The organism is Erythrobacter crassostreae, from assembly GCF_019204045.1.
GTDB classification, from domain to species: Bacteria; Pseudomonadota; Alphaproteobacteria; order Sphingomonadales; family Sphingomonadaceae; genus Erythrobacter; species Erythrobacter crassostreae.
On sequence record NZ_JAGSPC010000001.1, the window covers coordinates 1527146 to 1583746 of the forward strand.

At 57.6% G+C, this 56601-nt stretch carries 60 protein-coding genes (2 of these 60 only partly in view); 28 read left to right on the plus strand and 32 right to left on the minus strand.

What is annotated here, in order from left to right; genetic code table 11:
- A protein-coding gene (locus tag KCG46_RS07405; protein ID WP_218404625.1) for a serine protease crosses the window boundary here: on the plus strand, positions 1–144 show its end. 2019 nt of this gene lie to the left of the window's left edge; the window shows 144 of its 2163 coding nt (coding positions 2020–2163); its start codon lies beyond the left edge, outside the window; its stop codon occupies positions 142–144.
- Positions 145–214: 70 nt separating this feature from the next.
- On the opposite strand, the gene KCG46_RS12645 is transcribed toward KCG46_RS07405, so the two are convergent.
- A complete protein-coding gene (locus KCG46_RS12645) occupies positions 215–499 on the minus strand; it encodes a hypothetical protein (protein ID WP_255551820.1) in 285 nt (94 codons plus the stop codon).
- 30 nt (positions 500–529) lie between these two features.
- Positions 530–2509 (minus strand): TIR domain-containing protein, encoded by a 1980-nt coding sequence (locus tag KCG46_RS07415; RefSeq protein ID WP_218404627.1) that lies wholly within the window; start codon positions 2507–2509, stop codon positions 530–532.
- A gap of 328 nt (positions 2510–2837) precedes the next feature.
- On the opposite strand from KCG46_RS07415, the gene KCG46_RS07420 reads away from it, so the two are divergent.
- From KCG46_RS07420 to KCG46_RS07435, 4 genes are all read left to right on the plus strand, one after another.
- Positions 2838–4721 carry a hypothetical protein gene (locus KCG46_RS07420; RefSeq protein ID WP_218404628.1) on the plus strand — a complete coding sequence of 628 codons (1884 nt, stop codon included), beginning with the start codon at positions 2838–2840 and terminating at the stop codon, positions 4719–4721.
- A gap of 240 nt (positions 4722–4961) precedes the next feature.
- Positions 4962–5387 (plus strand): MarR family winged helix-turn-helix transcriptional regulator, encoded by a 426-nt coding sequence (locus KCG46_RS07425; protein ID WP_218404629.1) that lies wholly within the window; start codon positions 4962–4964, stop codon positions 5385–5387.
- A 30-nt stretch (positions 5388–5417) separates the two neighbouring features.
- Positions 5418–6071: a DUF8737 domain-containing protein gene (locus tag KCG46_RS07430; protein WP_218404630.1), complete on the plus strand. Its 654-nt coding sequence runs from the start codon at positions 5418–5420 to the stop codon at positions 6069–6071.
- 129 nt (positions 6072–6200) lie between these two features.
- Positions 6201–7445, plus strand: a complete 1245-nt coding sequence (locus KCG46_RS07435) for a multidrug effflux MFS transporter (RefSeq protein WP_218404631.1) — start codon at positions 6201–6203, stop codon at positions 7443–7445.
- 190 nt (positions 7446–7635) lie between these two features.
- Here the strand turns inward: KCG46_RS07435 and KCG46_RS07440 are convergent, their stop codons facing one another.
- The 4 genes from KCG46_RS07440 to fmt form a co-directional block, all read right to left on the minus strand.
- A complete protein-coding gene (locus tag KCG46_RS07440) occupies positions 7636–8751 on the minus strand; it encodes a zinc-binding dehydrogenase (protein WP_218404632.1) in 1116 nt (371 codons plus the stop codon).
- A 71-nt stretch (positions 8752–8822) separates the two neighbouring features.
- Complete coding sequence (locus KCG46_RS07445; protein ID WP_218404633.1) at positions 8823–9209, minus strand: hypothetical protein; 387 nt, start codon at positions 9207–9209, stop codon at positions 8823–8825.
- 1 nt (position 9210) lies between these two features.
- Positions 9211–9975: a tRNA pseudouridine(38-40) synthase TruA gene (gene truA / locus KCG46_RS07450; RefSeq protein ID WP_218404634.1), complete on the minus strand. Its 765-nt coding sequence runs from the start codon at positions 9973–9975 to the stop codon at positions 9211–9213.
- Positions 9972–10877 carry a methionyl-tRNA formyltransferase gene (gene fmt, locus KCG46_RS07455; protein ID WP_218404635.1) on the minus strand — a complete coding sequence of 302 codons (906 nt, stop codon included), beginning with the start codon at positions 10875–10877 and terminating at the stop codon, positions 9972–9974. Before fmt ends, truA begins: the two co-directional genes overlap by 4 nt.
- A 65-nt stretch (positions 10878–10942) precedes the next feature.
- On the opposite strand from fmt, the gene recR reads away from it, so the two are divergent.
- From recR to def, 3 genes are read left to right on the plus strand one after another with little or no spacing between them, the layout of a single operon-like run.
- Positions 10943–11539 (plus strand): recombination mediator RecR, encoded by a 597-nt coding sequence (gene recR, locus KCG46_RS07460; protein ID WP_218404636.1) that lies wholly within the window; start codon positions 10943–10945, stop codon positions 11537–11539.
- A gap of 5 nt (positions 11540–11544) precedes the next feature.
- Positions 11545–11769 carry a hypothetical protein gene (locus KCG46_RS07465; protein ID WP_218404637.1) on the plus strand — a complete coding sequence of 75 codons (225 nt, stop codon included), beginning with the start codon at positions 11545–11547 and terminating at the stop codon, positions 11767–11769.
- Between the two features lie 50 nt (positions 11770–11819).
- Complete coding sequence (gene def, locus KCG46_RS07470) at positions 11820–12404, plus strand: peptide deformylase (RefSeq protein ID WP_218404638.1); 585 nt, start codon at positions 11820–11822, stop codon at positions 12402–12404.
- Here the strand turns inward: def and KCG46_RS07475 are convergent.
- A complete protein-coding gene (locus KCG46_RS07475; protein ID WP_218404639.1) occupies positions 12401–12802 on the minus strand; it encodes a four-helix bundle copper-binding protein in 402 nt (133 codons plus the stop codon). The genes def and KCG46_RS07475 overlap by 4 nt on opposite strands.
- 103 nt (positions 12803–12905) lie before the next feature.
- Between KCG46_RS07475 and KCG46_RS07480 the strand changes: the two genes are divergently transcribed.
- Both KCG46_RS07480 and KCG46_RS07485 read left to right on the plus strand, forming a co-directional pair.
- Entirely contained in the window at positions 12906–14324 is a 1419-nt protein-coding gene (locus tag KCG46_RS07480; protein WP_218404640.1) for a DNA recombination protein RmuC, read from the plus strand.
- 168 nt (positions 14325–14492) lie between these two features.
- Positions 14493–14840: a hypothetical protein gene (locus KCG46_RS07485; RefSeq protein ID WP_218404641.1), complete on the plus strand. Its 348-nt coding sequence runs from the start codon at positions 14493–14495 to the stop codon at positions 14838–14840.
- Positions 14841–14898: 58 nt separating this feature from the next.
- Here the strand turns inward: KCG46_RS07485 and KCG46_RS07490 are convergent, their stop codons facing one another.
- The 9 genes from KCG46_RS07490 to KCG46_RS07530 all read right to left on the minus strand — a co-directional run bounded on the left by KCG46_RS07490 (position 14899) and on the right by KCG46_RS07530 (position 21389).
- The gene (locus tag KCG46_RS07490; protein WP_218404642.1) at positions 14899–15303 is read right to left on the minus strand and encodes a GtrA family protein; all 405 of its coding nucleotides are present in this window, start codon (positions 15301–15303) and stop codon (positions 14899–14901) included.
- 31 nt (positions 15304–15334) lie between these two features.
- Positions 15335–16018, minus strand: coding sequence for a ferritin-like domain-containing protein (locus KCG46_RS07495; protein ID WP_218404643.1), 684 nt, complete (start codon positions 16016–16018; stop codon positions 15335–15337).
- A gap of 72 nt (positions 16019–16090) precedes the next feature.
- Positions 16091–16885 carry a TrmH family RNA methyltransferase gene (locus KCG46_RS07500; RefSeq protein WP_218404644.1) on the minus strand — a complete coding sequence of 265 codons (795 nt, stop codon included), beginning with the start codon at positions 16883–16885 and terminating at the stop codon, positions 16091–16093.
- 24 nt (positions 16886–16909) lie between these two features.
- Complete coding sequence (locus KCG46_RS07505; RefSeq protein ID WP_218404645.1) at positions 16910–17188, minus strand: HPr family phosphocarrier protein; 279 nt, start codon at positions 17186–17188, stop codon at positions 16910–16912.
- 7 nt (positions 17189–17195) lie between these two features.
- Complete coding sequence (locus KCG46_RS07510; protein ID WP_218404646.1) at positions 17196–17621, minus strand: PTS sugar transporter subunit IIA; 426 nt, start codon at positions 17619–17621, stop codon at positions 17196–17198.
- Positions 17622–17636: 15 nt separating this feature from the next.
- Positions 17637–18587, minus strand: a complete 951-nt coding sequence (gene rapZ, locus KCG46_RS07515) for an RNase adapter RapZ (RefSeq protein ID WP_218404647.1) — start codon at positions 18585–18587, stop codon at positions 17637–17639.
- A gap of 66 nt (positions 18588–18653) precedes the next feature.
- A complete protein-coding gene (locus tag KCG46_RS07520; RefSeq protein ID WP_218404648.1) occupies positions 18654–19091 on the minus strand; it encodes an HPr kinase/phosphorylase in 438 nt (145 codons plus the stop codon).
- A complete protein-coding gene (locus KCG46_RS07525; protein WP_218404649.1) occupies positions 19088–20644 on the minus strand; it encodes a sensor histidine kinase in 1557 nt (518 codons plus the stop codon). Before KCG46_RS07525 ends, KCG46_RS07520 begins: the two co-directional genes overlap by 4 nt.
- Complete coding sequence (locus KCG46_RS07530; RefSeq protein WP_218404650.1) at positions 20637–21389, minus strand: response regulator transcription factor; 753 nt, start codon at positions 21387–21389, stop codon at positions 20637–20639. Before KCG46_RS07530 ends, KCG46_RS07525 begins: the two co-directional genes overlap by 8 nt.
- A gap of 247 nt (positions 21390–21636) precedes the next feature.
- On the opposite strand from KCG46_RS07530, the gene KCG46_RS07535 reads away from it, so the two are divergent.
- Positions 21637–23253, plus strand: a complete 1617-nt coding sequence (locus KCG46_RS07535; RefSeq protein ID WP_218404651.1) for a phosphoenolpyruvate carboxykinase — start codon at positions 21637–21639, stop codon at positions 23251–23253.
- Between the two features lie 69 nt (positions 23254–23322).
- Here the strand turns inward: KCG46_RS07535 and KCG46_RS07540 are convergent, their stop codons facing one another.
- The gene (locus KCG46_RS07540; protein WP_218404652.1) at positions 23323–24303 is read right to left on the minus strand and encodes an endonuclease/exonuclease/phosphatase family protein; all 981 of its coding nucleotides are present in this window, start codon (positions 24301–24303) and stop codon (positions 23323–23325) included.
- 142 nt (positions 24304–24445) lie between these two features.
- On the opposite strand from KCG46_RS07540, the gene KCG46_RS07545 reads away from it, so the two are divergent.
- The 3 genes from KCG46_RS07545 to KCG46_RS07555 all read left to right on the plus strand — a co-directional run bounded on the left by KCG46_RS07545 (position 24446) and on the right by KCG46_RS07555 (position 26243).
- A complete protein-coding gene (locus KCG46_RS07545) occupies positions 24446–24769 on the plus strand; it encodes a hypothetical protein (protein ID WP_218404653.1) in 324 nt (107 codons plus the stop codon).
- A gap of 30 nt (positions 24770–24799) precedes the next feature.
- Positions 24800–25363 carry a DUF937 domain-containing protein gene (locus KCG46_RS07550; protein WP_218404654.1) on the plus strand — a complete coding sequence of 188 codons (564 nt, stop codon included), beginning with the start codon at positions 24800–24802 and terminating at the stop codon, positions 25361–25363.
- 97 nt (positions 25364–25460) lie between these two features.
- Entirely contained in the window at positions 25461–26243 is a 783-nt protein-coding gene (locus KCG46_RS07555) for a glutaminyl-peptide cyclotransferase (RefSeq protein ID WP_369410176.1), read from the plus strand.
- Positions 26244–26340: 97 nt separating this feature from the next.
- On the opposite strand, the gene KCG46_RS07560 is transcribed toward KCG46_RS07555, so the two are convergent.
- The 4 genes from KCG46_RS07560 to KCG46_RS07575 form a co-directional block, all read right to left on the minus strand.
- On the minus strand, positions 26341–27897 hold the full coding sequence (locus KCG46_RS07560; RefSeq protein ID WP_218404656.1) for a hypothetical protein: 1557 nt from the start codon (positions 27895–27897) through the stop codon (positions 26341–26343).
- A 74-nt stretch (positions 27898–27971) separates the two neighbouring features.
- On the minus strand, positions 27972–29588 hold the full coding sequence (locus KCG46_RS07565; RefSeq protein ID WP_218404657.1) for an FAD-dependent oxidoreductase: 1617 nt from the start codon (positions 29586–29588) through the stop codon (positions 27972–27974).
- Positions 29589–29626: 38 nt separating this feature from the next.
- Positions 29627–31468: a DUF885 domain-containing protein gene (locus KCG46_RS07570; RefSeq protein ID WP_218404658.1), complete on the minus strand. Its 1842-nt coding sequence runs from the start codon at positions 31466–31468 to the stop codon at positions 29627–29629.
- 49 nt (positions 31469–31517) lie between these two features.
- Entirely contained in the window at positions 31518–31877 is a 360-nt protein-coding gene (locus tag KCG46_RS07575) for a DUF3597 domain-containing protein (protein ID WP_218404659.1), read from the minus strand.
- Positions 31878–32010: 133 nt separating this feature from the next.
- Here KCG46_RS07575 and KCG46_RS07580 point away from each other — a divergent pair, with 133 nt between their 5' ends.
- Positions 32011–32220, plus strand: coding sequence for a hypothetical protein (locus KCG46_RS07580; RefSeq protein ID WP_218404660.1), 210 nt, complete (start codon positions 32011–32013; stop codon positions 32218–32220).
- A 17-nt stretch (positions 32221–32237) separates the two neighbouring features.
- On the opposite strand, the gene KCG46_RS07585 is transcribed toward KCG46_RS07580, so the two are convergent.
- Together KCG46_RS07585 and KCG46_RS07590 are read right to left on the minus strand one after the other, a co-directional pair.
- Positions 32238–32918, minus strand: a complete 681-nt coding sequence (locus tag KCG46_RS07585; protein ID WP_218404661.1) for an energy transducer TonB — start codon at positions 32916–32918, stop codon at positions 32238–32240.
- 383 nt (positions 32919–33301) lie between these two features.
- The gene (locus KCG46_RS07590) at positions 33302–33958 is read right to left on the minus strand and encodes an alpha/beta hydrolase (protein WP_218404662.1); all 657 of its coding nucleotides are present in this window, start codon (positions 33956–33958) and stop codon (positions 33302–33304) included.
- 118 nt (positions 33959–34076) lie between these two features.
- On the opposite strand from KCG46_RS07590, the gene KCG46_RS07595 reads away from it, so the two are divergent.
- Genes KCG46_RS07595 through KCG46_RS07605 form a run of 3 tightly spaced genes read left to right on the plus strand, consistent with a single transcriptional unit; the run spans position 34077 to position 36456 of the window.
- Positions 34077–35054, plus strand: coding sequence for a cysteine desulfurase family protein (locus KCG46_RS07595; protein ID WP_369410200.1), 978 nt, complete (start codon positions 34077–34079; stop codon positions 35052–35054).
- Positions 35051–36124, plus strand: a complete 1074-nt coding sequence (locus KCG46_RS07600; RefSeq protein WP_218405363.1) for a cysteine desulfurase family protein — start codon at positions 35051–35053, stop codon at positions 36122–36124. The genes KCG46_RS07595 and KCG46_RS07600 overlap by 4 nt, the downstream gene beginning before the upstream one ends.
- Positions 36121–36456: a 2Fe-2S iron-sulfur cluster-binding protein gene (locus KCG46_RS07605; RefSeq protein ID WP_218404663.1), complete on the plus strand. Its 336-nt coding sequence runs from the start codon at positions 36121–36123 to the stop codon at positions 36454–36456. Before KCG46_RS07600 ends, KCG46_RS07605 begins: the two co-directional genes overlap by 4 nt.
- A 21-nt stretch (positions 36457–36477) precedes the next feature.
- Here KCG46_RS07605 and KCG46_RS07610 read toward each other — a convergent pair whose 3' ends face one another.
- Positions 36478–39114: a M14 family metallopeptidase gene (locus KCG46_RS07610; protein ID WP_218404664.1), complete on the minus strand. Its 2637-nt coding sequence runs from the start codon at positions 39112–39114 to the stop codon at positions 36478–36480.
- 151 nt (positions 39115–39265) lie between these two features.
- Positions 39266–39820 (minus strand): DJ-1/PfpI/YhbO family deglycase/protease, encoded by a 555-nt coding sequence (locus KCG46_RS07615; RefSeq protein ID WP_218404665.1) that lies wholly within the window; start codon positions 39818–39820, stop codon positions 39266–39268.
- A gap of 155 nt (positions 39821–39975) precedes the next feature.
- Between KCG46_RS07615 and KCG46_RS07620 the strand changes: the two genes are divergently transcribed.
- Complete coding sequence (locus KCG46_RS07620) at positions 39976–40755, plus strand: ion transporter (RefSeq protein WP_218404666.1); 780 nt, start codon at positions 39976–39978, stop codon at positions 40753–40755.
- 123 nt (positions 40756–40878) lie between these two features.
- Here the strand turns inward: KCG46_RS07620 and KCG46_RS07625 are convergent, their stop codons facing one another.
- Positions 40879–41295, minus strand: coding sequence for a hypothetical protein (locus tag KCG46_RS07625; RefSeq protein WP_218404667.1), 417 nt, complete (start codon positions 41293–41295; stop codon positions 40879–40881).
- Positions 41296–41701: 406 nt separating this feature from the next.
- Between KCG46_RS07625 and parC the strand changes: the two genes are divergently transcribed.
- Positions 41702–43996, plus strand: a complete 2295-nt coding sequence (parC, locus tag KCG46_RS07630) for a DNA topoisomerase IV subunit A (RefSeq protein ID WP_218404668.1) — start codon at positions 41702–41704, stop codon at positions 43994–43996.
- A gap of 72 nt (positions 43997–44068) precedes the next feature.
- Here the strand turns inward: parC and KCG46_RS07635 are convergent, their stop codons facing one another.
- The 6 genes from KCG46_RS07635 to KCG46_RS07660 all read right to left on the minus strand — a co-directional run bounded on the left by KCG46_RS07635 (position 44069) and on the right by KCG46_RS07660 (position 49081).
- The gene (locus KCG46_RS07635; RefSeq protein ID WP_218404669.1) at positions 44069–44665 is read right to left on the minus strand and encodes a hypothetical protein; all 597 of its coding nucleotides are present in this window, start codon (positions 44663–44665) and stop codon (positions 44069–44071) included.
- 248 nt (positions 44666–44913) lie between these two features.
- Positions 44914–46107, minus strand: coding sequence for a CCA tRNA nucleotidyltransferase (locus KCG46_RS07640; RefSeq protein WP_218404670.1), 1194 nt, complete (start codon positions 46105–46107; stop codon positions 44914–44916).
- Complete coding sequence (locus KCG46_RS07645) at positions 46104–46700, minus strand: CoA pyrophosphatase (protein WP_218404671.1); 597 nt, start codon at positions 46698–46700, stop codon at positions 46104–46106. The genes KCG46_RS07640 and KCG46_RS07645 overlap by 4 nt, the downstream gene beginning before the upstream one ends.
- Positions 46701–46707: 7 nt before the next feature.
- Entirely contained in the window at positions 46708–47268 is a 561-nt protein-coding gene (locus KCG46_RS07650; RefSeq protein ID WP_218404672.1) for a DUF1285 domain-containing protein, read from the minus strand.
- Between the two features lie 51 nt (positions 47269–47319).
- The gene (locus tag KCG46_RS07655; protein WP_218404673.1) at positions 47320–47877 is read right to left on the minus strand and encodes a GNAT family N-acetyltransferase; all 558 of its coding nucleotides are present in this window, start codon (positions 47875–47877) and stop codon (positions 47320–47322) included.
- A 43-nt stretch (positions 47878–47920) separates the two neighbouring features.
- Positions 47921–49081 carry a PQQ-dependent sugar dehydrogenase gene (locus KCG46_RS07660; RefSeq protein WP_218404674.1) on the minus strand — a complete coding sequence of 387 codons (1161 nt, stop codon included), beginning with the start codon at positions 49079–49081 and terminating at the stop codon, positions 47921–47923.
- Positions 49082–49121: 40 nt separating this feature from the next.
- On the opposite strand from KCG46_RS07660, the gene rnhB reads away from it, so the two are divergent.
- The 8 genes from rnhB to KCG46_RS07700 all read left to right on the plus strand — a co-directional run.
- A complete protein-coding gene (gene rnhB / locus KCG46_RS07665; RefSeq protein WP_218404675.1) occupies positions 49122–49715 on the plus strand; it encodes a ribonuclease HII in 594 nt (197 codons plus the stop codon).
- 30 nt (positions 49716–49745) lie between these two features.
- Positions 49746–50669: a calcium/sodium antiporter gene (locus tag KCG46_RS07670; protein WP_218404676.1), complete on the plus strand. Its 924-nt coding sequence runs from the start codon at positions 49746–49748 to the stop codon at positions 50667–50669.
- 88 nt (positions 50670–50757) lie between these two features.
- Positions 50758–51450: a hypothetical protein gene (locus KCG46_RS07675; protein ID WP_218404677.1), complete on the plus strand. Its 693-nt coding sequence runs from the start codon at positions 50758–50760 to the stop codon at positions 51448–51450.
- A 227-nt stretch (positions 51451–51677) separates the two neighbouring features.
- Positions 51678–52826: a site-specific DNA-methyltransferase gene (locus tag KCG46_RS07680; protein WP_439648835.1), complete on the plus strand. Its 1149-nt coding sequence runs from the start codon at positions 51678–51680 to the stop codon at positions 52824–52826.
- 166 nt (positions 52827–52992) lie between these two features.
- Entirely contained in the window at positions 52993–53778 is a 786-nt protein-coding gene (locus KCG46_RS07685) for an outer membrane protein (protein WP_218404678.1), read from the plus strand.
- A gap of 148 nt (positions 53779–53926) precedes the next feature.
- Positions 53927–55042 (plus strand): dihydropteroate synthase, encoded by a 1116-nt coding sequence (gene folP / locus KCG46_RS07690; protein WP_218404679.1) that lies wholly within the window; start codon positions 53927–53929, stop codon positions 55040–55042.
- A gap of 80 nt (positions 55043–55122) precedes the next feature.
- The gene (locus KCG46_RS07695; RefSeq protein WP_218404680.1) at positions 55123–55689 is read left to right on the plus strand and encodes a hypothetical protein; all 567 of its coding nucleotides are present in this window, start codon (positions 55123–55125) and stop codon (positions 55687–55689) included.
- Positions 55690–55782: 93 nt separating this feature from the next.
- Positions 55783–56601 carry the 5' portion of an alkaline phosphatase D family protein gene (locus KCG46_RS07700; RefSeq protein WP_218404681.1) on the plus strand. 366 nt of this gene lie beyond the right edge of the window, so 819 of the gene's 1185 nt are visible here — the first part of the coding sequence; the start codon lies at positions 55783–55785; its stop codon lies beyond the right edge, outside the window.

Below are 56601 nucleotides of genomic sequence, written 5' to 3' on the forward strand. Positions count from 1 at the left end.
GTTGGAGTTGTCTCCGTCGGGAAGGGATGTGCGCAAGGCAACACACCCGCCATTTACATGCGGGTGGAAAGCTACGCGGATTGGATCGCAAAAGCGCGGTCACGCCTAAAAACCGCGCGTAAAGGCGGGCGCCTCACAATTTAGGATTGCGCCAAAGAGTAGAAGCTATGGGGCCCCGGCGCTTTGTACGTGCTGGAGCCCCGCAAAGCATAAGTCATTCCTCGTCGGCGCCAGTGCGCTCGTCAACACCTGTGCGTTCATCAACACCTGTGCGTTCATCAACGCCGGTGCGCTCGTCAACACCGGTGCGCTCATCAACACCTGTGCGTTCATCAACGCGAGTACGGTCATCAACACCATCGCGGTCATCGCCGCCGGTGCCGTCTTCTGCCGATGTCTTGGGTTCTTCAACGCCATCAGACCCCTCATGCCCCTGACACGCAGCAAGGCTAAGGCTGAGCGCGCTCACTGCGCCAATGATCATTGCATTTGTCTTCATATTCGATCCTTTCATGGAACTACTGATTGGTTACTCAAAGCCCATTCGTCCGACTGCTCGTTGGTATCCTTCGGTTCCGCGCAGAGGGTCTAGCATCGGGTCGCGGTAAATCTGCACCAGACCCGCATCACGCGCGGCCCATGCGGCTTCCAGCGCGGCGAGCGCCTCGGCTTCATTGCCCCACTGCGCATGGACTTGTGCGTATTGGTAATTGCTCTTGTCGCCTTGGCGCTCTCTGAGCTCTGCAAAGTGCCTCTCAGCCTCCGCGCGATTACCAAGTTTGTCTTCGACAATCGCAAGACCGGTTTTCTTGAAGACATACCGCGTCTCGGCTTCGAAATTCGTTTTGGCAGATGCTAGGTCGCCAAGCGTGAGCCGGGCCCAGCCGACAAGATTGTGATAGCTTGAAAGCCCCTCATTCAGGCCATACGCTTTTTCATATTCAGGTATGGCCGCCCCGGGCTCACGCGAATTGTAGGCGATGTTTCCGGCATAGCGGAACACGCGGGCGTTTAGAGGATCCAGAGATTCTGCCAGCGCTATCGCGGCTTTCGCTTCGCTATCATCGCCGATGCGTGATCGGAAAATAGCATAGCGGCTGAGAATGTCGGCATCCCCTTTGCCCAATTCATACGCTTGCTTCCACGGGGTGAGCGCGCCTGCCACATCGAGCTTACCCGTCGCAAAGATAAAGCCAAGCACAGCGTACCCATCGGCGAAATCAGGCGCGATTGCGATCGCTCGCCGCGCGGCCTCGGCGGCAGCGTTCATCGCACCGTCCCTCTCGCGCGGTGCACCATAAAGGTTCTGGATCAAAGCTAGCGTTCGCCCGCGCTTTGCGTGAGCGGCAGCGTAGTCAGGATCGAGCCGGATCGCCTCGTTGAACTTGGCCAAGGCGGCACGGTCGCTCGCCTCATCTGTTCCGGAATCATAGAGTTCTTGCCCGCGCAGAAATGCATCATACGCTGCGACATTTTGCGTGCCGCCCGAAAGCCCATCCGCTGTTGAGCGATCATCCGCTCCTGAAAGCAAAGTGACGATACCTGCCGCAATCTGGGATTGAATGGCGAACACGCTATCAATCGGACCTTTGATCTCGAATTCTCGAAGCACTCTGTCGGTATTTCCGTCGATCAATTCCGCACCGCCTGCGAGAGTATCGCCCTCACGCCGGATATCACCGGTGAGCAGATAGTTCACATTAAGCTTTCCGCTGATTGCGCCGGCGGTATCGCCTGTATCGCGGAACGCATTGGAGGATGTTTTTGCCGCCACATGCAGCAACGGATTGCGTGCCAACTGCGAACGAATTTCCGCAGCAAAACCTTCGAGTAGATACGAACCTTCGCCCGGCTCCCCCATCACACTGAACGGCATCACTGCCAGTTTAATGTCTGTTGCACCGCCCGTGAACAGCCCGCCACTCCAAGCGGCAACGCCGCCTGCCCCAACGGCGAGCGCCGCCCCGCCAAGAATAGCCGCGCGGCGGCTGATGACAGGGCTGGTTTTAGCCGGTGCTGCAATCGTCCCGGTGCCTGAAGGTTCTGTGCCTGCAGGTCCTGCAAGTGCCGAGCGCTCGCCATCCTGCTTTAATTTGACCGCCTTTATCAGTCTTTCGATTTCCGGAGTGTCCGCCGTCCAATCGGCGTCTGCGGGCAGAGTAATCCATTGAAACTGGCGAAATCCCAATGGCGGCTCTGTGCCGTCGATGGAAACGGGGACTAGCGCCCCGCGATCGCGTCCGCGTGTCGCTTCGTCATGGACCCAGTGCGAGACTGCGGAGACCTTGGACCACAGCACGACAACCGCATCTGCGGTTTCAAGCTTATCCTCGGTCACTGTATGGTAGCGTGCGCCGCCTTCGAGCATGGCATCCCACCACACTGAAATGCCAGCATCCTGAAGCAGGTCGAGCACCTTGCGTGCCAAGGGTTGATCATCCCTCGAATAGCTGAGGAATACAGTGTCCTTTGCCGTTCCGACTTGTTCTGGATGATCCAGACCGCTCATATGCCCCTCTATTGCAGAAATACTGCACCCTTGACCGTGCGACCGGAACGCATGAGATAACGCAGCTTATCGGCCCTGTCGAACTCTGTTCGCAAAAGTATGCGGGACGCACGCTGTGCTTGTCGAATGTTTTGTGTGCGGTTAGCACCTGAGATGAAAAGCCGAACCGCTTCTCCCGGGGGGAACAACGATCACGCCGAATACCGATCCAGCATCGCCCGGACAGGGTTTTGAGCCGCCTGCGCCCAGGCCTTGTCTTGCCATCGGTGTCACAGGACATCGCCGCTCGCACCCCGCGTTTCCAGCCGACATTGCGGCGCTATCAGCGGTGCTTTCGGAGATTTTCTCTGCTTTGGAAGATGCTGGGACCGACTGTGAGGTCCACGGGACTGAACCACAGCCACCTGCGCTGCGTTTGCTGACATTGCTAGCCGACGGGACCGACCATCTTGCGGCAGAGCTCGCGCTGGCAAAGGCTTGGGAGCTGACCGTTCCGTTGCCATTTGGCCGGGCGCTCAATACCGCTATCAACGCTGATCCGGACACCGCTGCAGATCCACGCGCGATCTTGGCTGGTAGAGCGCCTGATGATGCGCCCACAGGCAAGCGTGCGGCTGCGATAGAAGCGCTTTTGGATAAGGCCACAGTTTTCGAATTGGCAGAGCGTGATGCGATTGTTGCTGATCACTTTCTCGCCACGCTGGATAATCCCAGTGATCCGAAAGCGCTCAGCACTTTTCTCCACCATACGTCTGACCGGACACTGCAAGCAGGCCGTATCCTGATCGAGCAGTCGGACATTTTGATCGCGGTTTGGGACGGGGTATCTACCACCAATATTGGCGGAACAGGCCATACTGCGATAGCTGCTCTTTCGGCTGGAGTTCCGGTGATCTGGATCGATCCTGCATCACCGGACGAATGGCGCATTGTGTACACGCCCGATGCGCTTGCTCTTAAACCGCCGCCTACCGCTGCGTCGCGCGATGCGCAATTGCGGGCTTTGGTAGGCGATAGCGTTGGATTGGCTGCGCCTGATGAAGACAGCCCCCATGCCGGGCTCGCCGCCCTTGGCAAAGAAGCGTGGCGGGGCCGCAGCTCGGCAAGCAGTCACGCCTATCGCCGCGTAGAGGCACTGTTTGGGCATAGCAAATGGCGCGAAAAGTTCGGGTCTATCCGGCAGACCTTCGAAGCACCTGACGAAGTCGCAACGGGAAGCGGGCAACCTTTGCTGGACTCGCTCGATGCGCTTCCGGGCGGCGATGAGCGGATCACGTGCGCCATCGGTGAGGATGTTCTGAGCCGTTTTGCATGGACCAACGCCATCGCATCGCGTCTATCGGACCTGTTCCGGTCGGGAATGGTGCTGAACTTCACTCTCGGCCCGCTCGCGATCCTTGTCGGCCTGCTTTATATTCCCACTGCTGGGCCCGAATACAAATGGATTTTCGCGGCGCTAGAGCTCCTTTTGCTGCTGGTTATTGTGGTCAACACACTTTCGGGACAACGCGCACGTTTGCATGCCCGCTGGTTGGAAACGCGGCGTCTGGCCGAATATCTGCGTCATGCGCCCGGCCTGCTTGCATTGGGCGTGGCCCGGCCTGTTGGCGGCCGGCCGCAAAGCGTCCGTGGCAGTTGGCCGGAATGGTATGCTCGTCAGGTCGCCCGCGGTGTCGGTTTGCCAAACGTCAAAGTGGATGGCGCGTATTTGCGTGCGTCTGCGCGACTGTTGCTCGATCACGCGATCCAACCTCAGCTTGAATACCATCAAGGCAAATCGGCGCGCCTTCACCGCGCGCATCACGCCATCGAAACGTTGGCCGAGAGGCTATTTGCGCTCGCTGTCATAATGGTAACGCTTTATCTGGTGTTGTTCGGACTATCGACGCTTGGTGTGATTGCTCCCGAATTGGTCACGACCTTGGCCAAATGGTTCACGGTAAGCGCAGTCGCGTTGCCAACCATTGCCGGTGCCCTCGCCGCGATCGGATATTTCGGGGATTTTGATCGGTTCGCCGATATCTCGGAAATGACCGCGCGCAGGCTTGAGGCGCTGCAAGAGCGCACCGTTATGTACCTTGAGCAGAGCGACGACGCGCTCGGTTACGCCCCGTTGGCGCAGCTAGCGCGGCAGACAGACGAAACAACGTTCGCCGAAATTCAGGCATGGCAGGCAGTGTTCAACAACAAGCGTACGACTGTCCCCGCCTAAGCGATATTACTCCTGCATGGATGGTGTAGGAGGGTGCTGTCAGTCGCCGAACCCAATGGGTATTCTTGCGAACGATACATTTGGTTGAAATGACCGCAGATGGGCTGATAGCGGACGGTCTTGTTTCCCGGGCCGCAACGTTCAAAGCTGACAGTCAGCTTCCGACCCAATTGCAGATGTAGCACTGCTGTTGACACCGATTTCAATTTGATCTAGTGCATATACACGAAAGGGCGCGCTATGGATGATAAATTAATTGCAAACACCTGCTATGCCACCCGAGCTCGGCGCGCTGCGCGGCATCTCAGCCGCATGTATGATGATGCGCTTAGACCGCATGGCATCAAGGTCAGCCAGTTCTCAATTCTCGTCGCCGCATCCGTATCGCGCGGAGACGCTACAATTACCGAACTAGCCGACGAGCTCGGCCTGGAGCGCTCCACACTGAGCCGCAATCTGCAACCGTTGGAACGGCGCGGCCTTGTCGAAATCGGAGAAGAACAACAGCATCGCTCGCGTCAAGTATTGCTTACGGCGCAAGGCGAACGTCTGATCGAGGACGCCTATGGTGATTGGGCACGGGTTCAAGACCGTGCGCGTGGACAATTGCCGATTGATGAGAGCGCAATTCTGGGCAGCCTGAGCGCCCTTAACGCAATCACCTGAGCAAACCCGGTTCCATCAAGGAGAAGAACAATGGCCTCTAACGTGTATATACAAGATAGCGAAGGTGCGGCAGTACCTTCTGGGGAGTTTGAATACTGGCACTGGAGGGTCTTCGTAGTCCTCGCGCTTTGGGCAGCCGGGGTTGCTGCGGCCACTCTTGCGGGTGTGTTCGAGACGCTGCCAATGCAAGCGGTCGCTCCACTGGCGGCGCTGGGCATTATCGCGCCGGTCGTGCTTTATAAGACGGTCCCTTCGCTGGGCGCTTTCTTGCGCTCGCGTTCGCTTGACTATTTCACGACGTTCCATCTGTGGCGCATCGGCGCAGCTGGCCTTTTCTTCTGGTATGGTTCGCAAAACCTGCTGCCAGAAACGTTTGTGCGTCACGCAGCTTGGGGCGATCTGCTTGCCGGATTGCTTGTACTCCCATTGCTGTTTTCCGCCAGCAAAGGACTTCGCAAATATGTCCTGTTTCACACTGTTGGGTTTCTCGACTTCATCCTTGCTGTTGGGACCGGGCTTTATTTCACCATCATCGGCGATCCAGCAATGTCGTCGATCGCGACCCTACCCCTTATCCTGATCCCGCTGTTTGGTGTCTCAGTATCGGGTGCCTCGCATATCATCGCTTTCGATATCATGCGCGGTCGCAGCCAAGGTGATGCCGCCTATGAGCAAGCCGCATGACTGTGCTGGTTCGCCACGCGAGTTCGGAGCAGGGCGGTGCCATAGCGCATCGCCTTGACTCCAAAGCCGACTACATCAGGGGTAGCTTGCTAGTTAGACAGCTGGGACGCCACTACCCGGAGGACAGGCATGACATCTGAGACATTTCCCGCGCAAACCAGCAAGCCAGCAGTCGTTAAAACGACGGGCTTTCTCGTCCTGCTCGCTATCCTCTCCGCCCTTGGGCAGTTCGCAAGCAACGTATATCTTCCATCCTTGCCTGCCGTAACGGAGCAACTCGGTATCAGCGGTTCGGTCGCGGCTCTTACTTACACCATTTATTTGGGTGCGTTCGCATTCGCTCAACTGGTTTACGGTCCCGTCGCGGACAGGTTTGGCAGACGCCCGCTCTTGCTGTTAGGCGCGATCCTTTTCGTGCTCGGCTCGGGGATGTGCATGCTCGCAGGCGATGTTTCCTGGCTGCTCACTGGCCGTGTAATTCAGGCGATCGGCGCGGCGGCAGGCGTCGTGATGGCACGCGCCATGGTGCGCGACGTGTTTTCAGGTCCCGAACTCGCCAAAGCGCTTGCCCTCATGACAATCGTGTTCGCGCTGGCGCCTGGTTTAAGTCCGCTCTTGGGAGGCGTGCTTCAAGATACTCTTGGCTGGCGTTCGGTGTTTGCAGCTGCAGCAATCGCGGGTGTTTTGGTATTAATCGCAGCAACTGTTTACGCTCCGGAAACCTTGGCAAAAAAGTCGGATGCAATCAGTTTGTCAGGAACGGCGAAGAGCTATCGAGCGATACTCGCTGATACTGAATTCTTCCGCTTCGCGCTGGCGACAGCATTTATCATCGGTGCGATGTCAGCCTTCTTTGTGGGTTCTCCAATCGTCTTCATCGATCTGCTCGGAGTGTCCGCGACGGAATATGGACTGTACCCGCCGCTTGCCATAACTGGATTTATCATAGGGAGCGTCGCGACGCGCAAACTTGCTGGACGGCTCGCGGTTTATGATCTCGCGAAAGTGGGCGTCTCGATTTCCTTGATGGGGGCAATTCTGATGGTGGTATTCCCACTGTTCGGGATTGAGCACAAACACGCGATCAATGTTTCGATCGTCGTATTCGTGAGCGGAATGGGCGTTTTCATGCCAACGGCGGTGGCGATCGCGTTGGAGCGTTTTCCAGAACGCGCTGGCACAGCTGCCGCGATGCTCGGGTTTTTGCAGATGGGTATTGGTGCTGCAGCGTCGGCAGGCGTCGGCTTGCTTGCCAATGCTCAGCCATTTCTCGCTTTTCCAATTATCATGGTGGTCTCGGCGCTTTCTGCCTTCGCACTAGTTGCCACACCTAACTCCGACTCAAGCGGCGATGACATAATGTCGTCTTCATAATTCGATGGAGCGATGACCACCTTGACTGCAAACCTTCAAATTATGCTAGTCAAAACTCATAGCCTCAAAACACCCCAACCTGAGGCATTCGTGCAAAGCGCAGCTTTTGACCAAGTCGGTCGCCGGGCGGGGATGGACTAGCGGGCTTTGCCGCTGCCATCCCCGCTCTATTCTCAGGCGATAGGGCGGTTTAGCCCCAAGGCGTGACGAGATACTTCTCGCCGGTTTTCATCTGGCGATAATCCGTGATCGCTTCTTTGGTCAGCATGCCTTCCAGATCGACCTTCGCCTTGTAGCTAGAGGCAAAGGTCGTGCCGAGGTTCTGCTGAACGCGCGTGCGCATTTTTACGACCGTTTCCATGCCAGCCTTCGCAAGGAACGGCGTGAGCAGCCAGCCCGAAACGGTCCATTGCAGACCGTATGACGGGGTCAGGATAGTCGGGTTCTGCAGGTCCAGACGGCCATACTGATACATCTTCTTGTCTTGGTTTGATCCGTAGCGTGAATACTCATCCATTTGCGACGAGGCCACTTGCTCCATCGCTTTCAAAACGTGGTCAGTGTTTTGACCGCCGCCGATCGGATCAAAGCCGAGGAACGCGCCGGTTTCGGTGATCGCTGCACGAAGCTGCTTCATGTAATCATCGTCAGACGAGTTCACGACATATGTCGCGCCTTGGCTTTTCAGCAGATCAACATGCTCTTGCTTGCGCACGATGTTGACGAGCTTCATGCCGTCTTCCTGACAGATCTTATTGAGCATCTGGCCAAGGTTCGATGCCGCGGCGAGGTGCACGATGGCATCGTGGCCTTCCATCTTCGCGGTTTCGACAAAGCCGAGGGCTGTCATCGGGTTCACAAAGCTGGATGCACCTTCTTCGGCAGTGTGATCGCCCAGCGGCAGGCACATCATGGCATCGGCAATGGCATACTGGCTGAAGGCGTTGCCCGGCACGCATGCGACGCGCTGACCCATCAGAGCCTTTGCCATGTCGCCGTCACCGGTGGCGACAACGGTGCCTGCGCCTTCGTTACCGGCTGGCAGACGCTGACCGTGGCGGCCGCGCTGACCGGAAAGGAATGGCTCCGGCATGGTCGCGACAACTTTGCCAGGTGAATATTCTGCGCTGTCGAAATCGGCGGCGCTGGTCAGGATCGCGAGATCGGACGGATTGATCGGCGCGCCTTCCATTTTGACTAGCACTTGGTTGCCGGTTGGCTCTGCAAAGCTCTCTTCGCTGATTTCGAGGGTCAGCTTGCCGTCTGCCGAAAGCGTCGAGAAAAGCTGTTTGCCGGTCGTTGTCATTATCCGTCTCCTGTAATTGCGTTGCAGCCGAGCTAGGGAACTGATGCGCGCATTACTAGGGTGACGTTAGGTCAAGCCTCGCCCGTATCCGGCTTTTCGCGCGGCATCAATTCCACGAGCAGCACCATGAAAGCCCATACCGCGAGGGTCGGTTGCAGCTTGGGCACGCGCGCCAGTTGGAAGAAATCTTCGGCGATATAGGGAAAGGCGGCGATCGTTGCCGCAGTCAAGACGACATAGAACAATTTGTATTCGCTCTGACCCAGATAAAGGATCATCACAACCACTGCCGCGCTTAGGAGGAGCAGCGCGACGAAATCGCGCACTGGCAACCCTTCGCCGCCGACCAGAACAAATCCCAAAACCGCGCCAAATACGATGTTGATACCATCGACATTGGCTTTGTATTCGCCTTCGGTGATCCGAAAGCTAGGCGGCATTTTGTACCAGTTCGACATTCTATTTTTGCCCCTCCGGATAGAGCGCTTCGACGAAATACAGCCCATGCGGCGGCGCGTTCATACCAAGAGCCTGCCGGTCGCGTGCCTCGAGCGCGGTCGTAATCCGCGCTTCTTCCCAAGTTCCTTGTCCCACCAGTTTTAGGCAACCGACCATGGAGCGAACCTGATGATGCAGGAAACTGCGGGCCTCGGCGTGGATATGAATCTCCGGCCCGAACAGGCCGTCCACTTGCTCCACATCCAGCCGGTCTAGCGTTTTCACCGGGTCTTTCGCCTGACAAATGGTCGATCGGAACGTCGTAAAATCGTGACGCCCGACAAGAGCCTGTGCGGCGCGCTGCATGGCATCCGCGTCAAGATTTGCAGGCACTTGCCACGCACGTTTCTTTGCCAGCGCAAGCGGCGCGCGGCGGCAGGCAATCCGGTAAAGATAGCGGCGGCCAAGGCAGGAAAAGCGCGAATGCCAATCCTCGCTCACAATCTCGCAATGGTTCACGCCGATGGGATTGGGGCGCAGATGCGCGTTTACGGCCTCCATCAGGCGGAACGGGGTCAGGTCTTTCTCGATATCGACATGGCTGACCATCGCCATAGCATGGACGCCCGCATCGGTACGGCCTGAGGATAACAAGGTTAATTCCTCACCTGTCACCTTGAACAGAGCCTCTTCCATCGCCTGTTGCACAGTCGGCCCGTGCTTTTGGCGCTGGAGCCCCTGAAACGGGGTGCCGTCAAACTCGTATGTCAGCGCGAAACGGGTCAATCGAGCTGCGTCCCTTGCGGAACGGTCCGCCCGCGCAAAAATTCGCCCGTGCTCATCGCTGGCTTGCCTGCGCGTTGCAGGCGCAGGGGGCGAATTGCACCTTTGCCGCAGGCGACAGTGAGCGTATCATCGAGGATGGCTCCAGCATCGCCCGCTTGATTGACTTCTTCGGCTGACAGTAGCTTGATCCGCTCGCCCTCCAGCTCGAACCAAGCACCCGGAAATGGTGCGAGACCTTGCACATGGCGCACCAGATCGCTTGCATGGAGAGACCAATCAATCCGAGCCTCGGCCTTGTCGATCTTGGGCGCGTATGTGGTGTCACCATCATCTTGCGGCTGCGCGTCGTACCTATCGAGGTCTGCTAGCACTTCGACCATCGCGCCTGCGCCGAGTTCGGCGAGCTCTGCGGTCAGCTCGCCGGTGGTTTTGTCCGCAATCGGCGTGCGGATGATATGCAGCATCGGGCCGGTATCGAGGCCAGCCTCCATTTGCATGATCGTCACACCCGTTTCTTCATCACCCGCCATAATCGCGCGGTGGATCGGCGCGGCACCGCGCCAGCGTGGCAGGATCGAGGCGTGAATGTTGAGGCAACCATGCGTCGGCGCATCCAGCACCGCTTGCGGCAGGATCAGGCCATATGCCGCCACCACCGCGACATCGGCATTCAGCGCGGCAAAATCGGCCTGAGCAGCCTCATTACGCAGCGATTTGGGAGAGCGAACCTCCAGCCCAAGCGCCTCTGCCTTTGCTTGAACGGGGGAGGGGCGTAGCTTTTTTCCCCGGCCCGCCGGGCGCGGTGGCTGGGTGTAAACGCACACGATCTCATGCCCTGCATCGTGCAGCGCAGCGAGTGCAGGCACCGCGAAATCGGGCGTGCCCATAAAAGCGATTTTCAATTTTGGGCGCATAACGCGGTGCTTTGGCCTTTCTCGTTTCCGCTGCAGCCCCTATCTCTACCCCCATGGCATCGCAAGAGATCGAAGCGCTTTCGGGCGTATTGGCCCGTTTGCCGGGGCTGGGGCCGCGCAGCGCGCGCCGGGCTGTGCTGTGGCTGGTGAAGAACCGCGAACAGGCTTTGCCCGCGCTTTTGGAGGCTCTGGATGCCGTGTCGGAAACGCTGGTGGAATGCCAGACCTGCGGCAATGTAGACACGAGCGACCCTTGCGGCATCTGCGCCGATCCGCGCCGCGATGTGAAATCGCTTTGCGTGGTGGAGGATGTTGCCGATGTCTGGGCATTGGACCGCGCGCGGCTGTTTCAAGGGCGATATCACGTGCTGGGCGGCCGATTGTCGGCGCTGGACGGGGTTGCACCGGAAGACCTCAATATCGCCACCCTTCTGGACCGTGTATCGGGCGGCGAAGTCGATGAAGTCGTGCTCGCCATGAACGCCACCCTCGAAGGGCAAACAACCGCGCATTACCTCGCCGAGCGGCTGGAGGAGCACAATGTCCGCATCACGCAGCTTGCTCACGGCCTGCCCGTGGGCGGCGAGCTCGATTATCTGGACGAGGGCACATTGGCGCAGGCGCTTAGGGCGCGGCGGCCGGTTACCTGATCGTGGTGAGGCGCGCGCTGGCTGTCGGTGTTTGCGTCGGACTGGCCGCAGCCATAGCTATTCTGTTCGTCGCAATTGATCACAATCCGCAAAACGAATTTCTAGACGAGGGTGGAGAGCCGACGCAGGCGTTGGCAACGCTCGGTGCGATATGGTTTGTCGTTGCCGGCGTGTCAGCAGGACTGTTCACGTTGATCGCCGGATGGCTCACGTCCGATCGATCAGACTGATCGCGCTATTGCGCTTGCGGCGACGCACCGCGCACACTAAATCCCCTCACATGGCTATACGCGAAATTCTTGAAGTGCCGGACGCCCGGCTTAAAACCGTGTCCGTTCCCGTCGAAGCAGACGAGTTTAACGACGATCTCAAAGCGCTCGTCGAGGACATGTTTGAAACCATGTATGACGCGCCCGGCATTGGTCTGGCCGCGATCCAGGTGGGCGTGCCCAAACGGGTGCTGGTGATCGATCTTCAACCCGATGATCCCGATGCAGAGCCGGAGGAGTGCGATCACGACCATGGGCATGACCACGGGGCACACACGCATCAACCGACCAAGAAAGAGCCGCGCGTCTTTATCAATCCGGTGATTGTCGATCCGGCAGAAGAGCTGTCCACCTATCAGGAAGGCTGCCTATCCGTACCAGAGATTTACGCTGACGTGGATCGCCCCGCGACCTGCACTGTCGAGTATCAGGATCTGGACGGCAAGAAACACACAGAAAACCTCGAAGGTCTGCTCGCCACGTGTTTGCAGCACGAGATGGACCACCTCGAAGGCATCCTGTTTATCGACCACCTTTCGCGGTTAAAGCGCGGTATGGCGCTGAAGAAGCTGAAGAAGTTGCGGCAGGCGGCTTAAACTTCGGTTTTCATCCGGCCTATCGCTGCCTTCACATCACGGATCACTTCATTGCACATTTGGACACAGCGTTTGCAGTGCCGGTCGTCATGCATTGAGCAATGCTCAATGCATTGTTCGCATGCGACAATCGTGGCCAGCCCCATTGCGCGGATTGCGATCACGTTTTGGCCCGTTCTACGCGAACCAATACGATAAAAGGCTGTACAGGCATCAGACGCATCAAGGCACCTGCGGATGCATTCGCTTCGATCCTGGTCTGTCTGTGCGAGGCAAGCATCGGCACACGAATTCATAATAGCGGCGCCATACATTGCGTGCTTAACCGCCTCACCCAGTTCCGCGTTGTAATCATCGCCCACATGCGGGTGATCCTGAATCATCTCTTTGATCGACATCGTTTTTCTCCTTTAGCTATCAAGCGAATGATGTTGGGGATTGGTTCCAAGCCTGCCGCGATTGCGCCTTGGCGTCAGCGTTCGTTCCAGCTATGTTCTGCGAATGGATGCAAACATTGTCATTGCCGCTATCGGCATTCTCGCGCTGCTGATCGGCCTGGCTGTAGGGTGGTTCCTGGGAGGGAAACCAGCGGCTGATTTGCGTGATCGGCTCGGCGTGCGTGAGGGTGAGTTCAAGACTGCGATTGCCGAATTGGGCGATGCTCAGGTGAAGCTCTCTGCGGCGCAAGAACGCGCTGGCCGCGCCGATGCTCTCGCCGCCGAGCTCGAAACCGCACGCGAGCAGAACGCCGCGTTCAAGGCCGAGCGGGCTGGATTTGCAGAGCAAAAGAAGCTGCTCGAAGAATCCCGCGATAAGCTGCTCAAGGAATTCGAAAACACCGGCGCTCAGGTGCTCGGCAAAGCGCAGGAGGCGTTTCTGCGCCGCGCGGATGAGCGTTTCAAACAGTCCGAGGAAACCGGCGAGCAGAAGATCAAGGCTTTGCTCAATCCCGTCGGCGAGCGGCTGGCGAAATACGAACAGCAGGTCGAAACGCTGGAGAAGCAGCGGGTTGATGCGTTTGGCCAGCTCAACGGCCTGATCCAGTCCATGCGCGAGGGGCAAGAAGAAGTCCGGCGCGAGGCGCAGCGGCTTGGCAATTCGCTCACCAACGCCCCCAAAGCGCGCGGTCGCTGGGGTGAGCGTGCTTTGCAAAACCTGCTCGAACAATGCGGCCTCGCACAGCACACCGATTTTATGATGGAGCATTCGGTAGACACCGAGGAAGGGCGGCTTCGCCCAGATGCGATCATCAATGTTCCGGGGCAGAAAAAGCTCGTGATCGATTCCAAAGTCTCGCTCAACGCGTATCAGGCAGCGTTTGAGGCTGATGATGATGATACGCGCGATTTTCAGTTGAAATCCCACGCCAAAAGCATGCGCAATCACGTCCAGACGCTGAGCGCGAAAAGCTATCAAAGCCAATTCGAAGAAGCGCCCGACTATGTGATCATGTTCATCCCCGGTGAACACTTCGTGACCGCCGCTTTGGATGCTGATCCAACATTGTGGGATTTCGCGTTCGAGCGCCGCGTGCTGCTCGCCACGCCAACGAACCTCGTAGCCATCGCACGCACCGTTGCGCAGGTCTGGCGGCAGGACGGGCTGGCAAAAGACGCGCAGGAAATCGGGCGGATGGGCGCGGAGCTTTACGACCGGCTGCGCGTTGCGGGCGAGCACCTGAAACGTGTTGGCGGCGGACTGGATAGCGCGGTCAAAAACTACAACAAATTCGTCGGCAGCTTTGAACGCAACGTCCTCTCCTCCGGCAAACGCCTTGCGGAAAAAGGTATCGAGATCGGCAAAGCCGAAATCGAAGAGGTGCCGCTGGTGGAAAGCACTCCGAATTACAACGCGGCAGATGCGGACGATAGCGATGCGCGTGATGATACCAAACAGATCGGGCGCGACGCTGCCGAATAGAGCATATCGCCATGCCATATCTCTGCATCAGCATCCCCTCACGCGGCTAATTGTGTCATCGCTGCAATACTATGCACGCTCCAATTGGTTAACCCGATTGACGAGAGGTGTGACAGTGTTACCTGCCCCGTTCCTATTCTAGGAATTGACACATTTGGAGGGGTCAAAATGAAGAAATCAATCGTATTTACAGCCGCACTTTCGAGCGCGCTTCTGCTTACCGCATGTGGCGGAGCCACCGAAGAAACTGATGCGGCGACAACCGACGCAGCAGCGACCGAAGAAGGCACCGAAGAAGTAGCTGCTGCTGCTGAAGATTGCACTGAAGAAGCGATGACCGCCAAAGCAACCGAACTTGGCGAAAAGATGCAGGCCCTCGCCAGCGATCCGGAAGCCATGGCTGAAATGGCTGCCAAGATGACCGAAATCCAAGAAAAAGTGACCGCCGGCGCTGCTGACGGTTCTTTCGGTATGACCGAAGCATGTGCAGCTTATGACGAAATGCTTGCTGCTTAATTGCTGACAACTATTGCAGCCTATCAGCGTGGGCATTCCGCGCTGATAGGCTCGCAATCTAGACCTTTTTGAAATTGAACGCTGCGTTCAAAACAAACACCGCCAGTCCAGCGAAAACGGACACAATCACACGCGCGACAAGGTAATTTATCGCTGTGTATTCCGTGAGTATCCAGAACAAGCCGACGGTTACGGCAAGCCCCACGAGGGCGTTCAGGATAAACAACAGGTAGCCTGTCGAAACCTTGCGATCCGACCCTGCGAAGATCCATGTTCTCCCGAACACATAATGTATCGAATTGGCTATCAGGAAACTGATTGCGGTCGCGATGACCGGATCGACTCCCGCAAATTCGACCAACAGCCACAGCACGCCCAATCCGATGGCAAACACACCGGTGCTAACCACCGTATTGCGGAGAAGCATGCCGCCAGCGCGCCGAGTGAAGAAACGTTCGATCATGGCTGTTCGAAGGCAGTAGCGCCCGGTCTGCTCAGGCCTGAACCGCAGAGCGCGGCATGGGGCGCGGATTATGCTCGCCAACATCGCGCCATTCTGTACGGCGCGGCGCACCGAACCAGATGAAGAGCAGAGGCAGCTTTATAAAGAGCAGCTCGGAATGGATCATCCTGTCGATCCATAGTTCACGCCGGTTGGGCTTTCGCCGTGCATTCGCGGCCAGCCATTTGTCATAAGGTTCGAAATGGCTCGGCTCGTCGATGTGAACAATCTCGAATATCCGCTTTAGCGTTTTGTCCGAATTCACTAGCGGATGGTCGAGCAGGATATCCACCTGCTTCAATCCGCGTTTTTCAGTAAGCGAGATCACTCGGCATAAACGTTCAAACAAATCATCGCTGGCCACAATCGCATCGGTATCGAGATCGTCGATAGACGTGCCAAAGGTCAGCTCGATAAACCGGTCAATATGGCCAAATGTCCGGTCAACCGCGATCGGCTTTTTACCCTGAAGCTCAAACCAGCGTTTGAACATCACATAATGTTTTCGTTCGTCAGCCCGGTGTTTCTCTACAGCGGTTATGAACTCGACCGCGTCGGGATGCTTGCGCTTTACCGCTTCAAGAACCCGGTCAAGCGCGGTGTAGCCGCGATGCTCGTTATAGATGTAGATCGAGCCAAGGATGTCGAGATAGCGGCGGGTGAACCATGCTTTCATTCGAGAAGAATACTACGAACGCGGAAGGGAGTCACGAAATTGGATGCAATCCGAACTCTTTGCTCCGCTTTTCTAAAAGCTGTCCAGAACCTCATAAGCCAACACCGCGCCCGCGACGGCTGCGTTCAGGCTATCGGCACGCCCGCGCATTGGCATGGTCACGCGAAGGTCGCATTCGGCTTCGTAGGCCTCTGGCAGTCCTTGGGATTCGTTGCCGACAAGGATGAAACAGGGCGCTGCATAAGGCGCGCCGCGATAGGGTACGGCGTCGCGCAGGCTGGCCGCGACCAATTGGCCCGATCCGGAACGAAGCCACGGGACGAAATCCTCCCAGCGCGCTTGAGCAATGCCTTGAGTAAAAACCGCGCCCATGCTCGCCCGGACGGCTTCGGCGCTGAATGGATCGGCGCAATCATCGATCAGGATCAACCCGCCAGCACCCACGGCATCTCCGGTGCGCAGCATTGTGCCAAGATTGCCCGGATCGCGCAGTGCCTGCGCCACAAGCCAAATTTGCGCGGCGCCGCGGTCAATATGCTCAAGACCGGTGTCCCATTCATCGAACACGCCGACCACGCTTTGCGAGTTCGACTTGCCGGTGATTTTGGTCAGAATATCGGGAGAGGTTTCGATAACTTCGCCGCCTGCTGCTATAATATCCGCTTCGAGCCGTTCCAACAGCGGATGCGGATCGCGATTTTCGGCAAGCACGATCTGACGCGGCAACCGGCCGCCTTCACGCGCGTCTTCAAGCAGCCTTAGCCCCTCGACCAGAAACTGGCCTGCACGCTTGCGATGTTTTTTGTCCCGCAAAGACCGCAGGTACTTAACGGTGGGGTTAGAGAATCCAGTGATCTGTTTGCGCATGGCCAATCACGAAGTAAGCTCGCGCTATTCTTCGCCGAACCCGTCTTCGATCAGGCCGACCATCTGACCAAGCACGCCCTCTGCGTTTTCGCCCGAGACGATCACATCGACAGTATCGCCTTTGGCAGCACCCAACATCATCAGACCAAGGATCGATCCGCCAGCAGCCTCATTCGGGGCCTTTGCAACTCGGACCGAAACACCCTCGGGCAATTCAGCGACAGCGCCCACGAATTTGGCGCTGGCGCGGGCGTGAAGTCCGCGTTTGTTTACGATTGTCACGGTCTGGCGCAGTTCGCTCATTGCCGGATCATCCCTTCGCGGCCGCAGGTGCGGCGCTTTCACCAAGGAGTTCACTGGCAACGGTTATGTAATTGCGGCCTGCGTGCTGGGCGGCTTCCACTGCCTCCACAACGTTCATGCTCTTGCGCGCACCGGCAAGGCGGATCAGCATCGGCAGATTGATACCGGCGATCACTTCAACGCGGCCTGTATCTAGCAGCGAAATTGCAAGGTTCGATGGTGTCCCGCCGAACAAATCGGTAAGAATGATCACGCCGTTGCCGCTATCGACTTCGCCGATTGCTGTCGCGATTTCCTCGCGCCGCAATTCCATATCGTCGCTGGGGCCAATGCAGACGGTGACCACGTTCGCTTGCGGTCCAACGACGTGTTCCATCGCTTCGACAAACTGGTCCGCGAGGCGGCCGTGAGTGACCAGGATCAAACCAATCATGCGGGGGTGGGTCCGTTAGTTACCTTGGCGCTTGCCGCGTTCGATTTCGTCGGCGGCGCGTGAGCCTAAATTGCGATGCCGGACAGTGGGCGAAAATCCTGCATCGCGCAAGCCTTGAGCCATGCGTTCAGCGGTGAATACCGAACGGTGCCGTCCGCCGGTGCAACCGAATGCAACGTGGACATAGGATTTTCCCTGCGCTTGATAACGCGGCAACAGCGTCAACAGCAGGTCGTGGATCTGATCAAAGGCTGCGGCAAAAGCGGGATCTTTCTGGACATGCTCGCCGACGGGCGCGTCTTGACCGGTCAGCTCTCGCAGCCCTTCGACCCAGTGAGGGTTGTCGAGAAAGCGCATGTCAAAAACGAGGTCAGCCAGCGGCGGCATACCGCGGGCGAAGCCAAAGCTGGAAACCGTAAGCGTCATGGCGCCATCATCGCGCTTTTCAAACAGGTCGCGTACATGGTTTTGCAGATCGTTTGCTGACAGGTTGCTGGTGTCGACCACAATGTCTGCCCAGCGGCGCAGCGGCTCAAGCAGTTCACGCTCGGCACCGATCCCGTCTAGCAACGGGCGGCCTTGGGTCATCGGATGGCGGCGGCGCGTCTCGTTATACCGCCGTTCCAGCTCGGCATCGGCACAATCGATGAACATAAAACTGACAGACAGATCATCGCGGCCCGTCAAATCTTTCAACTGCGCAATAATATCAGCAGGCACGAAACCGCGCGTGCGCGAGTCGAAGCCAATGGCAAGCGGGCCGCGAACTGTGTCGGATTGCTGATCCGGATTGGTGACAAGCCGTTCAAGCAGTCGCACCGGAAAGTTATCAATCGTTTCCCAACCCAGATCCTCGAGCACGCCGAGCGTTGTGGATTTGCCTGCACCGGATAGTCCGGTGACCAGCAATATACGCTGCAACTCGGCCCCGTCAGACCGGGAATCGGTGGAATTTGAACTTTCCATACCTCTGTTTCGCGAGGAACGGGTCGAATGGAAAGCGCCTTTTTTGCAAACGCACCATTGCTGGACTTACCCGAAGGCCAACCCGTGTGTGTTTAAGGCCCATTCTGCCCGGACTGCCGGTGCGATTTCTCCGGGTAAGAAGGGTAGGGTAGGAATTGAGATACCAAGAATCTCACGATGTGCGATAGTCTCTGGAAGGCGCGGACCCTTTTCACCCAGCGACAGGATCAAGGAGAGCGGCGCCGGTTCGCCAAGGGGAAGCTTGATCAGGCCGATCCCTCGGACCTCGATCAGGCCCGCAATATTCGGTGGGGGTGATGCGATTATCTGGCCACTGTCCACCGACAGGGTAACCGCGTCATCGCCAATAAGCTTTGCGCCGCGGTCAATCAAAGCGAGCGCGAGCGATGATTTGCCACTGCCCGGTGGCCCTTCGATCATCAAGACGCGCCCCGCAATCGCGACGGCGCTGGCTTGAACTACGATAGAGTTTTCTTCGGTCATGCCGCCGGAAGGCGAAGTTTCAGGCAAGCGCCGTCCTGCCCGTCTGGCCGGTCTTCCGCAATGAGCGAGCCATCATGAGCCTCTGCAATGGCCCGAGCTATGGCGAGGCCCAAGCCAGAGTGATTGCCGAAATCCTCTCTTTCGGGGCGAACAGAGTGAAAGCGAGTGAAGACTTTCTCGCGCGAGGCCTCGGGTATGCCCGGGCCCGAATCGCAGACGGACAATGTGACGCACGATCCATCATTGTCGATCAGAACTTCGATCGGCGCACCGGGCTTTGAGAACGACACAGCGTTATCGAGCAGATTTTCGACAACCCGCTCCAGTCGCACACCTACACCCAGCACCGTCGCTGCAAATCCGATTGTGTTCAAAGTGATCTGGTGGTTCTGGTTTTCCGATCGGTATTCACGGTTGCCGACAATCGCACGGACCAGATCAGCCATATCGATTGGCTCGCGCTTGGCGCGCGACATCTCTGCATCAATTCTGCTCGCATCGGATATTTCGGTGACAAGCCGGTCAATCCGCCGAACATCGTGGCTCACGATCTGTTCAAGTTCGCGCCGCGTATCTGCGTCTTCCACCTTCGGGAGCGATTCCACCGCACTGCGCAGGCTGGCGAGCGGGTTCTTAATCTCGTGCGCGACGTCGGCGGCAAAGCTGTCCACCGCATCAATCCGCTGGCGCAGCGCGCCGGTCATATCTGAAACGGCGCGGGCAAGCAGACCGATTTCATCGCTGCGCTCGGGCAGGCGCGGTACCTCAACCTCTCGCCCGCGGCCTTGCCTTACCTTGACTGCGGCTTGTGAAAGCTGGCGCAGCGGCGTTACGATTGTGCGCGCGAGATACAGTGAGAGCATCGCCGAGGCGAAAAGGACCAGCAAGACCGCTGAAACCAGAGTTGAACGTGCTGACCGCACCGTTGCGGTAATATCGGCAGCGTTGCGAACGGTCAGCAGGGTCGCCCCGTTCAATCCGACCGGGGCGGCGGCGGTGATAACGGGCGTGCCGTCAACCCAGTCATACAGGTTGATCTGGCTAACTTCCTGTTCCCGAGCGGCGACCAGTTCGGGCCATGCATCGGCGGTTTGACCTTCGGGTTCAACAAAGTCGGTTACGGGCTCTGCGCTGACAATGGCATCAACGGTCCGATCCAGCCAGCGCGCGAAGCGTTCGCTCTGTGTATCGTCGCTGATATCGTTGAATTCGAATGCTGGTTCATCAAGCTCGAAACTGTCCGCCCAAAGCAAGCCTTCGGCATCGAACATGCGCAGCCGCATTCCTTGCTCTTTGCCGATCTGGACAAGCAGCGCCTCCTGTCTTTCACGGGTAGCGCCTGCGAGGGCTTCGGCGGTAATCTGTGCCTCGATCCGGGCTAGCTTGAAACGCTCGTCAATCAACTGGGTGCGGTAACTGTCGATGTAGAACAGTCCGCCGCCAAGCAACGCCAGCGGCAAGATATTCACCGCGAGAATACGCGCGGTGAGCGAGAACCGGCCAACCGGGCTCAGCGTTTCATCGCTTACAGTGGACGCAGCTTCTTCAGCCATCGTTGAAGCTGTACCCTGCTCCGTAGAGTGTTTCGATCGAAGAAAACTCGTGGTCGACACTTCTGAATTTGCGGCGCATCCGTTTAATATGGCTGTCCACTGTGCGGTCGTCGACAAAGATGTCGTCCGGATACGCGGCGTCCATCAATTGGTTGCGGCTTTTGATCACTCCGGGCCGCGCGGCGAGAGCTTCGAGAATAAGGAATTCTGTGACTGTCAGACTGACGGGGCGATCATCCCAGGTTACGTGATGGCGCGCGGGATCCATGGTCAGGCGGCCACGGGCAATATCGCTAGCGGCGGGTTGGATAACCTCGCCGCCGTCTCCCGCGGTTTCACGGATCGGATCGGCACGGCGCAGGATCGCGCGGATTCTGGCAATCAGCAGGCGCTGGCTGAACGGTTTGGCGATGTAATCATCCGCCCCCAATTCAAGACCGGCTTCCTCGTCTTCCTCGTCGTCTTTACTCGTCAGGAAAATAACCGGTAGCGTCACTTGCTCGCGCACCCGTCGCAGCAATTCCATTCCATCCATTTTGGGCATCTTGATGTCAAAGACACCAAGGGCGGGCGGGTTTTCTATCAACGCCTTGAGCGCCGTTTCGCCATCAGAATAGAGCCGCGTCACAAAGCCTTCGGCTTGTAGCGCAATGGAGACCGTCGTCAGGATGTTGCGATCATCATCGACCAGAGCAATGACAGGCGCGTCTTCACTGGCTGGAATTTCTGACGTGTTTTCGGTCATTTGTGTCCTCCGGCAGACATATAAATCCGCCTGCCAATATCGCTTCTCCAGTTGCTAGCGGGTTCGATGCGCCGAAACAACGCGTAGACGACGCTTATGTCTCGGATTGCCGCGCTTTTCGCACAGGATTGGGCAGATATGCCGGTCTGGTCTAGACCTTTGTGCATACGTATGCGAAATGCGAGCCGAATCCAGTGAATCGCGCGAACGCTGCTGGGCCATAGTCCATTTTCTCGGAGTAATTACGTTGACGCCTCTCGCTCAATCGCTGTCCAGCCACGGAATCGAAACACAGGCGGAGATCCACCCCAATCTCGGCACTCCAGCCCTTGTCGAGGCGTCCGTTTCTGCAGGTGAGGGTGCCTTGTCCAAGCACGGCGCTTTGGTGGTTCAGACCGGAGCGAAAACGGGCCGCAGCGCCAAGGACAAATTCATCGTCCGCGATGCCACGACAGAGGACACAGTGTGGTGGGGCAAGGTCAATGCCTCCATGACGCCGGAGCACTTTGCCAACCTCAAAGCCGATTTCATGGACGCGGTCGCGGGCAAAGAAACGCTCTATGTCGCTGACCTGTTTGGCGGGTCGCAGCCGGAACACCGCGTGAATGTGCGCGTGATAAATGAGCTTGCCTGGCACAACCTGTTTATCCGTACATTGCTGGTGCGTCCGACGACAGACGAACTGGTCGATTTTGCGCCCGAATACACAATCATCGATCTGCCCAGCTTTAAAGCCGATCCGGCCCGTCATGGCACCAACAGCGAAACTGTGATTGCGGTGAACCTCACAGAGAAACTGATCCTGATCGGCGGCACGCGCTATGCGGGCGAGATGAAGAAGAGTGTCTTCGGCATTCTCAACTATCTGCTTCCGACCAAAGGCGTGATGCCGATGCACTGCTCTGCAAATGTCAGCGCAGACGGTAAGACGGCGGTGTTTTTCGGCCTATCGGGTACGGGTAAGACGACGTTATCGGCTGATGCATCGCGCACATTGATCGGCGATGACGAACATGGCTGGTCGGACACCGCAGTCTTCAATTTCGAAGGCGGCTGCTACGCCAAGATGATCCGCCTGTCCGAAGAGGCAGAGCCTGAAATTTACGCGACCACCAAGATGTTCGGCACCGTGCTCGAAAATGTCGTGATGGACGAGCAAACCCGCGAACTGGATTTCGACGACAACTCGCTCGCCGAAAACACTCGCGGTGCATACCCGATCCATTATATCCCGAACACGAGTGAGAAAAATCTCGGTCCGGTTCCCAGCAATGTTGTGATGCTAACAGCCGATGCGTTCGGCGTGCTGCCTCCGATTGCGCGGCTGACACCTGATCAGGCGATGTACCACTTCCTGTCGGGCTACACGGCGAAAGTCGCAGGCACCGAAATCGGTGTGACCGAACCTGAGGCGACATTCTCGACCTGTTTCGGCGCGCCGTTTATGCCGCGCCACCCAAGCGTTTACGGTAACCTGCTGAAAGAACGCATCGCGAGCGGCGGCGTTCAGTGCTGGCTCCTCAACACTGGCTGGACCGGCGGGAAATACGGCGTCGGCAACCGGATGCCGATCAAGGCAACCCGCGCATTGCTGAATGCAGCTCTCGACGGTGATCTGGACAACGTAGAATTCCGCAAAGACGGTAATTTCGGCTTTGAAGTGCCGGTCCATGTTCCGGTTCTTGCGGAGAAGGGCATCGATCAGTCGATCCTCGATCCCCGCAGCACATGGTCTGACAAGGCCGAATACGACGCAACCGCGCATAAGCTGGTGCAATTGTTCATCGATAACTTCGAAGAATTTGCTGCCCACGTTGATGAAGGCGTGCGCCAGGCAGCCCCGGCGACACCTGTCGCCGCGTAAACCCCTTTCTCGGTTGGAGAGGAAGCCCCGCCCGGCGTTAAGACCGGTGCGGGGCTTTTGTTTCTGATGTTAGCGCTGAATATTTATAGGTCTGGGTAAGCAGAAGTGTGCAAGCAAGGCACGATGATCGGAACCATTGGAGTCCATCACTTCTAAACTGCGTACAGCCACGTCGCCTTTGACCATCACCTGATCCAGTGGCCAGCCAATTGGCAGCGCAAAGGAAGGAAAGGTCGGGAAAGTCCCGCGGCCGATACGTGGATCGCTCCATTCGCCCTTGTCACGAAATTCGCTTGTTGTGCGAGACCACGGCACATCGTTAAAATCGCCCATCACGATTGCACCGGCGATATCACCATCGGCGATTTTCGCCGCGCGCACGATGCTGCGGTCGCGTTGCTCAGTATTTTGACCGGGCAGGGGAGCTTTCGGATGCAGGCCGGTAAACCGGATCAAAGCTGTGTCGCTTGCTCGCAACAGAGAAAAGAGGGTCGGTGTGTCCTCGCCTTCCTTCTCATTGAAGTCGACATCGACTGTCTGCAAACGGCTGGCAAACACTTTGCCAAATGTGTCGTCCTGTGGGTGCGTTTGCACTGTCGGATAGTTTGAAAGCATGGGCGACAGCGCTTCAATCCACTTTTCGTCGGTTTCCGTCAGGAACAGGATGTCAGGATCATATTTATCAACCTGTTCGATTAGCGCCGAAAAGTTGGTGTTTTCCATCTTCACATTGGCCGAATAGGCGGTGAAACAGCGGTTGTCCGGTGCATCTGGGGCAAGCTCGATCTGTGTCGAAGCGAGCGATGAATATGGCCAGATGCACCAAACGTTGATGATAGCCGAAAAGCCGAGCAGCAGTGCAGTCCATCCGCGAAACCACGTTTTGGCAAGAAGGCTGCCGATCAAGAGCGCGGTGAAGAGATAAGTCGCAGGCTCCCGCACAAGATCCAGCGCCCGCACAAACCACCAATCGGTGTGCACCAGCGAGAAGGATGTGGCCGCAGCAGCAACGATCCCGATGGTCAGAAATGTGTAGCTAACGGCTCGCATAATTCCCTCTTTTCTGATCAATGGTGCGAACCGGGCGAAGTTCCATTGAAAGTTTTTACAATCGTGGATTTCACAATTCACTTTATTTTGCGGCGCGCGCGATCCATCCTGCTATCTAATTAGATTATTAGGGAGAACAATTATGAGCTTGCTAGACGGAATTCTGAAGAACATCGGCGGCGCACCGGATGATGTTGTCAACCTTGCCGAGAAGGTCGGTATTGATCCTGCCATGGCTGAAAAAGCGATTGCGGTGCTTGGTAAGACACACCAGCAAGACGGCGACACTGTCGAACTGGCTGCGAAAGAAACCGGTCTAGATAGCGGTGTACTGAACCAGATCGTTGAGCAGATCGGCGGCGAAGGTTCGCTTTCAAGCTTCGCATCGATGCTGGATCAGGATGGCGACGGCAATCCGCTAAACGATATTGTCGGCATGGCATCGGGCCTTTTCGGTAAGAAATAACCAAACCAACTCAGGGACGGGGAGAGAATTATGAGCCTAGGACAAATGTTGCAGCAGACCGGAGCCATCGCATCGATGGCGAAGGAACTGGGTGTCGATGAAGCCACCGCGAAATCGGCAGCGGGCGCTCTGCTCCCCGCGATTGTTGCGGGCATGGGCCGCAGCGCAACCGGCGGCACGAGCACGCCCGATCCGCTGGGCGGCCTTGGCGGCCTTGCCGGAGCCATTCTTGGCGGCGGCAGCTCTTCTTCCTCTGGCGGCGGGCTTGGCAGTGTTCTGGCAGGCGGCCTTGGCGGCGGTCTTCTCGACGCTGTGCTGGGTAACGATCCTACGCCAAGTCAGCCGGGCAACGACATCCTCGGCAATATCTTTGGCAGCAAAGATGTCAGCCGTTCGGTCGCAGGTGAAGTCGCTGCGATGACCGGCTTGGATGAAGGCATGCTCAAGAAAATGCTCCCGATCCTCGCCATGGCAGTTGCTGGCTATATGGCCAAGCAAGTGACCGGCGGCAGTGCGCCCGCAGGCGGATCGTCGGGCGGAAACCCGCTTGGCGGAATTCTCGGGTCAATTGTCAGCGGCATGATGAAACGCTGAACCGGTCACAATAGAGATGCGCCTTAAGCTACAATTTTGGGCCATTCTCGCAGCCTGCACACTTTCGGCGTTCGGGGAGCAACCCTCGAACGCCCAAGTGCAGGAACAAAGCGCGGCTGAAAGTCAACAGCAGGCACAAACGACCGAGGAACCAGCCTATCCCGGGCCAGTTGTCTATCAGCCTAAAGTTGTCGCAAGATATCCGCACGATCCGGCCGCCTTCACGCAAGGGCTGCTGTGGCATTCCGGCGCGCTTTACGAAAGCACGGGTCGGGTCGGGCAATCCGATGTGCGTAAGGTTGATCTTGAGACCGGCAAAATTCTCGCCCGGAGGCCTATTCCTGCGGATCAGTTCGGTGAAGGCATTGCGATTTGGGACGATGAATTCATCAGCCTCACATGGCAGGCCGGGGCGATCCATCGCTGGTCGATGGCGGATTTATCCCTGATCGCCTCCACCGATCGCTTTCCGTTCGAAGGGTGGGGCATCACCACAGTTGAAGACGGACTGATATTCTCCGACGGCAGCGCCAATCTGCGTGTGATCGATCCCGAAAACTACGGCGTAGAGCGCACCATTCCGGTGACGCTGAATAGTAGGCCGCTGTCCCAGCTAAACGAGCTGGAGATGATAGACGGACTGGTGTTCGCCAATATCTGGCAAACCCCGTACATAGTTGCGATTGATCCCGCCGACGGGGTGGTGCGCAAACTGATCGATTTTCGCACCGTCATCAATGAAGTGCAGGCGACGGAATTTGGCGCGGTGTTGAATGGCATTGCGTGGGATGCAGAAAACAGGCGTTTGTTCGTCACTGGCAAGCTGTGGCCCACCCTGTTCGAGGTAGAGCTGATCAAGACCGACGCGCGTATACGCTAGTTTGCGCGCCGCGATGCCTTTCAATCTGCGAGGCATCACCGAGTCGATCGTCAGGGAAAGATGAAACGTCAAAAGCCCAATAAGAAGGCTTGCGAGCCTATTCCTCGATAAAATATGTTGAAATTGCGGCTTGCACCGGAATTGCCTGACCTTCCGGCTTATCTGACAGATACGCTAGAAGACTGCGAACTTGCTCGGCCTTCCCGCCCCCATGGGGATTGCTGGCCAGCGGTTGAAGTGCAGATCTTGCATCGGCGATGCGTCCGTCGTTCATGTGCATCATTCCGGTGATGAGCCACAGCTCTTCGTCGAAAGCTGCAAGCTCGGCGGCCCTGACCAAGGCGTTTTTGGCGTCACTGCTCGGGTCAATGCCGCGTTCTGCATCCAGACGGTACTGATAGATGAGGGGCATTATATGCGCTTCCTCAATCTCGGCCAAACCGGTCATGGCCTCCATCGCGCGCAGATAGGCTACATCTTTCTGCGCAGCGTCCGAGACGCCGCGAGCCTTACGAAATCCGGCGAGGCCTTTGTACAGATACGCGTCCACTCGTTTGGGGTCGATGGCCAGAGCCTGGTTTGCAGCGGCAATCGCCGCGTCGTCGTTTTCGGCGTCGAATTCAGCTTTGGCCAACATGGCCAAGACGGCCGGATTATCCGAAAAGTCGGCTGCAATTGCGCGTGCCTCTGCGGCCAGATCCGTGGCATCTTGACCAGCAACGCCGCGCTCCGAGCGAATCCGGACATTCATCACCGCAGCTTCACCGTAATCCAGTCGCCGCAAAACAACGGCGCCAACATCGATTTCGTCGGAGCTGACGACATAACTCTGGCGGCTGCGGCTGCGATAATGAAAATTCAGTTGCCGTTCGAGCACACCGAAATCTCCGAAGATATTCTGCGCTGCCTCGGGCGAAGGGGTGCCTTTAAGCACTTCGAGCCAGTATTGCCGCAGTTGGCCCGAACGGCTCTCATCCATCGAAAGGTAATGATAGAGAAGCCAGCTGCGTCCATAGAACGAATCCTTTGCTTTGTTCTGCCATCCGCTGAGGGTCTGCCAATCAAGTCCGAATACTTCGCGAACCGGTGTCATTTCCTCCTCTTTCCAAAAGATTGTGGAATCCCGGTGTGAAGATGCCAGACCTAAAAGAACGGAGCCGTCGTCGCGGAAACGTGCCGCAGAAAAGAACTCTGCCGCACCTTCGTTCATCCACAGCGGCATCGCAAAACGGTCGGTCGAGCTGAGGAAGTGATGCGCATATTCATGAAGCAAGACCACGCTGGACAGGTCAGGACGGCCTTCTTTGTTGCGGATGTCCTGCACAAAAGCGACGCTGCCGTCTGTGCGCGGGATATAGAATCCGGCGATACTGTTTGACCCGGCAAGCTTCCTCACTTCGCCAAGAGAGCCAACGGCATAAACTGATATGCGGTTCGAAGGACTAGGTTTTTCGACGGCGCGGCCGGTGAAGTGTTCCATCGCGCCATGGTACCGTTCAAGATTTTCGGCGTATCTCCGCAGTTCTTCCTCGTCGTCATCTGCAAAGATGATGAAATGATCGGAGGATGCTTCGTACCAATCGGCCTTTGCCGGCTGGGCCAGAAATAGCGCGGCGATAATTGGACAGACTGCCGTCAAAAAACCGGATTTCAAACTGCTTGCTCCCAAAGATCAAAGGAGATGATGGCGAGAACGAATTGAAATTGCAACGAAACTCGAAAGCTCGTCTATTCTTTCAGGCTATCCAGATAGGTCCAGATGCGGCTGACAACCACTGACCCTTCGCCAACGGCGCTGGCCACGCGCTTCACCGATCCGCTGCGGACATCGCCGACTGCGAAAATGCCGTCTGTGCCCGTTTCAAACGGAGTTTCACGGCCAACGCAGGCACCCGTCAGAACAAAGCCTTTGTCATCGGTTTCGACCAAGCCGGATAGCCAATCCGTGTTGGGTGCAGCCCCGATCATGATGAACAGGGCAGACGTGTCGTGGCGCGTTTCACCCTCGGGTGTCTTAAATGTGATCCCGTTTAGCCAGTCATCCCCGTGCAGCTCGCTGATTTGCGTGTGGTAGTGAATGGTCACTTTGGGATCGGCTTCGAGGCGGCTGGATAGGTAGCTCGACATAGAAGCGGCCAGCGATCCTGAGCGCACGACCAGATGCACGTGCTTTGCGCTGCGTGACAGGTACATGGCGGCTTGCCCGGCAGAATTGCCGCCGCCGATGACGACCGCTTCTGTGTTGGCGCAAAAGCGCGCTTCCATTTCGGTGGCGGAGTAAAACACGCCCGCACCTTCGAGCTCTTCCAGCTTCTCTATCGGCAGTCGTCGGTATTGCACGCCGGTGCTCACGAGAATGGCTTTCGCGCAAATCTGATCGCCGTCATCCAAAGTCGCGCAGAACGATCCGTCTTCGCGCTTTTCCAACCCTTTGACGCGGCGAGGCATCACAAAGCGGGTGCCGAATTTCATCGCCTGTATCTGTCCGCGCCATGTCAGATCGGTGCCGCTGATACCGGTCGGGAAACCCATGTAGTTTTCGATCCGGCTGGATGTGCCAGCTTGCCCGCCGATGGCTGTGTCTTCGATAACAAGCGCGTCCAGCCCTTCCGAACCGGCATAGACCGCCGCCGCGACACCGGCTGGGCCGCCGCCCACGATCAGCAAATCAAAATCGCGCTGTGAACAGATATTGAGGTCAAGGCCGAGATATTGGGCCACTTTGCGCGGCGTCGGATCGTCCATTTTTTGGTCTGTGCCAAGCATCACGGATGGTTGATGGCCCGTGAGGTCACAGACTTTTGCGGTTTCCGCATCGCGCGCATCCATATCGAAGCTTTGGAACGGGATGCGATTGCGCGACATAAACTGTTCGACCGCTTGAACCTTTGGATCACGATCCGCGCCGATTATCGTCACGGCAGAGTTGCGCAGCTCGAACTGTTTGCGGCGGCGGGCTGCAAAGACGGTGATGATGTGATCGGACAATTCGGGGATGCGGCTCATCAAATCGAGCATCGCCGCACGCGGTGCCTCGATCACGCGGGTGTCTTTGGCCGCGCGCATCTTGAGGTAATGCACGCCGGCGTTCAGAAAACCGATCTCGCCCATAAACTGGGTCGGGCCGAGGCTGGATTCCATCAGGCGCTCGCCCGATTTTGGATCGACAACCTCGATCTCCCCTTCGAGCACGTAGACGAATGTGTCCATCGGATCGCCCAAGTCGGATACAATGGTGCCAGCGGTGTAGGTCTTTTCCTCACCGATCTCGCAAATCGCATCGACATGAGCATCGGCCAGCGGAACACGCCGCATGGTTTCGAGATCTTGTCCAAGCTGTTCCACGCGCGTCTCCTATTAAAACCGATTGACGCTATGTGGGGTTAGGCAACCGCCCCTGCAATGTAGCGGCTCACTGTCTTGTCCACGACATCCAGCGGAGCATTGCCGCCAAGTATGACAGCCGTGTTGAAAGCTTTGAAGTCGTAGGCATCGCCAAGCTCAGCCTCTGCCCGCGCGCGCTGGCGCACAATCTCGCTGTGGCCGATCTTGTAAGAGCATGCCTGTCCGGGCCAGCTGCAATAGCGGTCAACTTCGCCAGCGACTTCTTCCGCCTTCGATCCGTTGCGCTCGATAAAGAACTGGTTCGCCTGTTCGCGGGTCCAGCGTTTGGAATGCAGGCCGGTGTCCACCACAAGGCGGCAGGCTCGGAAGGCGAGGCTCTGCAGATAACCGAGCTTACCCACCTTGAAATCGTCATACGCGCCAAGCTCATCCGCGAGCTGCTCCCCGTACAGCGCCCAGCCTTCGGAGAACGCGCCAAAGGCAAGGATTGAACGGATCAGCGGCAGGCGGTTTGAATATTCGCCTTCCCAAACATGGCCCGGAATAGATTCGTGATAGGTCAGATCGGCGAGGTCATATTTGCGGTGCAGTTCGGTGTCGCGCAGATTGATCCAGAACCGGCCCGGAATTTTACCATCTTTGCTTCCTGCGCCGCCATAGGCGCCCGGCGCACCGGCTTCTTCGTTGATCGGGATGCGGACGACTTCCATGTTCGGATCGACCAGCTCGTTAAACGCGCGCGGCATTTGCGCTTTGATCCATTCGATGCGTTCATCGATGAAGTCGAAAATCTCTTGTCGGCCCGGATCGCCTGCCGCAAATTTGTAGCGCGGATCATCGCCGAGCGCCTGCATGCGCTCACCCACTGTGCCGCTGGTGTAGCCGATTTCCTGAAGGATCGGGTCCATCCGGCCATGCAGTTCATCAAGCTCATCGAGGCCCTGTTGGTGGATTTCATCCGGTGAAAGCGAAGTTGTGGTCGATGCGCTGGTTGACCATGCATACCACTCATCGCCATCGGGCTGTGCCCACATTCCGGCATCTGATTTTGCTTCTGCGCGTTGAGACTTGAGCTCTTCGAGTTGACGCTGAAGCGCGGGTAGCAGGCCATCATTGACCAGCTGAGCCGCCTGATCGGTCGCTTCATTCGCCGCGCCGACATCTGATGCTGCAAGCGGGGCGGTGTAAGCGCCGCCATTGTTCGCTGCATCCGCAATATTCGATTCCATCTGCGCGATAGTCTTGTCGAGCAAGAAGTCAGGCGGGATAACGCCGTGCGCGCGGGTCGCCTTCATCGTTTCCGTTTCGGCGTCAAGGATGCCCTGAACCTCACCTAGGCGCGAAAGGTAAAAGCCGACATCTTCCTCGCTGCGCACGGGCTGGGTTGATCCAAAGAAACGCGGCATGTCGATATAGCTGCCGACATTCTGGATCACGGAATAGGGCGCGTTGCGCCAGCTGCCCACGGCGACCTCTCCGTAAGGCAGGTTCATGCCTTCGACCGCTTTGTCAAAAGCGCTCTCGACGACATCAAAGCCGACCTGCTGGTCTGGCGTCAGGCTGTCTTTGGGATAGTCACGTGCTTCATCGCGCAGCCGTGTGAGGGTCGCTTTGTACTTCTCGCGACCTTCTGCTCCGGGAGTTCCGAATGTGCCGCGCCATGCGGCGTAATCGCCCGTGTCCACGCCAAGGCCGGTTGCGCGGCCCGGTTCATGCTCCAGCATGTCATACCCGATCTTTTCGAGCATCGCATCGGGGGCAAGCGCAGGGGCGCTGTTGCCGAGCATATCTGAGCAACCAGGAATAAGCGCCAAAGCAGAAACGCCGCCAAGCCCTTTAAGAGCGTGGCGGCGTGTGAGCGTAAAGTTTGTGTCAGTCATGGCGCATGGGTGTACCCCGCGCCGTTCCACTGTCAAACCCGTATTGAAATTAGCCCTTCATATCGTCTGGAACGATACCGCCAGCTTTGCCAATTGCGGCCATTACGTCGGCGTGCAGCTTGATATTGTCTTCGGCGCTGCCGGAATAACTGGCGTTGCCCATTTCCTGAGCCAGTTCCTTGCGATTCTCATAGCTCGGATCGATTTTTACGAGCTTCATCAAATCGACGATCGATGATTTCCAATTCAGGCCGTCTGCGCCCGGTATATTGGCAATCCGCTGTTCGACTTCTTCCGTTGTGATGGCGGCGCGTTCTTTCGGGCCGGTTGTCGCGGTTGGCTTTGCTTCGGTCTTTTCTTCTTCGTCAGAGCCGAAAATTGCACCTTTGATTGAACTGAAAATTCCCATGTGATCCTCCATTTATGGTCAAAACAGGCCCGATCCGTTTGCCGGATCAAACTCTTGCCGCCATGATGGTGGGAGTCTGTTACATACGCAAGCACTAGCGTTAGCGTATTTGTAAAATGGGGTATTCGCCGCGATGACTGATATCGTGCTTTCGATTGTAATGCTGGCCGCTTTCGCTCTGATTGCGGGGGCATTTTTCTATTGGAAACGCACTGGCGAAACGAAACAGCCCGCGTTGATGGTCGTCTTGGCCATTATCGCAATCGGGAATGTACTGATCTGGACCGTCCCGACCGCGGACGGATCATCGCCGGCTGATAAAGTCGAAGCCGGGGCCGAATAGACCCCGGCTTTCGCGGTTTATTCCGGCAGACGCCAGTTGACGGAATTGCGGTATGTTCCGGCAATCGGATTGCCGTAGCTGTCTTTCGCCGGATTGAAGCGCGCTCTTTTCTCGATCAGAAAGCACGTCCGTTCATCAAGCTGCGCGTGCCCGGTTGATCTGGTAATCGTACAATCGTTCACTCGTCCTTTGGTATCGATCGTGACAGCGAAGCCGGCGACGCCCGACCATTCGCGGCGGATCCAGTTGCTCCGATAATCACTATCAGTGACCCAGCGGCCCGGTTCGTTGCGCGGCGATGCGCCGATGGGATCGGGCAGGGAAGGCAGTGGGGCGATCTCGCCCGTGCCGCCGGTCGCAACGACCTCGACCGGACCGATCACAAAATCATCCGATTCAGCAAATGTCGTAATCGGGGGCGAATCGCTGAATGTGAAATCGGTTTCGGGACTGGTAGGCGGTGTCACGACAGTTTGGGTATCGCGCGCGATCTCGGTTGTTTCTGGTGTGGGTTCCGGCGGCGGAGGAGGTACAACATCCGGGTTGGTGATGGTCGCGATGGGATTGGGGTCGGGCGTTGGCACCGCCACCGTGACTGCCAGGCCAAAGACAAGAACAGCACCTACGCCTCCGGGTATTCCGAGTGCGCCCAACATGGCGGCGGGGTTCGCTCGATTGGCTGTATTTGCGTAGCTCATGGCGTTTTTCCTCTCTCACTTTTGGTGTGAGAAGATGCCAGCAGCAAAGAACAGTGAAGGGTGCTACCGGCACCTCTCAATTGCTATGTTACAACATTACATTTGTGTGACAAGAACTTTCGCGTTGTTATTAGGGACCTTTTTGTTTGGCGGCCTCAAGCGCCGGCGTTCGCATCCGCTCACTTGGCTTCCTCGCACTGGTTCGGGCGCGCGGTCGCGCTTGCGACACCTAGCGGTTTCGACCCAGCTCTACATCGATGAATCGCTGCGGAACACGGCGCAATGCGCCGCAAGGGCGACCGCCCGCCCACAGCGCCGAAGGCGCGAGGAAATCGCACGACGGATGTCGTGCGCACACAAAAAACAATCAAATAGTCAGAAGACTATTTGATCGGACAATCCGGCGAGAGGCGGAAATCGAGGTAGTTGTCGACCGACTTCATCATGTCTTCGGTTTCGTTTTCGAAGAAGTGATTGGCGCGTGGGATCTCGTCGTGATGGATCGTGATGTGTTTTTGCGTGCGGAGCTTATCGACCAGCTTCTGCACGGCATTCGGCTGAACAACGGTGTCCGCTGCACCTTGCACGAAAATACCCGATGCCGGGCACGGCGCAAGGAAGCTGAAATCATACATGTTGGCGGGCGGCGCGATGGAGATAAACCCGCGCACTTCAGGGCGGCGCATCAGCAATTGCATGCCGATCAGCGCGCCGAAAGAATAGCCTGCCACCCAAGTCGTCTGCGCTTCAGGATGGATCGATTGGACCCAATCGAGCGCACTCGCCGCGTCGGACAGTTCGCCGATGCCGTTGTCAAAGCTGCCCTGGCTGCGGCCAACACCGCGAAAGTTAAAGCGCAAAGTCGCAAAGCCGCGATCCGTGAACGTCTTATAAAGCCGCTGAACGATCCGGTCGTTCATGGTGCCGCCGCCTTCGGGATGCGGGTGCAAAATCATGGCTACCGGTGCGCGTGGGCGGGGTGGAGGCGAAAAACGACCTTCAAGACGGCCTTCTGGACCGGGGAAGATGACTGATGGCATGAACGAACCTTGCTGAAAGAGATTGCGCAAAGTGTCGGCTGACACGTGCGATTGCGCTCTATATACGAGGATATAATTATTTCGCAATTTTTTAAGAATCGTTCTCATTAAGACACGAATTTATCTCGATCACGCAGCTACCAGTCCGCTTCGGCCAGAGGCGCGAACCGCCATGGAAGAAGGCTTTGCGCTGTGGGCGAATCCATCTTCTCCGCATGGGGAGGGGCGCAAGGCGAAGGCCGCGCTGGAAGATGCGCGTGACCGGATCAAGGCTGCGCTTGGCTGGTCTGGCGAGTTGATTTTCACCAGCGGCGCGAGCGAGGCGCTGGCGATAGGTTTGCAACAGGCGAAGGTCGACCGGCGAATTGTCAGCGCGGTGGAGCATGACGCGGTGTTTCGCGCCGCTCCTGATGCAGTGATTTCGGCGGATGATACGGTTTTCGGTGAGAGATCCATTCTCGCCGTGCAGCATGTGAATTCCGAAACGGGTGTCATCAATCCTGTTGATCAAGTCGCTCAGACTGTTCGGCAAACCGGCGCTTTCGTTCTGTCGGATTGTTCGCAATCTGCCGGCAAGCTCGATCTGCCCGATGCCGATATGCTGGTGGTGTCCGCCCACAAATTTGGCGGGCCTATCGGGATCGGCGCGCTGCTGGTGCACGATTTCAACATGCTTGAACCAATTGGCGGGCATGAGCGCGGATACCGTCAGGGGACTGAAAACTTACCCGGCGCACTGGGTATGGCCGCGGCGTTGGAGGCGGGGCCATGGGCGACATCCGAACAGGATCGACAGCAATTTGCTGAACGCGTTGCAGGCGATGCTCTCTCTATCGGCGACCAAGTCGACTACATCTTTGCGCTCACGCATCCTTCGATCAGCGCGCAGGCGCTTTTGATCCGTTTGGACGCCGCAGGCTTTGCTGTTTCCGCTGGAAGCGCTTGTTCGTCCGGCACGCTCAAGAAAAGCCGCGTGCTTGATGCATTCGGTGTTTCGGATGAAGTCGCCGCGCGCACGATCCGCGTCAGCATCGGATGGAGCACGAAGCCCGAAGATCTGCAGGAATTCGCGAAGGCATGGGAAGCTTTGAAATGATCTATCTCGATTACCAGTCGACCACTCCGCTGGCCCCTGAAGCACGCGATGCGATGCTGCGTTGGCTCGACGGGCCGGATGGCACCGCGTTCGGCAATCCGCATTCGCCGCATAAAATGGGGCGTCAGGCGAAGGCCGGGATCGAGCTTGCACGGGAGCGTGTCGCGGCGCTGCTTCCACCGGGCGGGCGTGTGATTTTTACGGGCAATGCGTGCGAGGCCATCAACCTTGCCATGCGCGGGTCTGGCAGCGGCGGCTCCATTGCTATGTCCGCGATCGAACACGCGGCGGTCTATGACACGGCTAGGGCATTGGGCGGGGCGCACATCCTGAATGTCTCAAACGAAGGGCTGTGCAACACCGCTCAGGACGTGCCCGATGATTGCCGCCTGATCGCGGTGATGCAGGTCAACAACGAGATTGGCACGATCCAGCCGACCGTCGATTGGCACCGCAAGGCTAAGGAAGCGGGTGCCTTGTTCTTGATCGATGCAGTGCAGGCATACGGCAAGATGGAGATCACCCACGCCGATATGATCGCTATCAGCGCGCATAAATTCCACGGGCCGAAAGGGATCGGCGCATTGTGGGTGCGTGACGGCGTTGAGCTTGATCCGCAGATCACTGGCGGAATGCAGGAAGGCGACCGGTCTGGCACGCTTTCGCCTGCGCTGGTCGCGGGAATGGGCGCGGCAGCGCACCTCGCAAAAGAACAGCGCCAGCGCGACGGCGAGCATACCCTGAATCTATGGAACCGCGCCCGCGAATTGTTCAGCGACTGGGAATTGAACGGCGGCGAAGACGCGCGCTGGCAGGGCAATCTCAATATGCGACGCGAGGGTCTCGACGTGAACCGCCTGATGTCGGAATGCCGCAACGTGATGTTCTCAGCGGGCAGCGCATGTGCAAGCGGCTCTGGCAAAACCAGCCACGTGCTCAAAGCCATCGGCCTTTCCGATGCTCAGGCGAAAAGCTCAATCCGCGTCGGGTTCGGGCGCTACACGACCATGGAACAACTGGAAGAGGGCGCGGCTGCGATCAACGCTGCGGTCAAGGATCAGGGACTGTGAGCATCAAAGTCACCTTTGTTGATCCGCGGGGAAATGCGGTCGAAGCGACCGGCGAGGCGAGCGACAATCTGCTGCGCGTCGGTCAGGCATCGGGCCTTCCACTGGAGGGCACATGCGAGGGGCAAATGGCGTGTTCGACCTGCCACGTTATTGTCGCCGCTGAATGGTTCGACAAGCTAGCGGAGGCTTCCGAAGAGGAAGAAGACATGCTCGATTTCGCCGCTGGAGCGCGACGGACAAGCCGCCTTTCGTGCCAGATCGACCTGACGCCAGTATTGGACGGGCTGACTGTCAGCATCCCTTCGGAAAGCAACGACGCCAGAAAAATGTAGGCGCAAGATGTGATCGCTGGCCTATCGCACCCGTGAAGGCGCGATCAGCACAGCATTGGCCAGCATCAGATCGAGCCCGTCGAGATAGGCGCGGCTGGTCGGGTCATTCGCAAATCCGATTGTCAGCCCGGAACCGCTGGGCTGCGCCATCAGATAGGGTTTGAACGCCATCTGACGCCGGTTTTCATCCCAAACATATCCGCTTGCGATCAGGCGATCTGCGGCTGCAAACCGCATCACATTCGTGCCTGTCCCGCGGTCCAGCGGGGTGAATATCTGCGATCCGCTGGCCATCACCACGGCCCCGTCATCATAGCCCGCTGACAGGAAGTGATCGGGATCGGCCACGGTGTTGAGCAGCGCGCCCGGCAATGTGTCGGGCAATGCCTGCTGGTTCTGGATTGCATCGCGATATTCGCCTTCGCTGCCAAACTCCCGGCCTTCGGCCAGTTTCGGCGCGTCTTCACCGTCGCCGTCTTCGCTTTCGGACGGTTCAAGCCCCAGCGCGGCTTCGCGCTTGATGGCGAGAAGCGGTGACTTGCCGCTCGCAAAGGCATTCATCGATTGCTCGAATGTCACGAGCACGCCGCCGCCTTTTACAAAGTCGCTGATCGTGGCGAGCCCGCCTTTGCCCAGCGTACCGGCTGGATTTCCATTGGGCACAATCAGCACGTCATAATCGGACAGGTCAGCCCGCGCGAAGCGGTTTGTGCGGATGGGTACAACTGGAAGGCCAAGCCGCTGCTCAAGGACATAGCGCGTCGCGCCCGCGCTCAATTGCGAGATACCATCATCCCATGCAATCGCGACCTTTGGCAGGGTCAGTCGGACAAAGCTCTCACTGCCAAGGTTTGGCCCGTCTTCAACCCAGCTCGAACCGAATGCGACCGTGTGCGCTCCGATCTCGCGCGCCAGTTCGCGAAGCCGAGCCATCGCATCGGCATCATTGGCAGCAGCAGGAAACAGCACCGTGCCGCGCGGATATTCGCGGCCATCTTTAGTGAAGGCTGTGTCGGTGACGCGGCCTTTGATCCCTTCGCGAAGGGCAAGGGTCACAAGGCGCGCCTGACCGCTATCGGTCCACGGAACAGCGATGGCAAAGTCGCCCGATCCTTCCGCTTTGGCAGCGATAGGCGCGCTTTCTGAAAGGGCGTTGCCGGAAACCGCACCGCTGCAAAGCTGAACATCGACGCCGGACATGTACCCGACCGACCATGCAGTAACATCGTACAGCTCATGACGCAGATCGCGTTCCCGCCGGTTTTCCTGCTCTTCGAGGAAGTCGCTCGCAAGCGGGGTGTCTTTATCCAGCAAGCTGCGGATGAGCCGCGCGGCCGGTTGGGCCTGAGACACCGCGAGATAGCCCGATGGATAGCTGCGGCCGCAAGCATTAGCAGGGCCGTCCCGCCGCATGACCGCAATACCTTGAGCCGCAAGCCGCCGCCCTAGAGCTTCCGCGTTCCAGCGGCGCTCAGCCAGATCGATTACATAGGTGCCGCGCCCAGCCGCGCCATTTGCGTTGCCAGAGCGATATTGCGCGTAATTTGAAAGGAACCGGTCGGCATTCATCGCCACCGCTTCTGATGTAGAGAAGCTGGCGATGAAGTGATTGCGCACTGTGTCGGCATAGGTGAGGGTGGTGCCATCCCGCCGATCCCATACGAGGCCGCGCGATGATCCTTGCTCATAGGTGCTGCCAATCGCGCCCTGATGCGCGTTCCATGTGTCGCCATATCCGGGGTAGAACAGGTCATAGACCTCGCGCGTGAAATACGGTTCACCGATGCGGTCAAACCACGCGGCGTTGTTGCGCCCGATCAGCTCGTATGACTGGCGTTGCTGCGACGTGATATTCGGGTTGAGTGGCCGCGCGGCGGGGCTGAAGAAATAAGTGTCGTCGCCGCTCATTTCGTGGATGTCGACCACCACGACCGGGCTCCACTGCCGGATCGCCGCAACTTTCCCGCGCGTTTCCGGTTGGCTCAGAGTGAACCAGTCACGATTAAGGTCGAACATGTAGTGATTGACCCGCCCGCTCGGCCATGGCTCGTCATGCTCGGCTGCCTGACGGTCTCCCGATGGCTCGATCCCGACCGCGCCGCGAAAGTGATTGACGAAGCGTGCCCGCCCATCGGGGTTCTGCATTGGATCGAGAATGACAATGCTCTCACGCATGATCTGCGCCGCGCGTTCATCCCCCTGCGCTGCGAGGAGGTGATACGCCATCATCATCGATGCATCGGTCGAGGAAATCTCATTGCCGTGCACGCCGTATGTGAGCCATGTAACCGGCAGCGCATCGCCATTGCTCGCGCGGCCCGCAGCGACATTGGCCAGATCGGCTTTGATCGCGTCAATGCGCGACATATTTTCAGGCGCGGTGAGGATCACGTAGTTCAGCGAGCGGCCTTCCCAGCTCTTCGCATATTCGACCATTTGCATCCGGTCAGGCGCGGCTTTGGCCAGCGCCTTTAGATAAGCGAGTGTCTCATCAGGAGAGCTGATCCGCGCGCCTGGTTCATGCCCCACGGTTTCGGAAAGGGTAGGGATCGCCGGATCAAACTCACCATCGAGGAAGGATTGGGCGCTGGCGGGTTGTGACAGGAGTAACGCTGTCCCGATTGCGGCCCATAACCTTGCCCAAAACGCGCTGCGCATAGTGTCACCCCTGTTTGCAATTGATGGCAAATCTTCTCCACCAAGCGGCATCAACGGTCAACACAAGAAAACCCCGCCACACCGAAGTGCGACGGGGCCCTGAACCAGCCAAATGACGGGAGGCCATGACTTAGTTCATGTCAGATACGTTTTATGCGTTTTCCGGGATGCGCTTCATATCATCCACCATTTCCAACGCGGTCATCAGCGTTGTTGTAAAGGCGGGAATGTCATCCGGATTTCGGCTGGTGATCAGATTGCCGTCTACCGCCACCGCCGTGTCCACGATGTCCGCGCCGGCATTTTCCAGATCGGTGCGAATTGATGGCCAACCCGTTACCGTTTTTCCGTCAATAATGTCGGCTTCGGCGAGGAGCCACGGTGCGTGGCAGATCGCGGCAATTGGCTTGCTCGCGCCATCAAACTGCTTGACGAGATCAATAACGGTCTCGTTCATACGCAGGATATCCGGGTTGATCTGACCACCGGGCAGCAGGAGCGCATCGTAATCGCCTTCGGACACTTCATCGACTGTCAGGTCGACGTCAACGCTGTCGCCCCAATCGCCGTCACTCCAGCCTTTGATACTGCCATCGTCGAGGCTGGCCACGGTGATATCGGCGCCTGCTTCTTCAAGAAGCGATTTGGGTTCCATCAATTCGGACTGTTCAAACCCGTCGGTTGCGATGATCAGAATGCGTTTCATGATCAATTTCTCCTTCGTATGTATTTGTATTTGCTATGATACTTGAATGAGCGACTGGCCTGATCGTTCCGTTGTGGTCGCTGAGCCGTTGCAGTGGTAAGGCGAATTGCACATAGGTGTTTAGCAACCCCCGCGGCCCTCCGGAGTTTCCCAGAATGACATTGCAAGCACGCGCGAAAGCCATCGTCGAGGCGCGCTGGTTCGAACGCTTCATTATCACTGTGATCGTGATCAACGCGATCGGTCTGGGCATGGAAACATCGCCAACAGTGATGGATGCGGTGGGCGGCGTGGTTCAGCAATTGGACCGGATCGCGATTGCGATTTTCGTGGTCGAGCTGCTCCTCAAATTCTTTGCCTACCGGCTCGCATTCTTCCGCAATGGCTGGAACGTCTTCGACCTCGCAATTGTCAGCGCAGCTCTGGTGCCGGCGGGTGACCAGTTCTCCGTTTTGCGAGCTCTGCGAATCTTGCGCGCGCTCAGGCTCGTTTCTGTCGTGCCCAGCATGCGCAAGGTGATCGTCGGCCTGTTCAGCGCCATCCCCAGCATCGGGACGGTAATCGTGATGCTGCTGCTGCTGTTCTATATCAGCGCGGTGATGGCGACGAAGCTGTTCGGCGGGGCGTTTCCGGAATGGTTCGGAACGCTCGGAGCATCGCTCTATTCGCTGTTCCAGATCATGACGCTGGAAAGCTGGTCCATGGGCATCGTGCGTCCTGTGATGGAGGTGTTCCCATGGGCATGGGCGTTCTTCGTGCCGTTCATCCTGCTCACCAGCTTTATCGTGCTGAACCTGTTTATCGGTGTGATCGTCAACGCGATGGCAGAGGCCACTGAAGACGACGCGCACAGCGAGCGCGAGATGATTATCGATGAGCTGCGGGCGCTAAGGAGCGAGATTGAGCAACTGCGGGATGATGGGCGCATGGGCTAGGGCGCACCAGAAAGGGGCGGCACTGCGAAATCATGGATTAGGGCAGATGGTATTCTGGCAGTATGCATGAAATCGGAAGTGAAAAAGCAATGAAACGTTCGATTCTGCGAACGGATGAAATCTTCAGCGCTTTGGAATTTTACGCCCAGTTATTGTCGTCTTGCCGAAAACCCAATCCGTATCAACATAGTTGCCAGACACATAACGGCGTGTACGAATTTGCTCTACTTCTTCAGTGGTTTCCCGGTCGCGCGGATACCAGTTGCATCGAACCTTCACCCCGTCGTAGCTTTTGTCGATTGGAAAGTTCTTGCGAAGCATTGCTTCGAAATCGGCCATAACAGCTGCCTTAAAGACCCGGTATTCAGCGAGAGAACCCTCAAATTCCAAGATCTGCGTCTGGTATTCCGGGTGGAAGACACGGTTGCCAAAGGAGCAATAGCCGTGCGTGCTGTATGCAGCGGCGCTGACCGAAGTTCCAAGCGCAAGCCCTGTAATCAGCAGTTTTGCCGCTCTTTTGGCCAGTGTGTAGCTCGTCATCGATATGCCCCTCTTTAACGGTCGATCCAAATGGCGACCCCTCAGGTAGCGTTAAAACGTCATGGGTCAGAAAAAGCAATTCGAAACCAGATTTTATAGTTCCGTATTCGAAGAAGCCAATATTTCCTACACTCGCTCAAACCGCTACCGCAGCAGCGGCTCTTTCAAATCGTCGATGCTTTCTTTTGCGCATGATCCAGGCCTGCGAAGTTGGACATGTGTCACCTGTGTCCTACATCCCGCTTACCCAATAAAAACAGCGCTCTAACCCTGTAGGAACCGCATGACATGTTGGGCAATGTGTCATGTGTTCCCAACATCGGGCTTGGCGCTGCCCACCCGCATCGCTTCTATTCCTGTGGAAACGCCTCTCCCCCACGGGGACGAGCATTGCTAAGTCATCGTCATGGCCGATCCTACGACTACAGATGATTCCGATCCGTTAGATGCGATTGTTGATGCGCCGTTCGATGCCGCGCTGTCCGAACGGTATCTCGTTTATGCGCTTTCCACGATCACGGCGCGTTCGCTGCCTGATCTTCGCGATGGGCTGAAACCGGTCCACCGGAGACTGCTCTGGACCATGCGCCAGTTAAAGCTGGATCCGTCCAACACATTCAAGAAATCCGCCCGCGTCGTGGGTGAGGTGATCGGTAAATATCACCCGCATGGCGACACGGCTGCCTATGATGCGATGGTGCGCCTCGCCCAGGATTTCTCGCTGCGGTATCCTCTGGTTGAGGGGCAGGGGAACTTCGGCAATATCGATGGCGATAACGCCGCCGCCTATCGTTACACAGAGGCCCGTCTGACCAAGACGGCGATGCACCTGATGGACGGGTTAGATGCGGGCACCGTCGATTTCATCCCGACTTACAATGGTGAGGAAGAAGAACCGGAATTGATGCCGGGTCTGTTCCCGAACCTGCTGGCGAACGGCGCAAGCGGGATCGCGGTGGGCATGGCGACCAATATCCCGTCGCACAACGTCGCCGAGATTATCGATGCCACGCTTGAGCTGATCGACAATCCGCATGTCGAACACGAACGGTTGATGGAACTGTTCCACGGGCCTGATCTGCCCACCGGCGGCCAGATTATCGACAGCAAAGAGGTGATCTCTAACGCCTACGAAACAGGGCGCGGTTCCTTTCGGGTGCGCGGTGTTTTCGACGCGCCCGAGGCGGAAAAGGCTGAAGATCAAAAGGCCGGGATTGAACGGCTGGGCGGCGGGCAGTGGCAGCTGGTCATCTCCGAAATCCCGTATCAGGTCGCCAAAGGTAAACTGATCGAGCAGATCGCTCAGGCGATTGCGGATAAGAAGCTGCCAATCCTAGAGGATGTGCGCGACGAAAGTGACGAGACGATCCGCATCGTGCTCGTTCCGAAAAGCCGCAATGTCGATCCGGAGCTGCTGAAAGAGAGCATTTTCAAGCTAACCGATATGGAAACGCGGTTTGGCCTCAACCTCAACGTGCTCGACGCGACGCGCACGCCGCTGGTGATGGGACTGAAAGAGCTGCTTCAGAACTGGACCGCGGCGCAGATCGAAATTCTTCAGCGCCGCACGCAATTCAGGCTCGATCAGATCGCGCGTCGGCTGGAACTGGTCGAAGGCTACATCACGGCCTTTCTCAACCTTGACCGAGTGATTGAGATCATCCGGTACGAGGATGAGCCCAAAGCGGTGATGATGAAGGAGTTTGGCCTCACCGACCGTCAGGCCGAAGCTATTCTCAACATGCGGCTGCGGTCTTTGCGCAAGCTGGAAGAGATGGAGTTGCGGACCGAGAAAGACGCGCTTCTCGCCGAGCAGGATGATCTCGGCAAACTGTTGGAAAGCCCCGCTCGCCAGCGGACGCGGTTGAAAAAAGACCTGCGTAGCCTGCGCAAGGATTACGCCGAAGACACCAAGATCGGCGCGCGCAGAACGCGGATCGAGGAGGCCGAAGCGCTCGTTGAATTCAGCATGGATGCGATGATTGAGAAAGCACCGGTCACAGTCATCCTGTCGCAGAAGGGCTGGATACGGGCCGCGACGGGACATGTGCCGCTCGATCAGGAGTTCAAATACAAGGAAGGAGATGCGCTCGCCTTTATCCTGCATGCGCAGACGACGGACAAGCTGCTGATCGCGGCGGGCAATGGCCGGTTCTACACGCTGGGCTGTGACAAACTGCCGGGCGCGCGCGGCTTTGGTGAGCCGGTGCGCACCATGATCGACCTTGAAGCGGATACCGGCATCGTCAAGATGCTGGTGCACAGGGCTGGTGGGAAGCTGCTGCTGGCCTCTACTATTGGCAAGGGCTTTGTTGCCGAGACCAACGAGCTGTTGGCCGAGACGCGCAAAGGCCGTCAGGTTGTGAATCTGAAAGGCAACGCGGAACTGCGGGTAATCCGTGAAATCGGCGCTGAGGACGATCATGTTGCCTGCGTCGGCGACAACCGCAAACTGATCGTATTCAATCTTGAAGAAATGCCGATCATGGCGCGCGGTCAGGGCGTGATGCTGCAGCGTTACCGCGATGGCGGCCTATCCGATGCGACCACGTTCAAACTGGAAGACGGGCTAAGCTGGCAGATGGGCGGTTCGGGCGATCGGACCCGCACTGAAAACGAGATTTGGCAGTGGAAGGTCGCGCGCAGTGCAGCAGGCCGTATGCCGCCGCAAGGTTTCCCCAAAGACAACCGGTTCGATTGATCAGAACAAAAAGGGCCGCGATCTCTTCAATCGAGATCGCGGCCCTTTCTAGAAAGCGTGTGAGCTGAGCGCTTACATGTTCAGCGCGCCGGTCGGCCCGTTGTCACGACCAGCCGCCGCAGCGTCTTGTTTCGCCGCAGCTTGTGCGGGTGTCAGGATTTCAGCCCCTTCGGGCACTTCCACAGTATTTGCAGCGAGCTGTTCGAGCGAATACAGCGCCATCAGTGCGCCGTTTGCATCGACTGCAAAGGTGTCTTTCGTAAGGGTGACAATGCCGCCTTCACGCTGAAGGATAACGGTGCCTTCTTCATCGACGGTGTAGATCGTACCCGCTGGCAAGCTATCGGCGCTGATCACGGCTGCACCGTCAACGAGAGCAGCGTCGCGTTTTGCATCGGCTTCGGCTTTCTGCGCAGCCATCATGCTGTCGATCTGCGCTTTGGTTGCGTTGACCGTCCACTTGCCTTCGCGCTCTGCAAGCAGGTTGACGGGCAATGGAGCTTTGTGCGTTCCGGTGTCGACGGTCACGATGCCGCCTTCGTTGGTTTCAACGGTGCCGATCGGGGCGTCGTCGTTTCCGAAAACAGTGGGGCCAGCATCCTGCGCATTCGCGGCAATTGGCGTGGCGGCGATAGCAGTGGCAACAATAGCCAACTTTGCAAACTTCATGTGGTAAACTCTCCGTATTTCATTCTCATCAAGTGGCCGCCACAAGGGGAGGGCAGCGCACGCATACATGGCGAATGGGCCTGAAAAATCAGGCCGACAATGTGACGCCAAAAGCGGCAATTGCGCGCATCTGACCAATGGTCAAAGCGCACGTGGGTTCCCTTAAAAAGGGCAAGATCGAGTGGCAAGCACCCAAGCTGTGCCATCTATATGGCAGATAGGAAGTGAAGGCTGGCTTAACGTAAGCGTCAAGTGGGCGTCAGTTCCTCCGTAAGGATTTGCTCAACTCGATTTTCGTCAGGAAAGCCTTCCTCAACCCAACGGCGCTCAACAGTCTTTAGGATCCGTGCCACTTCCGGCCCAGCCGCCACACCGCGGTCGACGATTGTTCCGCCTTTAAGGGGGAGGGTGGGGGCATCCCAATCGCAAATTGCCTTGGTATCGCCGCCCGCCAGCAGCAGTCGGTGCAAGGCTACGGCATTGCCTTCAAAGTAGGCAAGCGCTTGTGGATGGTCGACATCCGTAGCGAACCGGCCAGCGACCGCGACCAGAACATTCCGCTGCGCTCTGGATAGGCGCAAACGGGCCGAGACATCGGCAGCCACATCGGGTGATGGGGGGAGCAGGGCGGCAAGACGGCGAAGCGGATCGGCGGCAACGTCTTCGCGCTTTTCGTGCACAATCAATTCCCGCATCAGCTCGACATTGCGAAGGCTTGCTTCGGGCAGGACCACGCGGAGCACGGCGTGATTGAACATGCGCTCAACCGTTTCTCCGGGATCGGGCAATGCCAGCAGTTTTATCAATTCATCGGCAACCCGCTCGCGGCTCAACCCCTTGAGCGTTCCGGCGAGCTGCGCGCAGGCTTCCTCCGCTTCGGTATCCAGTTCCGCCCCAAATCGGGCTTGAAACCTGTAGTATCGCAGGATGCGCAGATGATCCTCGGCAATTCGCTGTTTCGCGTCGCCGATAAAGCGGACACGCCGCGCTGCAAGATCGTCTAGCCCGCCAAAATAGTCCGAAATCTCCAGACTTTCGGGATGAGCAAACAGCGCGTTGATCGTGAAATCGCGCCGCGCTGCATCTTCGCGCCATTCCGTAGCGAATGTAACGGTAGCGCGGCGGCCATCGGTTGAAACATCATGGCGCAGCGTCGTGATCTCGACAGGTCCGTCTTCCAGCACAGCGGTGATCGTACCGTGATCGATACCGGTGGGAACGGTGCGGATGCCCGCAACAGCGCAGCGATCCATCACTTCATCGGGCGGGTGGGTGGTCGCGCAATCGACATCATGCACAGAGACACCAAGCAGTGTGTCGCGCACCGCTCCGCCAACCCAGCGAATATTTTCTGCGCCCAACGCCCTAGTCAGGATTTGCATGCCTTCGCGGCGGGGCCAGTCGGCCTGTTCCAGCGAACCGTGAAATTCGGGCGCGCTCATTTTAGATGCTCCAGATCAATCCGCCGCGAAAGGTTCGCGAGGATTGCCGCTGTTACACCCCAAATTCTGAAACCTTCGTAATCCATTTCGAGATAGCGCCGGTTCGCACCCTTCCAGAACACTTCGTTGACGGTCCAGTTACTCCGATCAAGCAGGAGCGCAAGCGGGGCTTCGAACCACGCCTCCACTTCGGACGGGTTTGGAACAAGGTCAAGATCAGGCGGGACAACAGCGAGCACTGGCGTGACGGCAAAACCTGTGCCGGTTTGGTAGAGATCGCTGGTTCCGATCACGCGAACTTGATCGCGCGGCAATGCCAGTTCTTCCTCTGCCTCGCGCACCGCGGCGGTCACGGCATCTTCGCCGGGGTCGATCTTGCCACCTGGGAAAGCGACCTGTCCGGGATGATCGCGCATCGCATTGGGGCGCTGTGTCAGCAATATGCCGGGGGCTTCCCTCTCCGTAACAGCGATCAGGACTGCGGCAGGGGTGGCCCGTCCATCTGCAAAGTGCGCATCAGAGAGCAGATCGGGGATGGCCCGCGAATGGCCCGCTTCAAATGCGGCGGTCAGCTGATCGTACAAAGCGGTCATGCGGGCTTTACGGCAACAGCGAGAATATCGCGCCCTGGCTCGTCACCATCAGGCCTTTGGTCAGGTCATCGCCGCTGGTATCGATAGCGATCTGCACTAGCTGTTCGTAAGTTGAGCGATTAAGCCGGGCCTCGCACCCGCGCCGCACGTGCAGATAGATCGCGGGCGTTTCAGGATCTCCTGCCGCGCGGATGGCATTTTCCGGTCCAACGACGACCAAATCATCCGTGTTGAGGCGCACAGCGATCTCGCCATCGCGCAGGACGCAATCGACGGCGACGAACGCGGCATCATCGACTTCGATGCTGAGTTTCTCAAACGGTGTGACCAGCCAATGCTGCGCAGCGTCATCCCTTGTTAGAAGGCCGGAGAATGCGCGCACCATAGCCGGGCGGCGAATGGGATCGCCTTCGTGATACCAAGTGCCATCGGCCGCAATTCGCATTTCGCTGTCGCCGATTTGCTGCGGCGCCCACCCTTCGACCGGTGGCAATTTGCGCTGTTCGACCTGCTCGGCAATTTGAGCAAGCGTGAGTTCGGCGAGATAGGGGGGCGGTTCGTAAGGCATATGTCTAAGACGAATTGCCAGATGTGGCGGTTCCCGTGAAGTGGAAACGTCTTAATCCCGACCAGCAATTCCGCCTTCGGGGTTCCATGGGCCAAGTACGCCATTGGCTGGCATCACCGAAAGAGCTGCCCCGCGCGCGAGGAGGCGGCTTTGTTCATAGGGGCCGGGACAGCGCCAACCGCCGGTTGCATTCGCGTTGAAACCCCACCGGCCATAATACTCAGGATCGCCGATCAAAACCTGCGGGAAGCTGGGAGAGCCGTCTGCCGCCAAGCGCGCTTCTGCATCGAGCATGGCAGCCATCAATCCCATTCCGAACCCTTCGCCTTGGCGTTCGGGCAGGACGGCCACGGGTCCAACCATGATGATCGGCACGGGTTGCCCATCATCGCTTATCAAAGCGATTGGCCAGCACTGGATTGTGCCGACAAGCATTTCCTGATCATCAAGCGCGGCAAAGCTGAGCGCGTCGAGCCATTCCATCCCTGCGCGGATGCGATATGCAGTGCGGGCATGGCGATCGGGGCCGAATGCGCGATCAAGCAACTCCTCGATCATCGCAGGTTCGACCGCCGATAGCGGGATTAAAGTAGCAGTGTCGGCGCTCATGCCGAGCGCGTTAGTCGCTTTCGGGCAGTCTGCCCAACAAGATTTACTGCGCGGACACTTTAAGAATTCTACCCTCTGGCCCGTCTTCAGCGACCCAGATGCTGCCATCGGGGGCTTCGTCGATAGAGCGCAGACGGCCATCAAAAGCATAGCGTCCGGTCTCGGTCGCCTTTTCTCCGTCGATGGAGACCCGCACGATTGCCTGACTGCTAAGGCCGGCGATCAAGGCATCGCCCTTCCAAGCGCCAAACATATCGCCGGTGTAGAAAATCATGTCGCCGGGCGCGATCACCGGCGTCCAGTGGATGGCAGGCTTGTTAAAACCATCGTCCGCGCTGTGATCGGGGATCGGGTCGCCATTGTAGTGCTTGCCGTATGATCGCGTGGGCCAACCGTAATTGGCCCCGGCTTCGACAAGGTTGAGCTCGTCTCCGCCAGCCGGGCCATGCTCCATGTCCCACAAACGGCCCTGCGCATCCCAATCCATGCCAAGGATGTTGCGGTGACCATAGGACCAAATCTCGTCGTTCGGCTCGATTTCATCTGCCATCGGATTGTCTGTCGGGATTGTGCCGTCGGGGAACAACCGTACGATTGATCCAAGGGTGTTGGTGCGGTCCTGTGCGGGTTCCAGTTTCTGACGGTCGCCGCTCGCGATGAACATGTACTTCTCATCAGGAGAGAAAGTGATGCGATGTGAATAGTGACCTTTCCCGGTGACTTTTGGGCCCTGACGCCAGATCACTTTCAGATCGTTGATCGCACATGCATCTGTATCTTCGTTACAAACCAATGTTCCCCGGCCTACAGCCGCGCCGCGTGTGTCGTTTTCGCCTGCTTCGGCCCAGCTTAAATAGATAGTACGGCCGTCTTCACGGTTCGCTTCGGATGGAAGAAACGCGACATCGCCAAATCCGCCTTGGCCGCCGTAATCAACTTCTGGAACGCCGCTTACGGTGGTCACTTCGCCGGTGCCGGTCTTCATCAGCTTTAGCGTTCCAGCTTTCTCCGTGATCGCAAGAGTATCAGAACCGGGAATGAACTCGATTGCCCAAGGACGGTCAAACTCGCCCATTGGTTCGATATTGAGCTCTACTTCGGCAGAGGCGGCTGCGGCGCTATCCCCCGCTTCGGCATTGGCGCAGCTTGCGAGCGCGAGGGTGGACAGCGAAAGTGCGAGCGGAGCTTTAGAAATATAGGTCATGGGTTTGATAACTCCCAAGAATGAAATCGGTGCCCCGTAAATGACAAAAATGCCATTTGTTATCGGGGTGGATGAAGCGGGGCGTGGGCCGCTGGCTGGCCCGGTTGTGGCCGCAGCGGTGGTGCTGGGCAATGACGTACCCAAAGGGCTGAACGATTCCAAGAAACTATCTGCTAAACGGCGCGCTGTGCTCGACAAAGAGATCCGCGAGAGCTGCGGCTGGGCCGTTGCGGTGGTTGAGCCGGAAGAGATCGACCGGATCAATATCTTTATGGCCACGATGGAGGCGATGACCCGCTGCGTCGCCGATCTGGCTGCGAAGACAGGCGGCGAATGCAGCGTTTTGATCGATGGCAATATGACGCCGGAAGGGCGCTGTACCGACTGGCACTGGCCCGCACGGGCGATCGTGGGCGGTGACGGAATCGAGCCAGCGATTAGCGCGGCGTCGATCATAGCAAAGGAATGGCGCGACCGGATTATGATCGAGGCGGCGCAGGCTCACCCGCATTTCGGGTGGGAGCGTAACAAAGGATATGGAACGGCAGAGCACATGGAAGCGTTGCGCGTTCATGGTCCAACCGCACTCCATCGCTACAGTTTCGCGCCGGTCGCCCAAGCAAACCTTTTGTGAACACCGCGAAACTGCCCTAAGCGCCGCGACATGTTGAACGCGATTCTTCTTTGCCTTGCCGGATTGATCGGCCTTGCCGTTGGCGGCGAACTGCTAGTGCGCGGCGCCGTGGGTATTGCTCAAAAGCTTGGTGTTTCAACGCTCTTCACCGGCCTTGTGATCGTTGGTTTTGCCACTTCGATGCCTGAAATGGTGGCGAGTGTTCAGGCCGCTTTGGCAGAATCGCCCGAGATTGCATGGGGGAACATCGTCGGCTCTAACCTTGCAAACACACTGCTGATACTGGGCGTTTCCGCCTTGGTCATGCCCATCGTTCTGACTGGAACGGGCAGACGCGATGCAGTCGTTGCGCTGGGCGTGACGCTTGTTCTCTGGGCGCTAATCGCATCTCAGCTTGCTGGCCGCTGGGTTGGTATCGCGTTCCTATTCGGCATTCTCGCTTACATCGTTTGGCGGTATCGCCATCCCGGCGCTGACACAGCGGACGATATGGAAGACGATGCCCCTAGCAATGGTTGGGTTGCGGGCGTCCTGTTCGTGGTCGGCCTCGGCATTCTTGTGGCGGGCGGTAATGCGCTGGTCACCGGTGCAATCAGCCTCGCGACGATATTCAAAGTCCCCGAAACGGTTATTGGTTTGACAGTCGTAGCAGTGGGTACTTCCCTGCCGGAACTCGCCGCATCAATCGCAGCGGCGTTGCGCGGGAAATCGGCGCTCGCAATCGGCAACGTCGTCGGTTCGAACATCTACAACATATTGCTGATCGGCGGCGCGACGATGACGCTCGCTCCGCAAGCCGCGCCGTTTGAACTGGCGGGTCTGCAAATGGCGTTGCTGACGGGAAGCGCGCTCATTCTGCTCGCGCTTTTGTGGAAGGCAAAGAGCATCGGGCGCGTCCTCGGCACTGCTCTGGTTGTCGCCTTTGCCGCCAATGTGGTGCTGGTCTTTACCTGAAACCGCGCCAGCGGTGTCTTAAAGGAAATTTAGGTCGTTGAATCTATTGAGCTTACCGGAATAAATTTGAAGGTATTTGCTCATGGGAATGGAACGACCAGCATTTGGCAGAAGGCGGACAATCAGCGCACGCGACATCGCCGAGCGGGAAGCTGTGGTCAGCGAAGCCCCGCACCGCGTCATACCGGAGGAAGTGTGGGAAGGCGAGGCAGGTGACGCACTGACCGAAATGGGCCTGCATCCCGACAGCCCGGAAAATCAGCGACCAACTCAGGAATCCGCGAACGAAAAGTTCGAAGAAGAGGCGGCCAAGCAACAAGCATTCCTAGCTCAAGCGAATGCGCAAATGCCGGAAGGTGTGTCTGTCGTCGCCTACGCGATGCTTCCTTGGGATCTGTGGAATGGCCGATTTGGCGAGCTTTTGGCGATGCGATGCGGCCTGTGGGCACCGCAAGCATGGAACCAGATGCTCCTCGCCGCCGACGAACAAAGCAGTGTTGCACTCGGTTTGCCGCAACATCCAGGCGGTTATCCGGAAGGCTTGATCGAAGAGATCGAGCGTTTGCTGGATGAAGCCTATGCGCCGATTGCGGGTTTGATGGAGAAAACCCGCGTGCAGCAGAACTTTGGCTGGCAAGAAGTCGAAGCGCATGATCAGGCGATTCAGGATCTGACGCAGAAGATTATCGCGATGTCACACTATCTCGGCTCGATGTGCATCGGTGAAGAAGCGTTCAATCGTCACAAAGAAATCTTCGGGATGAATATCGGCTGGTACTAATTCAACCGGCACCGAGTCTTCAGCGCCACACCCTCCATATCGAGTCCGGCGCTTATCTAGGGACTCAACATCTTGTGGTGATCACGTTTCGTTCCGTGCCAGATTTGCACGTCTTTACCGTTCGTTAACCATGGTTCTTCAGAATCTTTGCTTGACGGGTGGGCCGTGAGGACTCACCCTGTGGATAACTTTGGGTTCAGATTGCAGGGAATTTCGCCGTGGGTGTCATCGAAACAACGAAAGTGCGCGCCAAACGCACTGTTAAACCGTCCGAAGCGGATATTCGTGCGCTGTTGCCGCTCGGCAAAATCCTCGACGGCGATTGCATTGAAGCGATGCGTTCGCTGCCCGACAATTCGATCGACTGTGTCTTCGCCGATCCTCCCTACAACCTGCAACTCGGCGGGGATCTCAATCGCCCTGATGGCAGCGAAGTTGATGCGGTAACCGATCACTGGGACCAGTTCGACAGTTTCAAAATCTATGATGATTTCACGCGGGCATGGCTGACCGAAGCCCGCCGTGTTCTGAAACCTGATGGCGCGCTGTGGGTGATCGGCAGCTACCACAATATCTTCCGCGTTGGCGCAATCTTGCAGGATCTCGGTTTCTGGATCCTCAATGATGTCGTCTGGCGCAAGACGAACCCGATGCCGAATTTCAAAGGCACGCGGTTTACCAACGCGCATGAGACGATGATCTGGGCAAGCCAAGGCGAAAAAGCGCGCTATCATTTCAACTATCGCGCGATGAAGACGCTGAATGACGAAATTCAGATGCGCAGCGACTGGGTTCTCCCAATCTGTTCAGGCGGAGAGCGCCTGAAAGAAGACGGCAAGAAAGCGCATCCGACGCAAAAGCCCGAAGCCTTGCTGTACCGCGTTCTGCTCGCGACCACTGAAAAGGGTGACGTGGTGCTGGACCCGTTCTTTGGGACGGGAACTACAGGAGCGGTTGCCAAACGTCTGGGCCGCGACTGGATCGGCTGCGAGCGCGAGGATTTTTACCGCGGCGTGGCGTATAAGCGTATCGAGAAGGAGCTGCCGCTCGATGAAAGCGCTCTGAAAACAATGCAGAGCAAAAAGTCCGCGCCCCGGGTTGCTTTTGGGACGTTGGTTGAGACCGGAGCGATTGCACCCGGAACGCAGGTGTTCGACAAAAAACGCCGCTGGGTCGCACTTGTCCGGGCCGATGGTTCGCTCGATTATCAAGGCAAGACCGGATCGATCCATGGTTTGGGCAAAGAGCTGCAGGATGCGCCAAGCTGCAATGGCTGGACATTCTGGCACTATGAGGTCGATGGCCCGACGGGCAAGGAGATGAAACCTGTCGATCACGCCCGTCAATTGCACCTGCTTGCGAACGAAGACGGGTAAGCCGTCTTCACGGTTCGTCGGCTCAGGCATTCAATTTCAGTTGCCGGTCGTTTTGCCGGCACACTCCGCCGCAAGTGACTGAAACCATTCATGCAGAATCCTCGTAAATCGATTGATCTCGCGCCCATACCCCCGACTGCGCGAGGCAAAATGTACGAGGAAAGACATGAAATATATCAACAAAATTTCTCTCACCCCGATTGCCTGTGCCGCTTTGCTTGCGTTCCCCGGCGCAGCACTTGCCGATGGCCCCTATGTTAGCATCAGCGGCGGCGTAGCTTTGCCAGAGGATAGCAAGAATGCGGGCGAATTTGACGAAGCTGTACCTGCCACAGCCGATTTTGATGAAATTCCCGCCGGCACAGAATTGGCTTGGAACACCGAATTCGACACTGGCTATGCTCTCTCGGGACAGGTCGGATATGCTTTCGAAAACGGGTTCCGGGTCGAAGCCGAGGCAGCCTATTCGGAATACGGTGTAGGTTCGCATAACGGTTTGACTGTAGGCGGAACCGATATTGACGCGGTGGATGTTGCAGTACTTACACGCGGCGCAGCAGGTGCTGCCAACCCGACTGTCGGTGCCGTAATCGCAGATGGCCAAGGTCAGGTTTCCAATATCGGCGTGTTCGGCAACGTCTTTTATGACATCGACACCGGCAGCGCTCTCAAACCCTATGTCGGCGGCGGGATCGGATATCAGTGGGTCGATGTCGATTACAGTCCATCAGGCGTAGCCGTTGGTGAAGGCGACGACGGCGCATTCGCATACCAGTTGATGGCAGGCGCCAGCTACGAAGTGAGCGACAGCGTCGAGCTGTTTGGCCAGTACACCTGGCGCGATACGACCGAAGAGGCTGACATTCCGCTTTCACTTGTACCGGCGACACTTGGCGTGGAGTCGTCACAGTCGGTCGTGTTAGTTGGAGTCCGGTTTGGTTTTGGCGGCTGATTTTTTTGGTCAAAAGCCAAGAACGTGAGGGGCCGTGCAATGCGCGCGGCCCCTTTTTCTTTGGCTGTGAACACAACGCCTATGACGCTGTCCACGATAGGGAGTTCGCGCTAGGAGAAGCCTTCGTTTGTTACAAAGGATCAGCCGAATGAGTGCCAGCGTTTACATTCATCCGATAGGCTTTGTTTCCGGACCACAGGCAGAGGACGGCGCAGCAATCCGGCTTGCCGGTTCGATGGTCTATGCCAGCCGCTTTGCGTTGGTTGTGCGCGATGAGGGCAAGGCTGTCGCGCGGCGTTTGTTCGGCGCAAGGGGTTTTGAAGAGGTTGTCGCCGGTCTTGACTCAACGCTTGCTTCTGAGGCGGAGCGTCAATGGGCCAACCTGCAAAAAGTCCATGCGCCGATTGAACTGGGTGAGCGGACCATTCGCCTGGACCAGCCGCAAATCATGGGCGTGCTGAACGTTACGCCTGACAGTTTCAGTGATGGCGGAGAATTTCTGGAAAAACCCGAAGCGGGCCGCGCTTATGCCGCCGCCATGCTGGAATCGGGTGCAGCGATCATCGATATTGGCGGGGAAAGTACACGCCCTGGCGCCGCAGCGACTTGGGAAGGCGACGAGAAGGATCGCGTGCTTCCTGCAGTGGAGTATTGCGCGAGCATGGGCGCCGCGATCAGTGTCGATACTCGCCGCGCAGGCGTTCTTGAGGCGGCTTTGCAAGCAGGCGCGCACATCGCAAATGATGTCTCGGCGCTTCGTTATGATCCGCGTTCGGCTGAACTGGTCGCGAGTATGAAATGTCCTGTCATTTTGATGCATGCGCCGGGAAGCGGCGATGATCTTCATGAGGGCGGCGACTACGATGATGTTGTTAGCGATGTGTTCGATTTTCTGCGGCTTGCGCGGGATCGCGCAATTGCCGGAGGCATAGCCGAGGATCGCATCATGCTCGATCCGGGTATCGGATTTGGCAAGACGCTGGCGGACAATCTTGCGCTCATCAATGCCTTGCCGTTGTTCCACGCTCTGGGTTCGCCGCTTTTGCTGGGCGTTAGCCGAAAGCGTATGATTGGTGCTCTCTCTAATGAGGAAGCCGCGCATCAACGGCTGGGCGGTTCGATCGCATTGGCGATGAAAGGCATGGATGCCGGCATCCACATGCTGCGCGTGCATGATGTGAAAGAGACAGTGCAGGCGCGCAATGTCTGGCGCGGAATGCGCGATGCGGCGCTAACCGATTTTGCGCAATTGCCGATGGATTAAACGCGCGGGCTCACCGCCAATGTAACAAAATGGTTCCTCTGCGCGAACCGCCAGTCATACCCCTTTAAAAGGAAATGACTGTGACCAGTTCGAAGCTTATCCCATCCGTAGCCCTCATCGCAGCTATTTCCGCGTCTCTCGCAGGCTCGCCTGCCGCCGCTGAACAAACCGGCGAGATGACCACCAGCAATGAAGCCGCTTCTCTGGCCGAAATGACTGATGCAGCGCCCGTGTATTCTGGCATCGCCGCGATGGCTCTGCCGCAAAAAGACGTAGCTGCTGAGAAAAGCGGGCCAGTAAGTCCGACTGTCCCGTTTGGTGCAGCGAATGAAGTGAACAGTTTCACCCTCAGCGAGCTAAACGCGGTATCTTCGCCTCGCAATCCGGTGCTCGCAACCGCGCTCGGCTCTGCAGAAAATGACCAAGCCTTTGGCCTGTCAACGATCCAGCCTAGCTTCGATAATTCAGAAGTTCTGAAGATCGAAATTGGCCAGAGCGCAGTGCTGGCTGGCAAAACAGCTTCGCAATCGGGCGGCGTTGAATTTGAGCAAACCTATATCAGCAGTGAGCCGATTGGCAGCGACCGCATTCTAAAAGAAGAACGCGATGTCACGGCACGGACAACGGCGGTAACAATTCGCCTTTAACGCGGAAAATCTGCAGCCCGTATTGAAAGCTGTCTCGACAACGTCATCGTAGTTGCGCAAAGCGGCACGTATTGATCGTTCGAGGAGTTGATTATGCGCCGTTTGTCTTTGCTTGCTTTGTCTGCAGCCGCCGCCGGGCTGGTTTCTGCTCCGCTTTTGGCGGACGACCATGGCAAGCATAGACATGATGACGGCCATGTTCCGATGTACGCAGAAGACCTGCTCGATGCCTATTACGCCAAGCTTGAGAAGCGCATTGATCTGCCGGTAGCCCCTGCGAATGTTTCGCTCGCCCCCGATGCGACGATAACGCGGCTCGCATTTGGCAGCTGCAATCATCAGTCTCGCAGCCAGCATATGTGGGCGCAGATCGCGGCGACCAACCCGGACCTCTTCCTGTTCATCGGCGACAACAATTACGGCGATAGCGGCTGGAACGGTGATGCCGCGCTGACCAGTTTGCGGATGGCGTATCAGCAGCAGGCGGAGACGCCGGAGCTCACAGATTTCCGCACCAAGGTTCCGATGATGATCACGTGGGATGATCACGACTACGGGGCCAATGATGCCGGTGCCAATTTCGCGTTCCGCAAATGGTCAGAGACGCTGTTTGAAACCTTTTGGGGGTCATCGAAAGAGGTGCAATCGCGCCCTGGCATCTATGAAAGCCGGACATTCGGGGAAGATGGCAAAGTCACGCAAGTGATCATGCTCGATACTCGTTTCTTCCGCTCTGATCTGGATCGGATGGAATACACGCCTGAGCGCCCGCCGCTCGGCCCGTATGTGCCAAGCAGAGATGCATCCAAGACTGTGCTGGGCGAGGCGCAATGGAAATGGCTGGAGCAGGAGCTCGCCAAACCCGCTGACCTACGCATCCTTGTTTCGTCCATTCAGGTGATTACCGACGCG

Coding starts and splice junctions, on each gene's coding strand:
- folP (WP_218404679.1), top strand. CDS start 53,927: ATGAGTGCCAGCGTTTACATTCATCCGATAGGCTTTGTTTCCGGACCA.
- KCG46_RS07475 (WP_218404639.1), bottom strand. CDS start 12,802: ATGTCGATCAAAGAGATGATTCAGGATCACCCGCATGTGGGCGATGAT.
- KCG46_RS07500 (WP_218404644.1), bottom strand. CDS start 16,885: ATGCGCAAACAGATCACTGGATTCTCTAACCCCACCGTTAAGTACCTG.
- KCG46_RS07575 (WP_218404659.1), bottom strand. CDS start 31,877: ATGGGAATTTTCAGTTCAATCAAAGGTGCAATTTTCGGCTCTGACGAA.
- KCG46_RS07430 (WP_218404630.1), top strand. CDS start 5,418: ATGGCCTCTAACGTGTATATACAAGATAGCGAAGGTGCGGCAGTACCT.
- KCG46_RS07645 (WP_218404671.1), bottom strand. CDS start 46,700: ATGACCGCTTTGTACGATCAGCTGACCGCCGCATTTGAAGCGGGCCAT.
- KCG46_RS07545 (WP_218404653.1), top strand. CDS start 24,446: ATGAGCTTGCTAGACGGAATTCTGAAGAACATCGGCGGCGCACCGGAT.
- def (WP_218404638.1), top strand. CDS start 11,820: ATGGCTATACGCGAAATTCTTGAAGTGCCGGACGCCCGGCTTAAAACC.
- KCG46_RS07440 (WP_218404632.1), bottom strand. CDS start 8,751: ATGACAACGACCGGCAAACAGCTTTTCTCGACGCTTTCGGCAGACGGC.
- KCG46_RS07485 (WP_218404641.1), top strand. CDS start 14,493: ATGAAGAAATCAATCGTATTTACAGCCGCACTTTCGAGCGCGCTTCTG.
- KCG46_RS07510 (WP_218404646.1), bottom strand. CDS start 17,621: ATGATTGGTTTGATCCTGGTCACTCACGGCCGCCTCGCGGACCAGTTT.
- rnhB (WP_218404675.1), top strand. CDS start 49,122: ATGACAAAAATGCCATTTGTTATCGGGGTGGATGAAGCGGGGCGTGGG.
- KCG46_RS07550 (WP_218404654.1), top strand. CDS start 24,800: ATGAGCCTAGGACAAATGTTGCAGCAGACCGGAGCCATCGCATCGATG.
- KCG46_RS07615 (WP_218404665.1), bottom strand. CDS start 39,820: ATGAAACGCATTCTGATCATCGCAACCGACGGGTTTGAACAGTCCGAA.
- KCG46_RS07585 (WP_218404661.1), bottom strand. CDS start 32,918: ATGAGCTACGCAAATACAGCCAATCGAGCGAACCCCGCCGCCATGTTG.
- KCG46_RS07625 (WP_218404667.1), bottom strand. CDS start 41,295: ATGACGAGCTACACACTGGCCAAAAGAGCGGCAAAACTGCTGATTACA.
- recR (WP_218404636.1), top strand. CDS start 10,943: ATGGCATCGCAAGAGATCGAAGCGCTTTCGGGCGTATTGGCCCGTTTG.
- KCG46_RS07540 (WP_218404652.1), bottom strand. CDS start 24,303: ATGCGAGCCGTTAGCTACACATTTCTGACCATCGGGATCGTTGCTGCT.
- KCG46_RS07640 (WP_218404670.1), bottom strand. CDS start 46,107: ATGAGCGCGCCCGAATTTCACGGTTCGCTGGAACAGGCCGACTGGCCC.
- KCG46_RS07530 (WP_218404650.1), bottom strand. CDS start 21,389: ATGACCGAAAACACGTCAGAAATTCCAGCCAGTGAAGACGCGCCTGTC.
- KCG46_RS07610 (WP_218404664.1), bottom strand. CDS start 39,114: ATGCGCAGCGCGTTTTGGGCAAGGTTATGGGCCGCAATCGGGACAGCG.
- KCG46_RS07425 (WP_218404629.1), top strand. CDS start 4,962: ATGGATGATAAATTAATTGCAAACACCTGCTATGCCACCCGAGCTCGG.
- KCG46_RS07685 (WP_218404678.1), top strand. CDS start 52,993: ATGAAATATATCAACAAAATTTCTCTCACCCCGATTGCCTGTGCCGCT.
- KCG46_RS07635 (WP_218404669.1), bottom strand. CDS start 44,665: ATGAAGTTTGCAAAGTTGGCTATTGTTGCCACTGCTATCGCCGCCACG.
- KCG46_RS07650 (WP_218404672.1), bottom strand. CDS start 47,268: ATGCCTTACGAACCGCCCCCCTATCTCGCCGAACTCACGCTTGCTCAA.
- KCG46_RS12645 (WP_255551820.1), bottom strand. CDS start 499: ATGAAGACAAATGCAATGATCATTGGCGCAGTGAGCGCGCTCAGCCTT.
- KCG46_RS07505 (WP_218404645.1), bottom strand. CDS start 17,188: ATGAGCGAACTGCGCCAGACCGTGACAATCGTAAACAAACGCGGACTT.
- KCG46_RS07445 (WP_218404633.1), bottom strand. CDS start 9,209: ATGTCGAACTGGTACAAAATGCCGCCTAGCTTTCGGATCACCGAAGGC.
- KCG46_RS07675 (WP_218404677.1), top strand. CDS start 50,758: ATGGAACGACCAGCATTTGGCAGAAGGCGGACAATCAGCGCACGCGAC.
- KCG46_RS07480 (WP_218404640.1), top strand. CDS start 12,906: ATGGATGCAAACATTGTCATTGCCGCTATCGGCATTCTCGCGCTGCTG.
- KCG46_RS07660 (WP_218404674.1), bottom strand. CDS start 49,081: ATGACCTATATTTCTAAAGCTCCGCTCGCACTTTCGCTGTCCACCCTC.
- KCG46_RS07495 (WP_218404643.1), bottom strand. CDS start 16,018: ATGAAAGCATGGTTCACCCGCCGCTATCTCGACATCCTTGGCTCGATC.
- KCG46_RS07525 (WP_218404649.1), bottom strand. CDS start 20,644: ATGGCTGAAGAAGCTGCGTCCACTGTAAGCGATGAAACGCTGAGCCCG.
- KCG46_RS07580 (WP_218404660.1), top strand. CDS start 32,011: ATGACTGATATCGTGCTTTCGATTGTAATGCTGGCCGCTTTCGCTCTG.
- KCG46_RS07670 (WP_218404676.1), top strand. CDS start 49,746: ATGTTGAACGCGATTCTTCTTTGCCTTGCCGGATTGATCGGCCTTGCC.
- KCG46_RS07620 (WP_218404666.1), top strand. CDS start 39,976: ATGACATTGCAAGCACGCGCGAAAGCCATCGTCGAGGCGCGCTGGTTC.
- rapZ (WP_218404647.1), bottom strand. CDS start 18,587: ATGGAAAGTTCAAATTCCACCGATTCCCGGTCTGACGGGGCCGAGTTG.
- KCG46_RS07590 (WP_218404662.1), bottom strand. CDS start 33,958: ATGCCATCAGTCATCTTCCCCGGTCCAGAAGGCCGTCTTGAAGGTCGT.
- KCG46_RS07600 (WP_218405363.1), top strand. CDS start 35,051: ATGATCTATCTCGATTACCAGTCGACCACTCCGCTGGCCCCTGAAGCA.
- parC (WP_218404668.1), top strand. CDS start 41,702: ATGGCCGATCCTACGACTACAGATGATTCCGATCCGTTAGATGCGATT.
- KCG46_RS07520 (WP_218404648.1), bottom strand. CDS start 19,091: ATGACCGAAGAAAACTCTATCGTAGTTCAAGCCAGCGCCGTCGCGATT.
- KCG46_RS07570 (WP_218404658.1), bottom strand. CDS start 31,468: ATGACTGACACAAACTTTACGCTCACACGCCGCCACGCTCTTAAAGGG.
- KCG46_RS07435 (WP_218404631.1), top strand. CDS start 6,201: ATGACATCTGAGACATTTCCCGCGCAAACCAGCAAGCCAGCAGTCGTT.
- KCG46_RS07415 (WP_218404627.1), bottom strand. CDS start 2,509: ATGAGCGGTCTGGATCATCCAGAACAAGTCGGAACGGCAAAGGACACT.
- KCG46_RS07490 (WP_218404642.1), bottom strand. CDS start 15,303: ATGATCGAACGTTTCTTCACTCGGCGCGCTGGCGGCATGCTTCTCCGC.
- KCG46_RS07655 (WP_218404673.1), bottom strand. CDS start 47,877: ATGAGCGCCGACACTGCTACTTTAATCCCGCTATCGGCGGTCGAACCT.